Genomic DNA, 57,671 nt, shown 5'->3' with positions numbered 1-57,671 from the left:
TCGCAAACTGCACGGACTGAATTGAAATTCTGAATGTTGCTTTTCATTCTGATTTTTGATCTGTTATTCATCCCAATTTCAGTTTTTATTAAGGTTGGGAAGGTAAGATAAGTCTTGTAAACCCCTTCTCGTGTTAAATAGATGTGTGACTGGCCCTATCGGATTGTCCTCCGGTAGGGCACTTTTTTTCTTCATTTCTTCGGTTGGTGTTATGATAGATAAATACATAATGTGTAACCAACTCTAGAGACCGGAGGATGGAATTGTGGATCATAGTCTGCACCCGTTGTTTAAGCCGATTCAGATGAATGGAACGTACCCTAACAGTTATTATGTTGAGAAAATACCTGCTGCCGGTCTGATGGCTTATGTGGCCTGTTATTGGGAATCTGGATCTCTTCCGAACTCGCATGCGGAAGTTACTTCGGGAGAAGATCGAGAGCCATCGGTGATGACTGTGCCTGCTCGGGTATTGCCGGATGGTTGCACGGATATGCTGATTACATACGACCCGGTCTGTTCAGAGCACTCCTATGCTTACTGTGGCAATTATACACTGCCGTTCGCTCTACCTGAGCCAACCGATGATGGTTCGTCTGCTGGAGACTACACCTTTGGTGTCCGGTTCTTCCCGGGTGGAGCGCATGTCTTCCACGGCATGCCTCTGGAGTGGTTTACGGATAAGCGAATTACACTTCAGGAATGTTGGCCGGAGAAGCTGAACGAGCTTCAGGAACGGATGGCCAAAACGAATAGTTTTGCAGAGCGAGTAGAGGTTATGAATGCGTACTTGAGTCCGTTGCCCGTACAGGCAAGCACATCTGAGAACAATTTGATGAAAAACGTGCTGCACCGCATCTTTATAGATGGGGGACGTATGAGTGTCCAAGAGCTGGCGATGCGTGAAGTGATCAGTGAACGGCAGTTGCATCGCAAGTTCTCGGAATGGGTCGGAATCAGCCCCAAGCGATTCAGTGAGGTGGTTCGTTTTCATCGTGTGCTGAGTGATATTCATCAGGGAAACACGGCAGACTGGGCAATGCTTGCCCAGAATCATGGATTTTTCGATCAAGCCCATCTGATTCGGCAATTTCGCAAGTTTTATGGAGAGACTCCGTTGACGGCAGCCAGGGAGCATGGCAGAATGTTGTCCGATTTGTACAATAGATCGGTAGCACCTTCGGTTATACTGAAGTCGTGAGAATAAAAGATAAGGGAGACATCATATATGAATGGAACATTGCAGATTCGGGATCACTTGTTAAATGAGTTGGAAACAGGCGTACGGACGGGGGCTTCGTTAATTCGCTTGATCCGTTCGGAGGATTGGTCTTATCGTCCACAGGAGAATATGCGTTCATTGGTGGAGCTAGTGCACCATTTTATCCAGATTACCGCATCTGATCTTGCCATTATGCAGGAAAAAGGTGAAGCTGAGGTTGGGCTGGTAGAGAATAACCTATCGGGGATTGAGGATATCGAGAAGCTTGAAGCAACGTTATGGAGCAATTTCGAATCCTACAAAGCCTATATCACGGGATTGAGCGAAGATGACTTTTTGAATCGTTCAACGAAAGCTTTTTATATGGAACATGGTCACTTGCAGGTTCAATGGCAGATTGAAACGGTAACGCATGTATTCCATCACCGTTCGCAGCTGTATAACTATCTCAAGCAGCAGGGCCATGAACTGAACTTTTTCATGCTGTATGCGTAATTAAACTTGTTATATTTAAAGTAAGCTTAGTTGGCTCTACCGGATGGTCCGGTGGGGCTTTTTTTGCGTACATTCGTCTATCAATCTATGAAGTCTATCAAAATTGGACATTATGACGCTGGTAATTCACCGTTGCTTTAATAGATTTCAGGCATAGAATACCGTATCAAAGCAAAAGGAGGTGATTTCAATGGCCATCCTTTTACCACAACAGTTTTATAATTTGGCAGCAGGTGTGGGCAAATCCTACTATGAGAATTTGGCTGGGGGCACTAATGCCAGCATCACGGTTAACAACTTTGGTCCGTTTGCAGTTGAGTTGGTTGTTACTCGCGTGAATGCACCTGTTATCACGTATTTAATTCCTGCCGGCAACAGCCTTACACTGTCTGTACACTTGCTGCTCGTAGCTGCCTTATTGACTAGTGCAGCTGGTGCTTCAACAGGTACGATTCAAGTGGCAACATCTGATTTCTAATTGTTGTTGCGGGTCTAATTGACCTCTGTCGGACATCTTGTCGACGGGGGTCTTCTTTTTTTTTGTGTGGAACCTTCTGGATTGAAAGTGATATTATACTAGAGTCTTATTGTTTGATTAATAGGTTGTTATAAGAATGAATTTCTTATACAGCGAGAGAAAGGGAGATTTGATGTTTAGAAAGATGTTCATCTGTATTTTGGGGATAACCTTAGGATTGTCTGCAATCCTGTCACCACATGTTGCTCAGGCGGCGAATGAAAAGACCACTCTGGAGTATGGCAATGGGGCTACATATTATGGAGAGACCAAAAATGGAAAACCTCACGGGAATGGAACCATGACCTGGGGGAAAACCAAAACCTACAAAGGAAGCTGGGCACAGGGAAAACGTTCGGGACACGGCGTATATAAAGTTATAACACGCGGAGAGGATAGTATTACAGAGTCCAAGTATGATGGGAACTGGAAGAGCGACAAAAAGGATGGTAAAGGTGAACTTGAGACAAAAGAAACATCTCTGGATGGTGTGATGTTAAGAATGCGTGTTCAGAGCGGGACATTTGCTAAAAATGAGTGGGTAACTGGTTATGATGTTCAGCATGCGGCAGTAGCGGATCCTCCATATTTGTTTGCTTACAAAGATTCGAAAATGAGTCTTAAAATCTTGGGAGATGCCGGAAATATTTTGAATGGATTGAAGAATAACTACTTCTTCTCGTTTACATATCAAAAGGGAAAAGTATATAAAAGTGTTGGTGTTGGAGATGAGTACAATCCTAAGCAATTTAGTTCTTTTATAAAAAGCATAGAAAAAGAGATCAAGCCTCACATTAATCAATTCGAGAGATTGGCTAAGCAATTATAGATGTTCATGAGAAGGAATGAACATGTCAGATTATAAATGTTGTTTACCCCGAGGGTCATTCGATTAATTTAAGGTATAGGCGGCACGCAGATTTGTGTTGGCATACAGGAGGTTAGTGGATGATGAACAGAACAATCTTATTTGAAACCGAACGGTTGGAATGTGCGACGTGGAACGAAGGAGATCGTGCGCTGGCATTTGCGTTGTGGGGCGATCATGAGGTTGCCAAGTGGATTAGCAGCAAGGGATTTCTGAGTGAGGATGAAGTAGAAGCGCGATTGACACAGGAGATTCAAAGGCAAAAGGAAGCGGGTGTGCAATATTGGCCCCTTTTTGAGAAAGAGTCGGATGTGTTTGTCGGTTGTTGTGGCCTGCGTCCGTATTCTCCAGAAGAGGAGATCTATGAATTGGGATTTCATCTAACCCGGGATCACTGGGGCAAAGGGTATGCGCAGGAAGCGGCGCGGGCGGTGATTGGTTATGCCTTTGACAAAATGAACGTGAAGGCGCTGTTTGCCGGGCATCATCCGGATAATGAAGTGTCACGTCACATCTTGATCAAGCTGGGATTTGAGTATACAGGTGATGAACGTTATGAACCGACAGGAAAGATGCATCCATCGTATATGCTCCAAAGTTCTTAAATCTCTTTCGGAGTATGGACAGGCCTCAGCGTATCACGCTTAACGTGAATTCGATCCAAAGAGGTATATGTTCCTTACTGTATCAGCTTGCTTTTCATACTTTTTTTATTTCGCTTTCAGCTTCTATTAAGGTAGCAGAGGTAAGATAAGTCTTGTAAACCCCTTCTCGTGTTAAATAGATGTGTGACTGACCCCGCCGGGCGCCGGTGGGGTATTTTTTTGTTTTATTTTCAAATAAACAAAACTAAACAAAAATAAATAAAAGTTTATTTCTGTGTTTGTTATTGACTACCAAAGATAAACAAAGGTATAATGAATGTGAAATAAGGAACTTACTATGTACGTGGCAAGCCAATTGATTCTCAATATAAGGAGAGATTGATCATGAACGTGACCCTTACCAATGACACAACGCAGGCTGCAGGTTTCGATATTCCATTTGTTCGAGAGATGGCCGAGATTACACAGCATATGTGGAAAAATGGCTGGGATGAGCGCAATGGTGGTAATGTCAGCTATCTGCTGGAGGAAGAGGAAGTAGCCCAATATATCGATATCCATCATGTGATCCGCAAGATCAAACCGGCATTCTCGGTACAGGAGCTGGCAGGCAAGTATTTTATCGTGACCGCATCGGGCAAATATTTCAAAAATGTACTCGCTGATCCCGAGAGCAATCTGGGGTTGCTGCGTGTATCGCAAGATGGGCAGGAGCTGGAATTGCTCTGGGGATTGAAGTCGGGCGCGAATCCAACCAGTGAATTACCTACACATTTCATGAGCCATATTGAACGTCTGAAATTGGACCCGAACCATCGGGTTGTCATGCACAACCATGCCACTCATGTATTGGCTATGACGTTTATCCACGAATTGGATGAAGCAAAATTCACAAAGACCCTCTGGCAGATGTGCACGGAGTGTGTAGTTGTATTCCCGGATGGCATTGGCATTATTCCATGGATGATTCCTGGATCGAATGAGATAGGCCGCGAAACGGCTGAGAAAATGAAAGAATATCATGCGGTTATCTGGCCGCAACATGGCATATTCGGAACAGGTACAACGATTGACGAGGCATTTGGTCTGATTGAGACCATCGAGAAGGCAGCCCAGGTATATATGCTGGTTGCTGGTCACGAGATCCGGCAGAGAATTACAGATGAGCAGCTGACCACACTGGCGCAAGCGTTTGGCGTTACCCCTCGTCCCGGCATTCTCAGCAGTTAACATAGTTTAGGCATAGATCAAGGAAGTGGTCTTTGGTTCATTGAACCAAAGGCCATTTCCTTTTTTTTGACGAACAACCGTCATTTTGGTTCAAAAAAGTTCAAATTACTGAACAAGAATGGCTTTGTTATCGATTATTGAATCGTAGAATGCATTATCACGCGCTGGCGAATTTCGGGTGAAATGACGTATTGTCAACGGCTCTGCGATTTTGCATAATAACAATGCTTCACAGATGAGAGACGGAAGGAAGTTATGATCATGCTTGGCAAAATGAAGAGAATCTTAATAGGCAAGCCCATGAAATCGGCTGAACTGGATGGAGAAAAATTGGGGAAATGGAAGGCACTCGCCATCCTGTCCTCGGATGCCCTATCGTCCGTTGCCTACGGTACGGAACAGATTTTGCTGGTGCTCGTTGCGGCCGGATTCGCCGCCCTGTGGTACTCTGTTCCGATTTCCATCGCCGTGCTGGGATTACTCGTCATTTTAATTTTTTCCTATCGCCAGACGATATTTGCTTATCCAACAGGGGGCGGCGCTTATATCGTAGCCAAGGATAACCTGGGTACAACATCCAGTCTGATTGCCGGAGGATCTCTGCTGGTCGATTATATTTTGACCGTTGCGGTAAGTTCGTCCGCAGGCACGGATGCAATTACATCGGCTTTTCCTATGCTGCATGACTACAGTGTTGTGATTGCACTCATTATGATTGTTTTTCTAACCATTATGAATTTGCGGGGAGTGACGGAGTCGGCGTCTGTGCTGGCGATCCCCATCTATCTGTTTATCTTTTCGATCGCAATTCTGATTATCTCGGGCGGAATCAAGTTTCTTGCCGGGGGGATGGAAGCAGCTGCACCAGAATTCGGAACAAGTCTATCCCATGTGAGTATGTTTCTGTTATTGAAAGCATTCAGCTCCGGATGTTCGGCCTTGACTGGCGTGGAAGCGGTAAGTAACGCGATCCCGAACTTCAAGCAGCCTGCCGAGAAAAATGCCGCGGGTACATTACTGCTCATGGGTTGTATATTGGGAGCCATGTTCATCGGCATCACCTTACTGGCTTATGGGTACGGAGTGAAGCCTGATCCGAAAGCAACGGTCATTTCCCAGATTGCTGAAGCCACGTTTGGCAGGGGCACGATGTATTTTATCATCCAGGGTGTAACGGCACTGATCCTGTTCCTCGCAGCCAACACAGCTTATTCGGCTTTTCCGCTGTTATCCTTCATGATGGCAAAGGATAAATACATGCCGCATGCATTTATGGTCAGAGGAGACCGCCTTGGTTTCTCGAACGGGATCATTTTTCTTAGTGTGATGTCTGCGCTGCTGGTGGTTGGGTTCAAAGGAAATACGGAAAGCCTGATTCCGCTCTATGCGGTAGGGGTGTTCATTCCATTTACCCTGTCACAGCTCGGTATGATGATTCGCTGGATCAAAGTCAAACCGTCTGGCTGGCAGATGAAGTTGCTGGTCAATACCGTCGGTATGCTGACTACATTATCGATTACCCTGATCTTTATTTTCACCAAGTTTACGCAGACATGGGTCATCTTTATCTTTTTGCCACTCGTTGTTTATGTGTTCATGCGTATTCACCGTCACTATTGCAACATTGCCGATGAGCTGCGGATTGATATTCAGGTAGATAAGCCAGCCAAAAAAGGCAATACGATAGTCATTCCTGTTGCGGGCATTACCCGGGTCGTCATGAATACGATCAGTTACGCCCAGACGATGTCGGATCACGTGGTCGCGCTGTACATTGGATTCGATGATGAGGCGATACGCAAGATGGAGCAGAAGTGGGAAGAGTGGAATCCAGGTGTCCGTCTGGTCGTTATCAAATCGAGGTACCGTAGCATTATGGGGCCGCTCAAGAAATTCATTGATACCGTAGAGTGGAAAACGGCAGAGACCGATCACATCACCATATTGATTCCGCAATTCATCACCAAGCACTGGTGGCAAAATGTACTGCACAACCAGACCAGCTTCATGATCCGGGCTTATCTGATCAATTACAAAGACGTGATTGTCACCACGGTGCCATATCATCTTAATCGTTAACTCGAAGGATTAATCGCTTCACCCCGTTTGGAAGATTTACAGATTAATGTAAAATGGGCCACTTTCATTAATAAGCAAACGTTCATATTCCATTTACAGATCAAACCGCAGGAATATCTCCAAAAAGGGGAGTTCTTGCGGTTTTTTTGTCTTAAAATCCGGTCTGGATAGCGCTTTCGAATGGATACACATTTGCGTAAAGCCCCTTGTCCATGATTAACGTTACGTTGATTCAGAATGAATTTTGCTGTGACATTCGACTCGTACACTAGATAACGTGGTGCTGAAGTTGATGTAACATTTCACACACACTGAATGCGTGAAACAAGGGGGAAGAAAATCCGATGAGTGAGCTTGATAACCGGATCAGCTTGCCCGCCGCCAAACGGCGCGTAACCGGTACGAGTGAGCGACGGACAGCCTCGCTGCGCGTGCAGCGAATGCGGGAGAATCTGCTGGCCTATGGTTTCCTGGCACCATCGCTGCTTTTGTTTGCAGTGTTTCTGTTTTACCCGATGTTTAAGTCCGTGTACCTGAGTCTGCATTCCACAGATCCGACGGGACAGATTGCGGCTTATGTAGGACTGGATAACTTCAAGGCCGTGTTCCAATCAGGACTGTTTATGCAAGGGATGAAAGTGACGTTACTATTTGTGCTGTTTACAGTCCCCACAGGTATGTTGGCTGCTCTGATTCTGGCTGCACTGACTCACAACCGGTTCAAGGGAATGCGTGTGTTTCAATTTGTATTCTCTCTGCCCGTGGTGTTATCCGTCGGTTCGTCAGCAGTGATCTGGAAGTTTCTATTCCATCCGACCCTGGGCATGCTGAATTATCTGCTTGGCAAAGTAGGTATCGAACCAATTCCCTGGCTTACCAGCCCGGATTGGGCATTGATCTCGATCTCCATCATGACCATCTGGATGAACCTCGGGTTCAACTACATTATTCTATCCAGTGGCCTGGCAGGCATCCCGGATGAGATCTACGAGAGTGCCAAGATTGATGGCGCAGGAGCATTGCTTACATTTCGTAAAATCTCGATGCCGCTACTGTCACCAACGTTATTTTTTGTTACGGTCGTATCGATCATTGGCGCTTTTCAATCGTTCGGTCAGATCAACATTCTAACCCGGGGTGGCCCGATGGACAGTACGAATGTGTTTGTCTATTCCATCTATCAGGAAGCCTTCGTTAATTTCCGCTTTGGTACAGGTAGTGCACAAGCACTGATCCTGTTCGTGGTGATTATGCTGCTGACCCTGATCCAGTTCAAATGGGTAGAAAGGAAAGTGCATTACCAATGAGTGCGACATGGACCAAAACGCTGTTGTATGTATTACTGACGATCTGTGCAGCACTAGTGTTATATCCGGTGATGTACACCTTTTTCATGGCCGTGATGAAACCGGAAGATGCGAGTGCTTATCCGCCACATATCATTCCAAACTCCATCGATCTGTCCAACTTTAGCGAAGTATTTGCTATTGTTCCGATCGGCCGATTTATCGGCAATACCTTTCTTGTCGCAGGACTGACAACGCTTGGTCAACTGATTACAGCGAGTATGGCAGCCTATGCTTTTGCGAAAATGCAGTTCAAAGGCAAAAACGTCATCTTCAGCATGTTTGTCGCAACGATGATGATTCCATGGGAAGTAACGATGATCCCCAACTACCTGACGGTTCGCAGCTGGGGTTGGCTGGATAGTTACCAGGGGCTGACGGTGCCGTTTCTGGCAACGGCGTTTGGTACATTCCTGTTGAGACAGTTCTTCATGCAACTGCCCAAGGAACTGTTTGAGGCGGCGAGGATCGACGGTTGTGGTCATATTCGCTATTTCATATCGCACGTCTTGCCTTTGTCCCGTCCGGCACTTGGTACATTGGCAATCTATTCATTCTTAAGCATGTACAATTCGTATCTTTGGCCGCTGCTGGTGACAAATACACCGGAAATGAGAACCGCACAGATCGGAATCTCGATGTTGGAGTTCCAGGAATCTACAGCGTGGAATCTGGTGTTTGCCGGAACAGCAATGGTCATTCTACCATCCTTACTACTATTGATCTTCGGGTTGAAACAGCTTGTCCGCGGAATGGCCGCAGGCGCGCTGAAGGGGTAAGGAGAGAAGGTTTTACGAGTATTTAAGTGAATGGAAGATCTGAAGGTTTTGATACCAGGAGCGAATAAAATGAGGCTCGCTTTTCAATAAGATGTTGAGATGAACGACGGTAGTAGTGGAGGGGACGAAATCGATTCTGAAGAAGCAAAGCGTTCGCCTTTATCCCCGGATTTTCCCCTAAGAAGGGGAGAATAAGAAAAATCCGGGGATAACAGCGATCAAAAGAACGATTCGTAACCGTAACGGCCACACCGCATCCCCAAGATTTTATTATTACGCGAGCCATATAAAAGGAGAGCGATTTCGTTTGAAAAAAAGAGGAACATTTGCATTAATGCTGGCTGCACTCATGTTGGTCATCTCCGCTTGCGGAACAAAAGCTGAAACAAGCAGCCCGGCAAGTGGAGCTCAAGCAGAAGCTGCTGCAGCTGAAACAACACAATTGACGTGGTGGCATTCCATGTCTGGCGCTGGGGAGAAAGCCATTAACCAACTCGCTTCCGACTTTAACGCCAGCCATCCGGACATTCAGGTGAAACCCATCTATCAAGGGAAGTACGATGAGAGCTTGAACAAACTCAAAGCATCCATGGGCTCAGACAGTGGTCCAGACATTATCCAGGTCTATGAGATTGGTAGCAAGTTCATGATTGATTCGGGCATGATTACGCCAGTACAACAATTCATCGACAAGGATCAGTTCGACCTGTCCCAACTGGAGCCAAATATCATCCGATACTACACCATCGATGGCAAATTGAACGCGATGCCGTTTAACACATCCAACCCGATCCTGTATTACAACAAGGATATGTTCAAAGCAGCTGGTCTGGATCCGGAGAACCCGCCAAAGACATATGAAGAATTTGAGCAAGCAGCAAAGGCATTGGCGAAAGACGGTAAGCCAGGTGCATCCATGGCGATCTACGGCTGGTTTATGGAACAGTTCTTTGCAAACCAGAATGCAGATTATGTAAACAATGGAAACGGGAGAAATGAGGCAGCTACAGAGTCTCGCCTGAACTCCGAAGCTGGAGTAAAGACATTAACGTGGTGGAAAAAGATGATTGACGAGAAAACCCTCTCCAATCTGGGACGTAGCACAGATGATACAACAGCAGCATTTACCGCTCAGCAAATCGGTATGACCCTTGATTCCACGGCTGGCCTACGCAAAATCGTAGAAGGTTCAGGTGGCAAGTTTGAACTGGGAACAGGCTTCCTGCCTCGTCCAGCGGATGGAAAAGATGGCGGCGTTGTAGTGGGTGGAGCAAGCTTGTACATCATGAACAACAAATCCGAAGCACAACAACAAGCGGCATGGGAATTCATCAAGTACTTGGCTACACCAGAGGTACAAGCAAACTGGAGTGTTGCGACAGGATACTTCCCTATTACGACAGCAGCCTACAATGAGCAAGTATTAAAGGATAATATGGCGAAGTACCCGCAATTCCAGACAGCCGTCGACCAATTGCACGCTTCCGCGGATTCGACAGCAACATCCGGGGCATTAATGGGTGTATTCCCGGAAGCCAGACAACTTGTCGAAGGAGCGATTGAAACGGTCCTAAATGGACAAGGTACACCACAGGAAGCATTGGATGCAGCAGCTAAACAAATTACAGACAAGATTGCGCAATATAACAGTACGGTGAAGAAATAATTGTAGGCTAATCTCAAAATAAAGATGCGGCGATCATTCCTGATCGTCGTATTGTTATGTCTGTGTCTTGAAATTCTATAAGACTTAAGTCTGATTTTTCTTGAGAAGGGATAGAAAGATGCTGTCACTAAATGTCGAAATACGAAACGATTTATAACTTGTATGTTAATTTATTTAACGTAAATGGTTTAATGTGCACATGGATATGACTCAAAAAAATCAAAAAGACATGAATTTGATCTGAAATTAGTCCTGATTAGCATTGAATAATAGAAAATGATTTTTTTTGTGTAATGTATATGTTCTATTTTCTTTCATATCGAAGAAATATTGTTTACACAAGTCTTTTATTCAGTTATCTTATATTTGAACTAATGTACAAGCTGGCTGAACAAATGATTGCCAAGTTGAAAACATGGGGGTAGGACGAATGAACAACAAGCAAGTGAAACGTTGGGCACAAGGGTTTCTGGTTTTCGTTCTTGTCGTTACAGGTGCGGCACCAATAGGTGGATTAAGTAGCACCGCATATGCTGATGAGGAAAGTGTAGTAACGGAAGAGCCGCAAACAAGTGATCAGGAGACATCCATACCGGATGCTGTCCCAACTGAAGAATCGTCAGACCTAGAGTCACCGACTAACGAAGATGATGATATGGATGAAACTGAAAGTGAGGAACCAGCTGAGACGGATAATGCAGAAGTGCAGGAAGCAGACGGGACTGGAATCATATCCATTGCTGATGCACGAGTACTTGCACCAAATACAAATGTAGCCGTTTCAGGTGTCGTAACGTACAGTGAACTCTCTGGAGAATTCACGAATTATTATATCCAAGACGAAGAGGCTGGCATTGTAGTCCGAGCGAAAAATCAAGTTGACGTGGGGGATCGTATTGAAGTGTATGGTCCAATTACCCACTACAGCGGACTCGTCCAGATCGAGAAGGATAAGTCAGGTTTTTCCGAAGGATACATGAAGGTCACTGAGCAAAATATAACACTCCCCGAACCCAAAAATATGGTGTCCACAGACTTTGTCAGACCAGCAGACCAAAGTAACAAAGGTCCGGGCGAAAAGTATGAGGGAATGTTTGTCGAAGTAAGAGATATTCAGGTAACACGGGGCAGTAGTTCGACGTTTTACGCTACGGATAGTCACGGTGCTGAGATGACGATTTATGCCAAAAACTCTCCTACCGCGCTAACTGTCGGCAAAACCTACGAATATGTGCAGGGCGTTCTGACCTTCAACAGTAATTACGGATTAGAGCTTTTGCCTAGAACAGCCGCAGATGTTGTAGAAAATAGCCTGTCTGTGATGGCAAGTGTTCCATCTGGCGGAATTCCCCGAAACAATGAAGTCACATTAACCTCTCCAGCCAATGGTGCAGTTGTACATTACACGACGGATAATACAGAGCCTACTTCTTCTTCCGCCGTGTATAGTAGTCCAATAGTGATTGATCAAGACATCGTAATCAAAGCCGTTGCTATTCTTAATGGACAATCCAGTGCAGTGTACTCCTTTACGTATCAAGTGCTTCCTGATAAAGAAAACTTGCGTATCCATGATATTCAGGGCGCAGGACATACCTCTGTTTTTAACGGCTACGACGTTAAGGATATCGAAGGTGTTGTTACCTCTGTCAGTACAAGCAGTTTTTACATGCAAGAGCTTCCGGATGAGATGGACGATGATCATCGGACATCCGAAGCCATTCAGGTTTATAAACCGAGTCATGGAGTTATCGTTGGCAACCAGGTGAAGGTATCCGGCAAAGTTACGGAATATGGGGCGGTTAACGAATTAACCACCACGCAAATTACGGCGAATACCATTGTAAAAGTGTTAGATAAGGTCGATCTACCTGTACCTGTGAAGTTGGGTGTCAATGGACGAATCATTCCAACAGTCATTGACTCGGACTCTTTTGCAGAATTTAATCCCGAGAAGGATGCTATAGACTTCTATGAAAGTCTGGAAGGCATGCGTGTTGAACTGGAAAAGCCTGAAATTATAGGTCCTTACTCTAGTCAACCGGGTTTGGCCGTTGTTGTGGATAATGGTGAGAACAATCCACTTCGCACACCTAACGGTGGTGTTATTCTGACCGATAACAAGAAAGGTATGAATGAGAGTGATCTCAATCCGCAACGTCTGTTTATCGGCAAGAAACCTTCCAAAGCAGTAAAAACAGGCGATGAGTTGGATGGTAATGTAGTCGGAGTAATGACCTATTCTAGTGGCAATTTCAAGGTTAGTCCGGAAGGGAGTTTGCCAGCAGTTATCCCTGGAGAAACGAAACAAGCGACTACTTCCATTGAACAAGCGGCAGATAAACTGACCATTGCTACGTTTAATGTGGAGAACTTCAGCAAAAAAGATGCAACACGAGCCAGTAAAATCGGCAAAATTATCGTGGATAATCTGAACACGCCAGACATCATTGGCATTATGGAAGTTCAGGATAACGATGGCGATGCCGACACGGGCACAACAGCGTCCAATGAGAGTTTTCAGACTCTAATTGATGCAATCAAAACGAACAACGGACCAACATATCGATATAGTGAGATTTCTCCGGAAAATAACAAGGATGGCGGGGCACCTGGTGCCAATATTCGTGTAGGATTCCTTTATCAACCGAACCGTGTATCGTTGGCTACTGGTATCGGAAAAGGAAATGCTACGACAGCGATCACAGTCAAAGCTGACGGCAGTCTCTCCAATAACCCGGGTCGTATTGCACCAGGGGATGAGGCGTTCGCCAGCTCCCGCAAACCACTTGCAGCTGAATTCGAATTCAATGGTGAACGTGTAGTGGTGATTGCCAATCACTTCAATTCCAAAGGTGGAGACCTGAAACCTTTTGGAAACATACAGCCTGCCACTCGAAGCAGTGAAGTTCAACGTGCGAAGCAAGCTGCATTGGTGAATGGATTTGTGAAAGAGTTACTGAACAAAGACCCTGATGTAAATGTCGCCGTTCTCGGTGATTTCAATGACTTCCATTTCTCAAAAACATTGAACATTGTTGAAGGTGATGAACTGGATAACCTGGTAAACGAACTACCAGAAAATCAGCGGTATTCCTACATCTATGATGGAAACTCTCAGACACTGGATCACATTCTGGTGAGTAAAAATCTGACTGAGACAGCAGCTATCGAAGTGGTACATGTGAATGCCGATTTTGAGACAGCGGATGGACGGGTGAGCGACCATGATCCACTACTCGCACAATTAAGTATTGGAGATTCAGTGGAAGAAGGGGACTTCAACCTGCGCGTACTGCACACGAATGATACGCATGCGCATCTGGATAACATCCCGCGCCGAGTAACGGCAATTAAGGAAACACGCAATGATAATACTCTGGTGCTGGATGCAGGGGACGTATTCTCTGGTACATTGTACTTCAATCTGTTTAGTGGTCTGGCTGATCTGGAGTTCATGAACATGATCGGATATGATGCCATGACTTTTGGTAACCATGAGTTTGATAAAGGTCCAAGTGTACTGAAATCATTTATTGAAAAAGCAGAGTTCCCGTTTGTGAGTACTAATATTGATTATTCAAAGGATGCGAGCTTGAGTGGCTTGTACAACAATAGCATCGGTGATCCGGGTGAGAAAGCTGGAATCTATCCGGCGATTATTACGGAAGTGAATGGTGAGCGAGTCGGTATTTTCGGACTGACAACACCTGACACGGTATCTCTTTCTTCACCGGGAGATGACTTGAAGTTTGCGGATTATAAGGCAAGTGCACAAGCAACTGTACAGATGCTGCAAAAGGAAGGTATCAATAAAATCATTGCTTTGACTCACCTTGGCTACTCTGAGGATCTGAAATTAGCTGAAGCCGTAGAAGGAATCGATATTGTGGTAGGCGGGCATTCACACACCATTCTGAACGCACCAGTTTTGGTGGATACCCATGCGGACCCAACTTTGGTTGTGCAGACTGGGGAATATGATGTTTCTCTTGGTCAATTGGATGTTACGTTTGATGAAGTGGGTATATTGAAAAAATGGAAGGGTAAACTGCTGAGCCTGGATGCGAAAGATGCTTCCAACCAATTCATCTATGCTGATGATGTGGAAGCCGCAAACAAGCTGGCAGAATATGCTCCTCAGTTGGAACAGTTCAAGAAAACGATTATCGGTAAAACAAATGTCTACCTGGATGGAGAACGTGGCACTGTGCGGAAACAGGAAACCAATTTAGGAAACCTGATGACAGACGGTATGCTGGAGAAAGTGAAATCCATTGTGCAGGAAAACGACGTCAAAGGATACGTCGCGATCCAAAACGGCGGTGGCATTCGTGCTTCATTCCAGACAGGTGATATTACGCTGGGCAATCTCCTGACTGTGATGCCATTCGGTAATAATCTGTCTGCGTTGAAAATGACGGGCAAGGAAATCACAGCCGCATTGGAAAATGGCGTTAGTGGTGTGGAAACGGGAGAAGGGCGCTTCCCACAAGTGGCAGGCATGCGTTTCTACTACGATTCCACGAAACCAGGCGAGAAAATTGATGCAACGACCAATACCGTGACCCAAGTGGGTCAACGTGTGGTCAAAGTTCAGATTAAGAATGCAGATGGTACTTACTCGGATATTGATCCGAACGGGTATTATATCGTTGCTACCAATTCATTCATGGCTAACGGTGGAGACTTCTATCGTGCTATGAGAATAGCGAAAGATGATAATCGATTCTACGAATTGAATCTGGTCGATTATGAAATCTTCCATGAACATTTGGACCGTGTAGGTACAGTCGATCAAAAGACGGAAGGACGCAGTATGGATTTGAAGGGAGCGCCACTTCCGGGGGACGGAAATGGAAGCAATCCTGGTAATGGTGGCGGCAATAATGGAAGTAATCCGGGCAGTGGTAACAGTGGTGGAGGGTCTACAACACCTACCCCGCCTGTAACTCCAACCACACCAACCAATCCTACAAACCCAACTACGCCAACCGTTCCGGATAATGGAGGAAGTCCTAATCCAACCACACCTGTTGTAGACCTGAAGGACATCGGAAATCACTGGGCTGCTGCTGCCATTGAGCGGGCCATTTCCCGGGGAATTGTGAACGGATATCAGGATGGTAATTTCCGTCCAAATGCACCAGCGACACGCGCCGAATTCATTGTGATGTTGGGAAGAGCATTTGAACTTCCAGCCAGCAACAAAGCATTGACGTTTAAGGATGCTGCTCGGATACCTGCATGGGCACAATCCTTTATTTCTCAGGCAGTGGATCAAGGCATCATTAGTGGGTACACGGATGATACGTTCCGTTCAACGGGTAAAGTATCGCGGGTAGAGATGACGGTTATGCTCGCCAGAGCACTCGGCCTTCCAGTGGAGTCCAATCCGGCACTGAGTTTCGCGGATGCAGATAAAGTAACGGCGTGGGCTGTTCCATATATCGCTGCTGCATATGATGCAGGACTGGTGAAGGGAACAGGGAAAAATATGTTTAACCCACTCGCTGAAGCAACACGTGCTGAAGTGGTAACCTTGCTATTGGCGGCAAGCGATTTGAAAAAGCAATAAAACACATAATATAGACGGTGTAAAACAGCTTGCAGACTTTCATCTGCAAGCTGTTTTTATTTTCTAATTTATGCCTGTTAATTTTCACCAAGTGAAGGTATAGTAGACAGGATTATATTGAAGGAGTGTTGACGACATGCAAGATCAACCCGTTTTAATCGCACTATTTGCCATAGCGGCAGGAATTTTTAGTTTGCTCGGAGGTATCAACAATTGGGATTGGTTTATGAAGAGCTTTAGAGCAGGAATTTTTGTGAAGACTATTGGAAGACAGGGCGCAAGAGTAGTATATGGTATTCTCGGTGTAGTCATGATTGTCATTGGTGTACTACTGTTACTGATCGGATAGTTATTGGGAAATAAACGAACTCACCAAGTATCATCTACATACGATGTTCATGAGCGAAGGCGAAGTAAGAGGATATGTGAGAAGAGTAAAATGGAAAAGCGTGTGAATGCTCGAAGTAGAAGTATGCAGTATGACCAGGATAGAATATCAAATCAAATAGCATGCCTGAAAAAATCATAGCCATAACAAAAAGACCACCGAAAAATTTCGGTGGTCTTTTTACCAAATTCAGGTTTATTCATCTCAATCTGGTTTAATTATCTTTTAAGTCTTCAACAGAATTGATATCCATGTAAGTCGGAACAACCAGACCTTGTTTAACTCCTGTCATGCTGACAGCTATATCTTCAATCTGGTCACCATATGTCTCCCAGTAGTCCCCATGTGTAAGCGGGAGCCAAACGGCTGGAGAAGCATCAATATCACCTGCTGCCAAGCCTGCCCACATTGGACCAGCTTCGACTTGCAGTGCTTTGACTGTGTAACCCAGATCCGTCTCAAGCACATACTTCATCAGGTTGGTACTCGCAATTTCAGAGTCCCATGCAACATAACCGAGACGTAAATTGTCACCTTTAACCGGGGTTAACCCCTTGGTCCATTCTTCAATTTGGTCCGGATGTTTTTCTGCATAAGTCTTGGCAGCTTCTTCAGGCGAAACGCCCTTTTGAATGTCTACCATAATTTCACTCATTTGATCCGCAGTCCAATTAAAACGAGAGAAGAACTCATAGGCAACGGGATGATCTTCTTTGATTCCCTTACGTCCAACCGTGTGAACTTCCTCTGCATCGCCGAAAATTAAGTCGGGATCGTCCAAATACTTCAGATCATACTGATTGAACATCCAGTGCGGAGTCCAACCCGTAACGATGATTGGTTCTTCATTTTTATAAGCTTTGTCCAATGATGCAGTCATTGCTGCTCCAGAGCCTTCAATCAGATTCCAGTTAGACAAATCATAATGCTTAATGGCGTTTGCTGTGGCCTTCATCAGACCTGCACCTGGATCAATACCAACAATCTGGTGATTAACCTCTTCGCCCACATTAGCACTTGCCGATGGAGTGGAAGAAGCGGCACCTGTCTCCAGATCTGCAATCGAATTGACTTCAGTCATGTAACTAGGAACCACGAGGCCTGTACGTACACCTGTCATATTGGCCCCCAGGTCGTCTACCTGGTCTTTGTAACGTTCCCAGTAGTCTGCGTGTGTCAATGGCAGCCAAGCTGCTGGAGAGGCATCTACATCGCCTGAGGCAACACCCGTCCACATTGGTCCGGCTTCGACTTGCAGAGCGTTAACTTTATAACCCAATTCGTTTTCCATCACATATTTCAGCAAGTTCGTACTTGCGATTTCGGAATCCCAAGCCACATAGCTCAGTTTGAATGCATCACCGTTCACTGGAGTCAGACCTTTGGTCCACTCAGCAATCTGATCGGCATGTTTCTCAGCATAGGCTTTAGCTGCTTCTTCTGCGGATATGCCATCCTGGATAGCAGTCATCATTTCACCCATTTCATCCGATGTCCATTGGAAACGGGACAGGAATTCAAACGCAACAGGGTGATCTTCTTTCAGACCTTTACGGGCGATGGTATGAATTTCTTCAGCATCACCGAAAGATTTCTCAGGGTCTTCCAGATATTTCAGATCATATTTGTTGAACATCCAGTGCGGAGTCCAGCCTGTAATAATGATTGGTTCTTCATTTTTGATCGCTTTGTCCAGCGTGGCCGTCATGGCTGCACCAGAGCCTTCAATCAGAGTCCAGTCAGTCAGTTTATAGTCTTCGATCGCTTTTGCAGCGGACTTCATGATACCAGCCCCTGGATCGATACCAATAATCTGATAGTTCACTTCTTGACCTACAGCATTGGCTGCTGAATTGTTGCCACCAGCGGAAGTTGTGCCACCAACGAAGTATTGTGAGAAACCAGCTACAAGTACAAGGAATGTTGCCGCAGCAGTGATCCATGCTTTTTGCTTGGCTGTAATGCGTGAGTTCTTTTTGCGACCTGGCATAAACACATTTTGTGTAAAACGGTCCAGGACAATCGCGAGTACAACAACAGCCAGACCGGCTTCGAAACCTTTACCGATTTGCAGTTGTGTTACAGCACGATAGACTTCCGCACCAATACCTTGTGCACCGATCATGGATGCAATAACAACCATGGACAGTGACAGCATGATGGTCTGGTTAATACCGGACATCACGGTAGGCAAAGCGAGTGGAAGTTGTACTTTGAACAACTTTTGCATGGAAGTTGAGCCGAATGCATCAGCTGCTTCAACCAATTCGCCAGATACCTGTCTGATACCCAGGTGAGTCAGACGAATCGTTGGCGGAATCGCAAATATAACGGATGCGATAACACCTGGAACGACACCAAGACTAAAGAATGTAACCGCAGGCAGCAAGTAGACAAATGCAGGCATCGTCTGCATGAAGTCAAGCAGCGGGGTAATGATACGCGCCGCAGTTTTACTGTATGCGAGCCAGATTCCGACAGGCACACCAAGCAGGATCGAAACCAATCCTGAAGTGATAACCAGACCCAGTGTGTCCATCGATTGGGACCAGTATCCCAAGTTATCTACGAGCAAGAACCCGATAACCGTAAATAGTGTCAGTGGGAGTCGACCTACGAGGAACGCAAGAACACCCAATATGGCAATGAACAGGAGTGGATGGGGCAGCATGAACAGCCCGGAGAAGAATCCGACTACTGCTTGAATAACAACAGAGATTACATTAAACAATCCGGAGAGCGAGGAGCTCATCCAGTCAACGATGGATTCAATCCACGATGCTAGTGGTATTTTGGGAATCATTCGCAAGTTCCTCCTTTACTGCAACTTCACCGCTAAGTGCACCCAGCAGGGCACCGCGGACGATAACACCTTGCAGACGGCCATTCTCACCAACAACAGCGAGCGGCACATGGGCAGAACTTACAATCTCGAACAATTCATGAATCAAGGTCTCAGGCGCAACAGTAGGCCCGTCCGTGATCAGAATGTCGTTCAATAATTTGTTTTCGCGCATGGCACGGGTTGCATCTTCAGCTGTAATAACACCAAGCAATTTTTTCGACCGGTCAATGACAAACAGGTTGGAAATACCACGTTCGCGCATTAATTCGAGGGCAACACGAGGACCACGATCAAGCGTAATTGTTTCAGGGCGACGCATTACGTGAGATGCTGTAAGGACCTTGGACAGATCCACGTCTTCGACGAAGCGGGCCACATATGAGTTGGCCGGTTGAATCATGATTTCTTCCGGTGTACCGATCTGCACAACTGCGCCGTCTTTCATGAGGGCAATACGATCGCCGATGCGCAGCGCTTCGTCCAAGTCATGGGTAATGAAAATAATGGTCTTTTTCATTTTATCCTGAAGCTCGATCAACTCATCTTGCATATCACGGCGAATCAATGGATCAAGAGCACTGAAGGCTTCATCCATCAGTAGTACTTCCGGGTCATTGGCAAGTGCACGCGCCAAGCCGACACGTTGCTGCATCCCGCCACTGAGTTCATCTGGCATTTTGTCTTCCCAGCCTTTAAGGCCAACCAGCTCCAGTGAAGTTTTCGCCTTCTCCCGGCGTACTTCCTTGTCTACTTTTTGTATTTCCAATCCATACTCCACATTATCAAGAACGGTACGGTGCGGGAACAACGCAAACTTCTGGAAGACCATGCTGATCGTTTTCCGGCGCACTTCGCGCAATTGTTCTTTGTTCATCTTGCGTAGATCCTTACCATGGACCAGAATTTCTCCGGATGTTGGTTCAATCAAACGGTTGAACATCCGAACCAGTGTGGATTTACCACTACCGGACAGTCCCATAATAACGAAAATCTCGCCTTCTTTAATGTCCATGTTGACCCGGTTGACACCAACCGTTATCTGTTTTTCTTTGGCCAACTTTTCTTTACCCCAACCTTGCTCCAGTAATTGCAGACCTTGCTCGGTTTGGGGGCCAAACAATTTACTTACGTTTTTCACTTCAAGTATGGTCATGTTTTCACCCCTTCTGATGTGTTGTGCACTTCGAACGGCTTTCAGCATCCATAAGCCCATACACTTATGCGCCCAGCCACGAAATCCGGTAGTTGTTGCTTCGCTTCCCGTCTTTCTGGGTAACGAGTTTAATACTAACAATACTTAACCAGTATATCAACCGAATAAACAGTACATAATGTTTGTACAGTAAAAACTGTACAAAGTTTTTCGTCCAAATACTCCGTCATTCTCCTTATTCTGGCTAATAAGGCAGCTTTACATTTGACATTGCTTTTCCTACAATAGAAAATGAGCTGAATTGAAGCTGAATTTTTTGGTTAAAAGATAGTCATAGGCAATTGTAGCCTGGTAAAGTTCCCATTTTCATACATTGGGTGAATGAAAGCCCTCTGGCATATATGATGTCCGGCCGAGTGCTTTCCCATGTAAGCAGGACTTTTAAAGTGTTGCAATTATTTCGCCAAAGACTGTGGAATGTTCAGAATGGAGGTTGCAAGCATGGGCTTGGACCATTTACAAGAGGAACAGCAGGCAACCGTGCTGAAGATTCGTAAGCGTGTCATTGAAGCCATTGGACGTAATATGGATCTTTACGGCGTTACGCTGTCGACGGGACACTTATATGGATTGCTATTTTTTGCAGACAAACCAATGACCCTTGACGATATGGGACGGGAAATGGAAATGAGCAAAACGAGTATGAGTACAGGTGTACGAACACTGCTGGATTTGAAAATGGTAAATAAAGTATGGAGCAAAGGTTCCAGGAAAGATCTATATGAAGTGGAATATGACTGGCATCAGACATTTACGGATTATTTTGCAATTAAGTGGAGAAAAGCCGTGGAGAGTAACCTTCAGATTCTACGCAAATCGATTGAAGAACTGAATCGACTAGTCGATGATTTGGATGAAGAGGCGGATGCTGAACTTATCCATATCCTGATGGAAGACAAACACAAAGTTTTGCAAGCGGAAGCATATTACAAATGGTTGGATCGGTTGATTGATACCATGGAAGATGAAGAGATATACAAGCTGGTTCCGAAGGAAGAGATTAAGGAACATTCATAATGACATGCAAAGGGCCCTTTCCGTTATAGGAGAGGGCCCTTTGGCCTGTGCAATATCTTACTGAATTATAATGAAGGAACACGTTGTAAAAGATAATCTTGTCCATCGTATCAACCTATGTTCTCATCTAATGTCCGATCAGACCTGCCTGAGGAAAGACTACAGACTGCTGAGTAATCTGTTCCAGTTCGTTCAGAATCTGCAACCGGCCAGCCGGGGTCCAGCATAACCGTTGCCAGTTCGAAATATCGTGAACGTTACCATACAATACAGCAGGGGATCGATTCCACGATGCCGTTTGTTTCATGCGTCGGAACACCTTTTCACTGGCAGGCTGAAGCGAAGCACGATGGATCAACAGGTAATCCGTGTCCAGCACGGGGATACTTTCCGCAACATACTCATTTCTGGAACTTTCGGGAGATACAAGCTGAGCAGGCTGAAGTCCCAATTCAGCATACAACAAGTGATTTAATGGATGCTCGCCAGTTCCTTGTAAGCGAATAAACTGATTCGTAACCTCCATCAGAGCCAACCGTTTTTGTCCGAAATAGGGTTGTAGGTTCAGGCTTGCTTCAAGCTTGCGAAACGCAAGTTCTTTGAAATTTAGCAACGCTTGCTTCTCACGTCCGACCAGTTCGGCTATGCGAATATGGTTCTCTTTCCAGTCATCAGTGGGCTCCAAGATGATGGTGGGTGCAATACTTTTCAGGCGATCATAGTAGGGCTTGTGGTAAAAGTCACCGATAATCAAGTCTGGCTTCGCCTGCCGAAGTTGATCTAATTGTCTGGTTAATCGGCGTTCTTGTTCATATTCATCCGATTCTCGGTCAAACACACCTTCACCTTCCAGCACAGCTACCGGGCGCAGTCCAAGCGAGGCCAAGTTCTCATGGAATCCCATAATGGATGCCGTAGCTACGCGAAGTTGATCTCTTTTCATATATACGCTGGGAGCAATCCCCAAGGTTTGTTTGAATTTGCGGCTAAAATAATACTCATTGCCATACCCGACAGATACCGCGACGTCTTTGAGGACACAGGAATCCTCTGTCAGCTGTTTCTTGGCTTCGTTTATACGTAAACGATTCAGGTAATCGGTCGGTGACATGCCTTTGGCCTTCTTGAAACTGCGTGAATAAGAACTGGGTGTGAGTCCAGCAATCTTGGCAAGCTGATCCATGCTGATCCCTTCACTCATGTAACGTCGCATATACATAATACTGCGTTCCAAGGCAGGGTCTACTTTCTCATGATTGGCTTCCAACCGGTTCTCTGAGAGAAATTGCAGCAGTTCATGCAGCTGGCTATGTATGCTGATAAAGTGATCCGGTTGAAGACCGCGATAGGTTTCATGCAGTTGTTCCAAACGTAATACAGCCTGCTGCTCATGACGAACCAGCAACCTGCCTGTCTGCCAATCCAGCGGGAAGGCAGGTGAAGAGGTCATTTTCCATTCACCACGTACTTGCTGCAAACAAACCGTATCCATGCTTAGCAATATACATTCGGTCACATTCGAGCGTGCGGCGGCCTCAATGGTTGTTCCTGGCTTCAGTACAAACAAGTTGCCCGTTTGCGCCGTATAGACTGTATCATTCAGGACCAGAACACCGTCTCCTTGCAAAATAAGACAGAGCATGGGCCGTGACACCGTCTTGCCTTGCACACGGAAATTCTCCCCACGACGCACACGGCACATGGAGGAGAGGAGTGGTAGAGATGAGGTTTCAGCAATGAAGGGAAACTGTTCAGTCATACGGACCATCCTTTTGTCTTATTTTCTTAATGATAACAATTATCATTCTCATATGGAAGATATTTTTGAAAAATAGTTTTCGACAACCAAAAAAGGACTACCAAGAGCCGTTATGGCTGCATGGTAATCCTTTTTGTTATGGACAAGTCCGTTGAATGGGCTATATGCCTGAATCAACATTATATGTTAGTACGGTGTCACCAATAGAATATTGTCGAGGAAAACGTCACTCATTACTTTTTTCCCTGTTCCACCGGTTTGCACGTGATACAAGCGATATTGATCTTTGGCATTGATATAGAAGAGGCCCGCAACATCATCTCTGATATGGAATGCATCCCATTCGTCCCCGGTAAGTTTCGTTACCTTGAGAGCTGTATTAACCGAATAGAGTCCGTTGTTGCCCGAGATGTATGCAGCCGTAGATGTAGCATTGGTCAATTGATTCGCAACATACGTTACATTTGTCAGGTTCAGGTTGGCGGATTTGGTCACTTTGTTGCCCGAGACCGTTTTGGCATAAGCCTTTTTGTCTGCATCAATAAGGACAACCTTGTCTGTACCTAAGGCACTTACTTCCCGAACGCTTTTGTTATGAAGCTGAAGTGTTTTGGCTGAAGTCGTTAACGCAAACGCTTTGCCTTTGGCATAATTGTAATCCTTATTGTTGTCGAGAACGATTCCTTTGTTATACACGTAAAGATTGTTTCCCCAACCACCGGAATATACAGCATTCACATCCAGTTTGGCTTTGGGATTAACAGCGGTCGCTTTACCAGTGTTGTAGTTCACCTTATACATGACAACAGCATTGGTGGAATAGTAATCCTCGTACGGGTCTGTATTTACCATCAGTTGCAGTTCGTTTTTGGCTTGATTTGTAAAATAACGTCCTTCCACCGCGCCTGCGGCAATCCGCTGCACAGCTCCAGAACCGTTGGACGTTTTGGACACGATCCACGTGTTTCCGTTAACCAACGCATTATAGTAGGCACGCCCTTTGGTTACCAGGAGGAATGGAAAGTCGGTATCAGCCTTGTCAGCAATCTTGGTGACAGCTGAAGCGTCACTATTGCCATTCGCGCGATAAATGGTACCTGTAGCATCCAGATAATAGATGAATCCATTATCCGTATAATAGCTGAGTACATCTGTAGCAAATGTCTCTGCCGCATCGCTGGACCCGTCATTCGGAACCCGGAGCAATGTTGTGGAAGAAGCAGTCTGCGTGTAGTAGAGATAAGAGCCTGCCGCGTGCAAGTCCACCCCTTGGAAATCAATTAATACTTCTGTCGTATTGCTGCCATCCGCGGAAACTTTGTACAAAACTCCGTCGGACTCATAATACACCGTGGATTGGCTAAGTGAAGCTGCCTGGGCTGCGGTTCCACCTCCCAATGTCATTGCTGCAATGAGTGTAAATAACAGCAATGTACAGATGGTGCGTTGCAAGTATGTATACCCTGTTTTCATTCGTTCATCGTCCCCTTCGTTCTTCTATATGTATGTCGTTAATTCCTTATGTTATATCGGTAAACTATGGAAGATATGTTAGATCTCAAACATGAAAAAAAGAAGAGGATGAAATTGAATTTCATAGTCATTCAAACCTGAAATCGAATTGCGAATGATGCTGCCAATCCGGTTCCAAAGCATTCTCCGCCTGACTGGATCGTGATAACATAACATTCAACCAGAGCAGAGGAGTGAGCGATCATGTTAATGAATGTGGCGATCATCGGATTTGGGAACGCAGTGGTGAATTATCATTTGCCTTATCTGGACAAAAAAGAAAACATCAAGGTGAAGACGATATACCGTCGCGAGGAAGATCGGGTTGGCGATACAGAGCGTGAATCACGCTATCCCGAGATTGATTTTACGACGAATATCGAAGACATATTGCAGGATGATGAGATTGAGTTGATTGTTGTTGCCTCCCATGTGGATAGCCATGTTGAGTACGCCAAGCTGGCCTTGGAACACGGAAAACATGTGCTGGTGGAGAAACCTTTTGCCTCCACTTCTGCGGAAGCCAAAGATATCTTTGAACTAGCCACTCGTAAAAATCTCATCGCCATGCCAAATCAAAATCGCAGATTTGATGGTGACTTCCTGACATTGAAAAAAGTGATTGAGGGCGGCAAACTGGGGAATATTGTTGAAATCCAGTCTCACTATGATTATTTTCAGCCACAGTACGCGAGAAGTGGATTTGGATTGCTGCATGGTTTGGCCGTACATACGATCGATCAGTTAATCTCCATCTATGGCGTAGCTGACCGAATTGATTATGATGTTCGGAGTTTGATCGCGCCGGGTGAATCCGATGAATATATCGATATTGATTTTCGTTATGGACGAATGAAGGCCACGATTAAGTGCAGTCTGCTTGTGAAGATCGAACATCCAAAATTCATTGTCCACGGGGATCGAGGGAGCTTTGTTAAATACAGCAGTGGACATCAGACGAAAAATGGAGATGGACGAACCAGGGTATCCATTCAAGCTGAACCGGAGGATAACTGGGGGACGATTAGTTATGTGGACGATGAGGGAACATCACATACGGAGAAAGTTCCTTCGGAAGCGACAGACTATGGCATTTTATATGATCAACTGCTTCAAGCCATTCGACATAACGGCGATAAACCGGTCAAGGATGAAGAGGTTTTATATGTATTGGATATTTTACATGACGGAATCGAAGCAGCGAAGAGAGCCAACTGACAAACAACCAACGACAGGAGCGAAACGATATGCTGAATATAGCAACGATTGGTACAGGGTCCATTGTGGATGCCATTTTAGCTGCGATCAATGAACTGGATGATGTTACATGTACAGCGATGTACTCCCGGAAGAGAGAGACAGCACAGGAGCTTGCAGGTAAGTATGGGGTCGATACCATCTATACGGACCTGGAATCCCTATTTTCAGATACAAATGTAGATCTCGTATATATTGCTTCACCCAACAGCATGCACTACAAACAGGCCTATCAGGCACTTCAACATGGCAAACATGTCGTCTGCGAAAAACCGTTCACGTCCACGCTTCAGGAAGCAGAAACGCTGATTGCACTTGCAAAAGAAAAGAATCTGTTGCTGTTTGAAGCCATCTCCAACATTCATCTGCCTAATATTAAAGTCATACAGGAGCAGCTACCAAAGCTTGGTCCGATCAAACTCATCCAGTGTAACTACAGTCAATACTCGCGCAAATACAATGATCTGCTTGCAGGGGAAACACCGAACGTATTCAATCCACAATTCTCTGGTGGAGCGCTGATGGATATCAATATTTATAATCTGCATCTGGTCATGAATCTGTTTGGCAGTCCGAATACCGTATCGTATACCGCGAACCAGCATGCAAACGGCATTGATACGTCAGGTGTTGTGGTTCTCAAGTATCCGGAGTTTATTGCGGAATGTGTAGGTGCCAAAGACACAAACAGCATGAACTTTGTACTCATTCAGGGAGAGAAAGGTTATCTTCAGGTTGTGGGAGGAGCAAACGGTTGCCGGGAGATCAAGCTTCAAATCGGGAATGAGCCTGCTGAGGCGTATAATGCCCAGACTAAACCCAATTGGCTGTACTATGAGTGGGAAGCGTTCAGGGACATTCATGCAAGTGGTGATTACAAACGGTGTTACGAACTACTCGAACACAGCCAGGCTGTGATGAGTGTACTTATGAGTGCACGTCAGGATGCCGGGATTGTATTTGCAGCAGATCCACGGTAATCGTTAATACGTATCGCTAATGCTCCCCATGTACAACATGTCGAAAATGTAGAGTACCGAGATCATCGAAGACATTTTGGATAGCCTTAATTGTTCATTGTATCCATAAGCCAGCAGCGTTTCATCACAATGCTTGGATAGGGTTGAATGGTTGTTGCCCGTGACCGCGATGACTTTCATGTGTTTGCTATTGAGCACTTTGGCGGCTTCAATCATGGATTGGTTCTCACCTGTGTGTGAGATAACAAAAGACAGCGTCAGGCTATTGGGATTCATCGTGTTCAAATAATGCATGTTTGGACTATTGTGAGCAATCGCAGATATGCCGAGTTCATTCCACTTGGCACAAGCCTGTTGAGCCAGATAATAATTCATATCACTGCCATAGACATCGATACGTCCGGATTCTTTGACCCAGCTAGCAATTCGTAGCAAAACAGAAGTGTTTAACATCCGGCGGGTATCCTCCAGCGCCTGCTGGTACAGGTAAGGAACCGAGTCGATGGCAGCCAGCACGTTGCCTTGTTCTGCAATTGCATGATCCTGCGTTTGCATCGCGGAAGGAATCTGTTGATATTCAAGAGCAAGCTTTAACTGAAAGTCTGGGTACCCCTTGGTACCCAGCTTTTTGCATAGGCGAACAATGGTGGAAGAGCTTGTATAAGTCTGCTGAGCCAGTTCATGGGCTGTAGAATCAAATACAACTTCGGGGTTGCTCAGGATATAGTCCACAATATGTTTCTCCTGTGCCGTTAATTGTGAAGCATATTTTAATTTTTGAAGTAGTTTGGATTCCATACAGTTGTTCCATTCCTCTCTAAAATATCATCCCATAGCATATATCTCCACATCATAACCTGCACTTATTTATTTCTCAATCTGTATGGCGGAGCGACAGTGTAGTTTGTTGAATTTCGTCGCTACACTCCACACCATTCAGATCTGACTTTCGGCCAGTTGCTGACGACTATTCCACGCCGTGACCAGACGAAGAAGAACCAAACTTATGAGCAGGAGCACTGCTCCAATCATGAGTAACATCCAAGGACCAATCAGCAGCATGCCACTGGCTTGACCAGCGACCAAGGCGATGAGGGGAAGGACAATTAATCCGCCAAGCTGATAGGCTTCCTGGAACCCACGGACCTTGGCCGAGATAAGGACGTTTAATAAAATGACCATAAGACTGCAAGCGGGAACAACCCAGACCACAAGTATGATCCAGTTCAGATTGGGAAACATCAACGTTCCAAACATGGGGTACATCAGAATATTGGCAATGATTCCATAGATCAGGAAAGTAACCCAGGATAATAGAATGGAAGGGATCAGGGCAGCTAGCACTTTGCCTTTAAAAAGAGTGTTCATACTTATCGGTGTGAATAACAACCCTTCCAGCGTCTTGCGTTCCTTCTCACCAGCGAAACTATTGGCCGTCAGAATACTGGAGGCCATCACCGGAATGATGAGAAACAAGGGAGCGAACATATACATGGCCAAGTAATAGACAATACGATGATTATCTGTAGGCATGGAAGCAAGCTGGGGAATCTGTCCACCATGGGTTAACGCATCCAATGATTCGAGTAGAAAGCTGATGTTGCCCAGAGAACGAAGTTCCATTCTGGAGGCCGCCCACAGGAGGGCGGAGGGCATGATGATTCCAATAATCAGTGGAACGATCAACATGGGCAACCAGAGCTGAACGCTGGCTGTGACGGACCGGATATCTTTGCGTACCAGTGCACGTATGGCTTGGCGGTTATTCATGGTGGTGTGCCTCCCTTATGGCAAAATAGATACTTTCCAGATCACTGCCCGTGATGCGGGCCTGATATACTTGACCATGCTCCGTTAATTGCCTTAGCAGTAATGGAATATCTTCACGCGATGTAAGCTGGAATGTCGCTTGATGTGCGGAGATGATTTCAGGTGTAAAGTTGGTTGCCGTGTGCCATCCATCGGACATGTCGGCTTCCACTTCGAGCTTCGGAGTGGACAGGTACCGGCTAACAATCTCCTGTTCCGTGCCTTCCTCCACGATGCGCCCCTTTTCCATGAAAATATAATGATCACAGACGGCTGACAGTTGGGACAGCACGTGGGATGAGACCAGGATAGTCATCTTTTCTTCCTTATTTAACTGACGGATAATGCGCAGTACCATCTGAATTCCATCCGGATCCAGGCCATTGGTGGGCTCATCCAGAAACAGGATGGAAGGACGGTGCAGGAGTACTCGTGCAAGGCCCAAGCGTTTCTTCATGCCTGTGCTATAGGTGCCGACTTTTCGATGCTGATAATCCTGCAACTCGAACAGAGTTACAAGCTCGTCGATTCGTTTCTTGGCATGCTTCAGGCCAAAAACATCTGCGAAGAAAGTCAGATTGTCACGCCCGCTCATATTTTCATATAATCCACTTTGTTCGGTAAGAGTGCCACACATGGCCAGTACTTTCTCCGCCTCACGAGCGGCGTCCAATCCGTTAATGGTTACCTGTCCACCGGAAGCGCCTAAGACCCCATTCATGATGCGAATCAGTGTGGTTTTGCCCGAACCGTTGGGTCCAATCAACCCGGTGACACTACCTTGTTTAACTGTAAAACTGACATCATGCAGTGCTTGATGCACCTTGAATTGCTTGGATATGTTGCGTACTTCGATCATGTATATTCACCGTCCGATCTGAGTTTGGAGATTATACGTGCGGTAGGCTGATATCGTTCAAATGGACGACAAAAAAGATATTTTCCTCCTTCAATAGTCCCGAATGTAGGATGCACAATTACCCTGACGTCTGTCTGAAATCGGGTCTCAGGTTTGTTTTCACTCTGCCTTGTAACATGTATCCTTATTTTAGGGTAGAACATCCGTTTCATTGCTATTCATAACGTGGTAATGAAAGATAAGGCCATACGTCTCATGAATGCCTGAAATATGCATATACGCCGGTCTTGGTTATCCAGGGCCGGCTTGACATGATGTTTTGGCGTGCCTGTCACGGGGAACGTCTGTTTCTAACGATTACATAATGAATTCGTCTAACACATCCATATGAATACATTGTATGGATACATATTGTGTTTGGACGTAGAGGAAGGTGAGTGAGTCATGACAGCATCCAATGAATATCGTTTTCAAGTGAACCTGAGCGGGATGATCCAGATTTTATCCAACCATCTATATAGTAGTCCTAAGGTGTTCTTGCGCGAACTGATGCAGAATGCGACGGATGCGATCACCGCACGAACGGAGTCGGAGCCGGGGTATCAGGGTGAAGTGCGTGTTGAACTGACGGGAACAGGTGAGCAATTGACCATGATGGTGGAGGACAACGGCATCGGCTTGACTGAAGCTGACATCCATGAATTCCTGGCCATGATTGGACAATCCTCGAAGAGGGGGCAGCAAGCGCTGCTGGATGGAGAGACTTCGTTTATCGGACGTTTCGGGATCGGGTTGTTATCCTGTTTCATGGTGAGTCACGAAATTGTCATGCTGACGCAATCCGCGAAGGGCGGCCCTTCGATGGAGTGGCGGGGCAAGCCGGATGGCACCTATACGATTCGACGGTTGGACACACAGCTGTCCCCGGGGACCAAAGTATATCTGCGTTGCACACCGGACGCGGCGCACTACTTTGAACCAGATTATGTGAAAGAAGCTCTGTTCTATTACGGAGCGTTATTGCCGTATCCGGTCACGTTGCATCATGACGGCGCGCAACATGTGGTGAATAGCGAGACACCGATCTGGCTGATGGACCCTGCACTCGCACGTTCACGCAGAGCGGAGGTATTGGCATTTGGTGAACGTCTGCTTGGCGAGCAGTTCCAAGACTTCATTCCGTTGACGACAGCTTCAGGCCGTACCGGAGGTATTGCTTTTGTACTGCCACACGCGGTTAATCTCAATGCCAAGCGTTCTCACCGGGTTTACCTGAAGCGAATGCTGATTTCGGAGAAGGCCGAGAACATTTTGCCAGAGTGGGCGTTCTTTGTGAAATGTCTGATCTGGACAGATGAGCTTCAACCGACGGCATCACGAGAGCATTTTTATGAAAATGAAAAGCTGGAGGAAGTTCGCTCCGAACTCGGAGACGCACTTCGCAAGGGACTGGCGGACATGGCTGAGAGCCAGACGGAACGGCTACAGAAGCTGATTCGCCTGCATGCCTTATCCATGAAGGCACTGGCTGTGCAGGATCAGGCATTCTACGCGATGATTCATCGCTGGCTGCCTTTTGAGAGTACGAGGGGTCACCGTGAACTGGGTGAGCTGATCGATGAAGGAGAGACGTTGTATTTCACGTCCTCTGTTGATGAGTACCGTCAGATTCATCATGTGGCATCCGCACAATCGATGCTGGTGATTAACGGTGGTTACATCTATGACAGTGACTTGATGGCGACACTGCCGATGACTGTGCACAACGTACACACGGAGCGGCTACAGCCGGATCAGGTCTCGATGAGTTTCACAGATGTGCCACCCGCTGAGCGTAATCAGTATTATGATGCATTGCGACTCGCTGATTCTGCCTTACAGCGCTTCCGTTGTCGGGCTGAGGTGAAAGGTTTTAAGCCATCGGATCTGCCGGTGTTGTTCACGCTGTCTCAGGAATCGTCAACACTTCGTGCGCTGGAAAAAGCAAGCGAGGAGAGCACGGAATTGTTCTCGTCTGTTCTGGGTTCATTGTCTTCTGGCATGAGTTCAGCAGGGTACTCAACCTTGTATTTGAACGTGAGTAATCCGATCATTCAGCGTGTACTGACATCACCGGATGACCAGATGACACCGATTGCCATCGAAATGTTATACGTCAATGCACTGATGATGGGGCATTATGCCATGAGCAAGCAGGAGCTTGAAGTGTTAAATCAGGGCATTGTTCGTTTTATAGATTGGGGTTTGCGTGCAAATACAGATCGTAAGGGGGATGCCTGATGAAGACAGAGATGGACTTTGAAGAACTGATGGACGAGGCCTATGGCTTGCCCAATGGTCCGGCGAAGCTTGGTATGCTGGAGGAAGCGGCAAGAGTTGCCGATGTGAACGGCATGGAGGAAGAGGCATACGAAGCAAGATCGGAGATTGTGGAGACAGCAACATTCTGTGGTTATCCGATGAAAGCACTGATTGCTTTTTCCTGGCAGCTGGGCAAGTTCGACCAACAGCCCGAAGAATATGATGAAGAAACATTAATGTGGTCGTACAAATGGATATTGGGCAAGATGCCCGACTTCCCGGAAATATCACGTGAGAAGATCCTGGAGCTGTTGGAGGATTTCGGACGGCGTTTCAAGTCCTACGGTTACAGCGAACGCTCCTACTGGTATTATCGGTTCCGGATCTTTATGGATTTTGGGGAGCTGGAGGAAGCGGGACGCAGTTATGATCGATTCAGAACGATGGATCGTGACTTTATGAGTGACTGCGAAGCCTGTGAGCAGGATGAGATTATGCGATATTTCTTGTTAAAAGGAGACGATGAGAAGGTGTTGGAGGTCGCCCAGCCTATCCTGAAAGGGCGTATGAGCTGTGCAGAGATTCCGCATCTGACTTTGTCTGAAATTTTGATGCCGCTATATCGGTTGGGACGGACTGCGGAAGCAGATAAACATCAGACCAAGGGATATCGCCTGATCAAAGGCCAGAACGATTTTGTGCAGAGTTTTGCGGAGCAGATGGATTATCTCACACGTACGAATCCTGCAAAAGGCATTGATGTGCTGGAGGAAACACTGGTGTTTGCTGCTGATCATGAAGATCCTTACGCCAAAATGTTGTTTTATGCCAGAGCAGCATCGTTGCTTCGCCGCTGGGCGGAAGAATCTCCGGAATACCGATTGCGTCTGCCAGCATCTTTCCCGTATGAAGGTGATCCAGGCGACCTGCTCAAGCTGGCCGATTACTTTGCGGAGCATGCTCAGACCGCTGCAGCCAAGTTTGATCAGCGCAATGGGAACCGCCATGTATCTTCGTTGATCGAATAGAGACGGATATAACTGAGTAACAGATTTTTATAATGAGTTATGAAAAGTAACGAAAATGGCTTGTTCGAGAAGGATCTTACCCTTCTGAACAAGCCTGTTTTTTTTGCATCATGAGCATGATAAATCTAATCGGTATGAAGATGTTTTATTTTTATTGTGCTGAAGTCGCAGAAGGGACCGGCGCTGGTACTGGAACCGGTGCAGTTTCAGATGTCTCCTCTGCAGCTTCGGCTTCTTCAGCAGGTTCTGCTTGCGGCTGCCTAGCAGCCATCAGTTCAGCGACGATTTGATCTGTTGGTTGGGTAAGCAGCGCATACATAATCGCAGCCTCTTCCTGACGAATCAGAGGTTTGCGGGAAAGTAAATCAATGGATCCATCTTCCAGCACTTTTACCTCAGGTCCATGGATACCAAGCTTCGCCATCATCTGAACGGCTGGTACAGCCCATGGGTCCGTGTGTCCCGCAAGTTTGACATCCGTGAACAGTTCACTAGGATATTGCAGTTGCAGAATTCTCCACATCATGACCATGGCTTCCTGTCGGATAATCACTTGATCCGGCTTAAACTGTTGTTCGTCCTTGCCAGTAATCATACCCATTTCATATCCAAGTTGGATATATCCGGCTGCTGCATGGTCTGCCCAGTCGGTGCCTGCAGGAGGTGTTGTTTTGCTGGGCTTCAATCCACTCAGTTTAAGCGTGTTCTCAATAAATTCAGCTCGTGTCACAGCTGATTTCGGTTGGAAAGACTTGTTAGCATCATTCTCATAATATCCAAGAGATTGTATGGCATAGATTGCTTCAGCATAAGGACTGTTATCACGAACATCCCGGAAGCCCATAGGCTTTTGCCCTTTTTTCTCATAACCCATAGGGTTGAGGTAAGGTTCTTTCATATAGATGGTTCCATCAGCATTTTTCTTGAATGCTGTGAATTGACCGGTCAATTCATCTTTGAAGAGATTATCTTCCACTTGAATCAGGTTGCGTTGACCCAGAAAAACGTCCGAAATGCTCAGTTGTCCAGGCTCTGTACCAGCATTTTTCAGGGAGCTGACGATCGTGCTAATTCGCAGATCCGCGTACAATCCGTTGAAGCGTTGCAGCTCAGCTGCGGATTGCGGCGTGTATGCCTTGAACTGTACAGGCTCTGCATATTGCGGGAAGAAACTTTGAATGAATGCCGGGTAGAACAGATTACGAAGTGCTCCATTTTGATTATACGTCAGGAAAACGCCTGTATTTTGCTCGGGAATAAGGAAGAGATAAGAGCTGAATCCGGTCAGGTCGCCTCCTTTTGTAATGATACTTGGACTACTTCCTGCTCCGGGAAGCTGAAATGCAGCTTCGAATCCATACGTGGTGTTTGGTAACAGTGGATGAATGGAGGAACGGTACTGTTCCATGCTTTTCACCGTGGATTCCTTGAGAATCCGCTCGTTGTCTTTCACGCCATCATTCAGAAACGCAATCATGAACTTCCCGATGTCCTCAGCGGTAGACAACATGCCACCTTGAGGCATTGGTGTTGGAGAGATGGTGTACAGATCAAGCGGATTGTGTGCCGCATCATAGCCTGTAGCTAGCTGCTTTTGGAACTTTTTGTCCAGCATGAAACTGCTGTTATCCATTCCTAGCGGTTTGAAGATATGTTGTTGCATGTAGGATTCAAAGGGCTCGCCGCTTACATTCTCAACAATCATGCCAAGCAGCAAAAACGAGAAATTATCGTACATGTAGGCGCTACCAGGCTCTCGAACGACAGGAGGCATGTGTTGCTGTGCGTAATCCTCCATCGCTATGTACTTATCGAAATCAGTATGGATGTCTTCCTGCTGCGGATCACGGATCTCGAATCCGGTCGTGTGTGTGAGCAGGTTCTCCACAGTTACAGGTTTGTCAAAAGGATTATCAAATTCGAGCCCTTTCACATAGGTCTGAAAATCAGCTTGCAGATCAACCTTGCCTTGCTCGACCAGCTGCATAACAGCTGCTGACGTGAACGTTTTGGAGACAGAGGCTACACGAAAGGCAGTCTTTTTCGGATCGATCGCTGTTTTGCTCTCCACATCGGAGAAGCCATATCCTTTTTCCGCCAGAACTTTGCCATCCTTCACAACAACAACGGAGGCTCCCACATAATGGGCTTTTGCCTCAGGTGAATCGAAGAATGAATCCAGAAATGCTGTAGCCGATTCAGTTGTCAGCGCTTTCGTCTTTCCTTGTTCAGCAGCTACTGGAGTTGCGGTCTCCGCCTGAACTGCGGGTACCCACAGACTGAGAGACAGAACCACAGCCATCAAAGCTCCTGTTAGAGAGGTGAACCTGAAACGGGTCTTTCGTTTGGATAAATGCATGCAAACACTCCTTTATGAAAATATTTACAAAATAGTTACCTACCCATGTATTACTGATTACTCGCACGATAGGTTTCACGATAATAGATTCCAATGTTGGCAATCCAGATTACAGAGAGCATTACGATCGGGAATGGAGCAAAGGTAAAGAGCATCGAATATAGAACCATAGAGACCATTCCGACACCAAGAAGTACATTCATCATCTGAAAAGAACGATAGGCTGCGCGATACACGATCCATTTCTCTCCTTCATCCAGCTTCTCAAAATGATCTTTCTTCATATTGCGCGAGTTCAGATCCAGAGTGCGTTCAGGGTAATAACGGTTGTATCGCTTCACAGTCAGAGTTTGCACGACCACAACGATGATAATAGAGATACACGAAGCAACAAAATTTAAGAGGTTGAACAGTTCTGGAGAATTCGGCATGGTTCGGTTGGATGCATACAATGACAAGGCAAGTGCTGCCCAGGTAAACGTAAGAATAACGCTGAATCCGCTGAGGATCATCGCTTTTCCGAGGGAGCGCTCTGCGGGAGAGATGAGTGAATCGGAATCTCCATAAGCATCATCTTCCATGGGAGGGACAGATGGCGTGCGGGAGAGACTGAAGATGTTCCACACCGTCATAACTACCACAAGAGCTGCCAGGATTGCGAATAAAAGATCATAGTCATAATACACGGACAGCGTCCAGTTCAAGTCAGAAGGGAGTTTACTGACTCCGCTAGCTCCGAGAAAACCAACTACAGCGCCACCTGCTGCATACAAGGGAAGACGCAACCGCTTTTTAATGGACGAGGATGATGAATTTTTCATTTTAATCTCCACCTTTCAGTTCAAAGATTTTTTCAACAGGTTCACGAAATACATGTGCTATTTTTAGTGCCAGAACGACCGACGGAGAGTAATCTCCACGCTCTATCAGGGCAATGGTTTGACGGGATGCACCAATGAGTTTGGCCAGTTCTGCTTGGGATAGCCGGTCTCTGGCTCGTAACTCCCGAACGTGATTGTGTAATTCTTCCACTTGCTCACCTCCATGAACCTAATGTACATGATATTTGACTGAATGTAAACTATAATATACAAAATGTTAAGGATAATTTACTTCTAAACGTTGATAATGGACATGAAAAAGAGAGCCAGTTGGGCTCCCTTGGATAATTATTTTGTTGTCGGAAAAGTTGCCAGAAAAGTGAAATCAAGATGCATCTGCACACGGCAGATGTTGATTCTGTTCCTCTGCCTTCCGAAGTAACATTCGGAAAAAGATGAGCGCTCCAAGCCCCATCAGGATATACAGACCAGCCATCGCATAGGAGGGCAGAAAGGCTCCAATGGTTAACCCGAGACTGCCGAGAAGGGCAGCAGCGTTGTAACTCAACCCGTCAGCAGCCATATAGGCAGCACGGTCCGAATCTGGAATCATACCCGCGAGCATGACCTGACGAACAGGGGCGTACATCAATTCTCCAATGGTTAGCAGTATAGCGGATGAGATGAGTAACCAGGCCCAATTGCTGAAAGCAAGTACGGTGAAACCTGCGGTATAGAGGATCATACCGACAGTCATGATAGATCGGGACTGGAAGCGACCTATCCATCTGGAGAATGGAATGGCAACCAAGGCGACCATTACGGTGTTGATGACCATGATCAGGCTGAACATATGCAAACCTGAGATATCTGAGCCGAACAGTTGGGCGGTGAATTCATTTTTTAGACGAACAGCGATGTATTTATCCAACTGAAATTCCAGAGAGACTGCAAGTACAGTAGCCGTGAAAAATATCATGAAACGTTTGTCCTGAAAGACCGCCCAGTACGTTTTCAGTATGTTCCTCTGGATGGGAGCATCGCCACAACCAAGTACACGTTTATCCATTGTTTCACGAATCATAAAGATCAAAATAAACAGGGTAGCTAGGCTTTCAAGGCATACCAGACTGAACAATAGGAAACGAAATGATTCGAAAAATAGTCCGCCCATCAGTGCGCCAAAGGTTACAGCAACGTTTGTTGTCCAATATTGCAATCCATATATATAATGACGTTCATGTTCACTGCTCACGTCGACAATCATGGCATTAGCAATCGGCACGGTGATCCCTGAACTTAGACTGCTGAGCAGAAACATGAGACAAGTGACAATGATCGAATCCATCCACGGCGAATTGGCCATGGCCAAACAAAGTAGAGCCACGACCTGCAGAGTTTGTGCAATCACCATTAACTTCTTCCGTCCAATTCGGTCAGACCAATATCCTGCCCACAATCCCACAATCATGGAAGCCACAATATTGACCGTCAGCAACATCCCCGCCAAACCTGCACCAATCTGAATACTCAGATAGATCGCCATGAATGGAATGATGGATTTCTGGGTCAGATCGGTGAAAAAATCGGTAATGATACGTATCCTGATGTTAGGGTGCAGATCGGTGTATTTCATAAGTCGTTTTTCTTCCTTCCCACCTGGTCATGTTGATGTTACTGAGTATAATGGAGGAAAACCTGAAGAAAAACTGTAGAAGCATCCGGATGGATTTCGTATTTTAGCAGAAGGTAGGGCATATATGGACGTATCAGAACATTACATTCAACTGCGATTAAACTTTCCACATGTACATGATGAACAAGAAATGCATACAACGGTAGGTGAACTCGCTGATCTTTTATGTTGCACCATGCGTAATATGAACCTCATTATGAACAAATTCAAGGAGAACGGATGGGTCAGGTGGAACCCACAGCGCGGAAGAGGCAAAAAATCGATGCTGGTATTTTGTGTCCCGTTGCTTGAAGTGGCGCGTGAACGATTTGACCATCTCATGGATGGGAACAGGATGGAGGACGCCTATGGACTGGCCACCACCTTACCAATTTCGATGCGAGAACATTTGATGCAGCAAATGCAGACTCAATTCGGCCTGCTTTCGAATGAAGGAGACAGAGGCCGGGTGGATACATTGCGGATTCCGCAGAATATTCCTTTTGAGACATTGGATCCCACGCAGACGGCCATGTGGGGAGAAGTTTTTATTGTTGCGGAGGTTTTTGATCGTTTGGTTCGTTATAATGCTGAACACCAGGTCTGTGAACCGAGTCTTGCTGTGGCATGGGAGAGTCATTCAGAGGGGAGCGAATGGACTTTTTATCTGCACAAAGGTATACCATTTCATCATGGCAGAATATTGGATTCAGAGGACGTGAAGTTTACCTTTGATCGCATTATCTCTGACAAGAGTAACCCGTGCAGGCCTCTGTTTGGATCTATTGAGCGCATAGAAACGTTGGACGAATTGACTGTACGTTTTGTGTTAAACAAGCCAAACTTCATGTTCCCGGATCTGATGAGCAGTATGTCTGCATCGATCTTGCCGAGAGATGTGGAGATGAATACGCTCCATCCGATTGGAACAGGACCTTATCGGTTGACACGTCATGATTCCAAGCTGCTTGTGTTGGAAGTATTCCCTTCCTACTTCCGAGGCCGAGCCTATATTGACCGCGTTGAAGTATGGCAACTTCCCCACTCTGGGAGGGTGGAGTCCGTCATCAAGCATAATATATTTCCGGATGCGGAGCCTCGTGCCGTGCAGCATGAGATGCAGGGTGGCATGTATATGACGTTTAATATGCAAAAGGAAGGGCCACAGCATGATGTGAATTTTCGCCGGGCTGTTCAACAGCTATTGAATGCGCAGGAGTTGTCGCAAGCGCTCGGAAGCACGAACACGCAGGCTGCTTATAGTCTGATTCGAGGACGAGTACAGCAACCTTTAAAGGTGGGTTCAGATCAAGGGGAGCCGTGGAAACAGCAATCGGAACAACTGGATGGTTCGGTCTCACCTGTACCTGAACTTTCCGTGGAGACCTCACTGGCGCGGGCCTCAGCATTATTGCGTCATAGCTCTTATCAAGGGCAGAGTTTAAGTCTGTGGGTGGAAGAAGGCGAGAAGATGGAGGCAGATATGGTCTGGTTTGCAGAGAGAAGTAAACAGATTGGCCTACATATCAACATAATACAGGGAGATCCGCTCCATGCAGTCTATCAAGATGGGTTCGGGGATTGTGATCTGATCTATACAGGAGAAATCTTCAATGATCATGTCGTGCTGAGTCTCGTGACGATGTACACCTTCCAGAACACGTTATTCCTGATTGCGATGAATGATTACTGGAGACATGAACTGGAACAGGAATGTGGACGAGTGGTCATGATTCAGGAACCTGCGGAGCGGTTGAATAGATTGATTCGGTTAGAAGATCGACTGATTCAGGAGGCGTTGCTTCTGCCGACCTACAGCTTCAAGGAAGAACACGCCCATCATGATTCGTTGCGAGATTATCGTCTTGCGGGGTATGGTCTGCCTGATCTGCGCAGATTGTGGGTGAAGAGAAGCCCCAGTGCTGCTGAAGAGGATACGAATTATCCGGTGTATATTCCGTTGTGGTAGGTTTGGATACCTACCACAACGGAAAATATCAGGAATTCTCTATATAACTTGAATTAAAAATTTATACAAAACGGAGAGGACAGAAATAACCTGAGGAAGCAGAGCGTTCGCCTTTATGCCCGGATTTCGCCTTAATGAAAAGGAATCAAAAAAATCTGGGGATAACAGCGATCAGAAGGTTGTTCTGTCATCGGAGTGACCAGTGTAAATATATTCATTAGTTCAATTTATATAGGTACAGATCATTTACGAAACCCTGGTGAATTCAATAGGTTTTGTACCCGGCTCAAGCAACAAAGGAATGGAGATGGATTGAGCAACTTCTGATGATTCATTCAGGGTGAACGTATACGTGATCTTCAGACCGAATAACACAAATTCGACGGAGAACGTATCTTTCCCGGTGTATTCCATGGGCATTTCAATGGCGTTAAAGGTTGCTTGCAACCCGTCCGTTGTCTCCTGAATAGACATCTCGCCATAACCAGGATGCGTGTAAATACCCGCATAAGCGGTGTAAGGACGATCACAAGGTGTAATGTGAGGTTCTTCAACTTTTTCCTCAACGGCAGAGTCTGGCTGAATAGGTACTTCCAGAGGATTCTCCGGATTAGCCTCCGTTTCTGCTGAATCTTTCCCTATTAATTTGCTCAATTTGGAACTCCAATTAACGGGCTCCAATCCAAGCAGTTGGTCCATGATATGAAAAGCAACCGTATACGGAATTATACTTCCGTTGGTATTGCTCAGAACCACGATTCCAATCTGCTCCTCTGGCAAAAAGGCAACTTGTGATGCAAAGCCATCAATAGCCCCACCATGATGAATCATGGCATGTCCACGATAAGGCTCAATCATCCAACCCAGACCATATGTACTCACAGGCAGTTCTTGGCTTATGAACGGCGAATCACTGGGCATCTGAGGACTATGCATAATCTTCATCTGCTCCTTAGATATCAAGGACGTTCCTTCCCATTGACCTTGATGCAACTGGAATTGAAGCCATGCAATCATATCGGCTAGATTGCTGTTAATGGAACCAGCAGGTCCTACGGCATCAATGGCTCGAAAAGGTATTCTCGTATTCTGACCATCCTTCTCCATATAAGGGTACGCATAGTCAGGCTGAAGTTGCATTTTTTCAACAGAGAACAGACTTGAGTTCATACCCAGCGGATTAAATAGGGTCTTCTGAACCATCTGCTCCCACGAAGTTTCATTGAGCTGTCCAACCAGATAACCTGCCGTCATGTACATCAGGTTCTGATACTGCCATTTGTTTCGGAAATCCTGATTTGGCTCCAGATACTGTAATGTACGAACAAGTTCTTCTCTTGTACGCGGGGAGTTGTACCATACCAACTCATGCCTTGGAAGACCCGAACGATGACACAGCATGTCGCGAATAGTTATACGTTCGGTTGCGATCGGATCGAACATCTGAAAATCTTTCATATACGACTTCACAGGGGTATCCCAGTCGAGTATCCCCTGATCCACAAGCAGAGCAGCGGTTGCTGCGGTAAAGGCTTTGGTACTTGAACCGATGGCAAACAACGTATTAGGGGTAACTTCAAGTTTGGACTCCAGGTCACGATAACCGTAGCCTTTTTGCCAGACGACTTCATCATTATGGACCACAGCCACCGCTGTGCCGACACCATTCCATAATTGAAGCTGCTCGTCGATGAATTCATCCAGTCTTTCCAGTGATGTGCTAAGCTTTGTGGTCGTCATGCTTTTCCCTCCCAATATTCAATAAAACGAATAATCTCCTACAATTTCACTATGCCTTTTCTGGATAAAGTTAACATCCTCCCCGAGACTGATTTTGCGTAACAATGCCGTCTTAACGGACTTCACCGATTGCTTGTCAAACTAGTCCGCATATATCGAACAAGTCCCTCATAACATGTACTAATCAAGTAGGGGTTCTGCTGCAAGCACAATCCTGAAGTGAAAACATGTGCTAAAGGGGATGATGTCATGCGCCGAATATCATGGATGCTTGCCATGGTATTGGTCTTATCGGCCTTACTTGCCGCCTGCGGGAAGAAGGATGCGGCAGCTGTGGTCAAAGATCTGAACGAAGTCGTAGGAGAGATGGAAAGTTACCAGGGGGCAGGCGTGATGACGCTGCATACCGGAGATACGCCGCAGCAGTACAAGGTCGAGGTATGGCATCAGAAGCCTTCCTATTATCGTATTGCGTTAACGAATGCCAAAAAGGATGTAACACAGATTGTCCTGCGTAACGATGAAGGCGTGTTTGTTCTGACGCCGAGCCAGAACAAAAGCTTCCGTTTTCAGAGCAATTGGCCAGATAATCAGGGACAGGTATACCTCTATGAAACATTGATTCGGAGCATTACGGGGGATACAACCCGCCAGTTTGCGGATGAGAAGGAGAGCTATGTTTTTGATGTAGCTGCCAATTATAATACACACGCACTTGTCAGACAGAAAATCTGGCTAAACAAAAGTGATTATGCACCTAAACAGGTGGAGGTATCCGACTCCAATGCCAATGTTGTGGTCGATGTGAAATTTGACTCCTTCAAATTCGGGACTGAATTTGAGAAAGATGCCTTTGACATGCAACGTAACATGACAGCCGCTACAGAAGAAGGCGGCAAAACAGGAACGGACTCCGGTGTGACTCCTGTGGAACAAACCGGTAATGAGGGCGGTAAAGAACCTGCCAATCCTCAGACTGCGCCTGAACCTGACGGAGCTGTCACTGATGGACAGACAGGTGTAGGTGGTGACACAGAGCAGCAAGGTACAGAAGGTGCTGCAACTGGTCAGGAAGGCGAAGAACCAACGCTTGCAGAGCCGGAAGGTGCAGATAGCTTCGGCGTAATTCAGCCGACCTATGCGCCAGAAGGTGTGAAGCTCAAGGATGATCAGATTCTGGAAGAGGCGGGGGACTATTCGGTTATGCTTCGTTATGAAGGAACATATAATTACACGATATTCGAAGCCAGACCGCAGGATCGAGCCGTATCGCTTGCTCCATCCAGTGTAGTGGATCTTGGATTCACACTGGGGATGATCAGCGGAGATGCGTTGCAGACACTGACATGGATGACTGATGGCATAGAATATCGGATCACCAGTGCCGACCTGCCTCAGAACGAAATGGTACGCATTGCAACATCGATGCAGGAAGAGTCAGGCAAATGATTTTTGAACAAATGAACGAATAGTAGCATAAACATAAGGAATGCTAAGAAGCATCGGAGACCCGTTCTCCGGTGCTTTGCTTTGATGTAAGACAGGTATTCATCTGGCGCCGTTTTTCTTACTCGATACACCCAATAATGCAAAATGCGCTTCTACGCAGAGGGAACCGGGTAAATAATCGATATAAGCAGATTTTGCTGGGGTGGGAAAGTGGAATTTAGCCCTGCCAATCTCGCTTATTGGTCTTCTTCTGTGTTCGCATTTGTTCCTCAAACGGCGCACCTTACATCTGTTTTTGAATGCGAAACTTCGGTTCATTTGACAGTCACATGCTGGAGCATTACGATGGAGTCTGACGTGAGCCGGATTAAGATGATTAGAGAAGGTGACTTAACGTGCAAGGACAATATCGGCCGACCCAAGCGGACATCAATTTGGATCATTTGTGTACTAACGTAGAAGCTTTCCGCGAGGCATTGCCTCAGGGCATGAAATTCCTCGCCTGTGTGAAGGCCAATGCCTATGGACACGGAGCGGTGGAGACGGCCAGAGAACTGGAACGAGTGGGTGTGGATTACTTAAGTGTGGCTTTTCTTGACGAAGCTCTGGAACTGCGACAACATGGGATTACGATTCCAATCCTGGTATTGGGTTATACGCCGCCTGAAGGGATCGCTGTTGCATGGCAACATGATGTGACCGTCACACTGTTCAGCAAGGAAGTGCTTGAAGCCATTCGACATCTGGATGCGGGCACATTCGCTAACAAACTGAAGGTTCATATTAAAATCGACAGCGGAATGGGCCGATTAGGTCTGTTGCCTGGTGACGAGGCATTGGCTTTCATTCAGGAAGTAGCTTCGCTCAATCAGGTGATGCTGGAAGGCATGTTCACCCATTTTGCCAAAGCAGATGAAGAAGACAAAACCTATACACTGGAGCAGTATAGACGGTTCCAAAGCGTGGTTCATGCGCTCAGGGATCAGGGATGTTCCATCCCGATTATACATACGGCGAACAGCGCCGCTGCCATTGATACACCGGAATTATCCTATGACATGGTACGTGTGGGAATAAGCCTGTACGGACTGTATCCTTCGGCTGAGGTGAATCATCAGGTGGTGAAGCTGTCCCCGGTATTGACGCTGAAGACAAAAGCGGTTCTGGTCAAAACACTGCCACCCCATTGGGGGATCAGTTACGGAACCCGTTATTTTACGCAAGGGTACGAACGAATAGCGACACTGCCGCTCGGATATGCAGACGGATTCTCCAGAATGCTGACAGGTAAAGCACAAGTGCTTGTACGCGGCCGCCGCGTCCCTGTCGTCGGTACAATCTGCATGGATCAGTGTATGGTGTCGTTACAATCTTTCGCGGAAGAGGCGGAAGAAATTCAAGTCGGCGAAGAGGTTGTCCTCATCGGTCATCAGTCTGGTGGCGTTATAACCGCAGACGAGGTGGCATCCCAGCTCGGTACGATTGCTTATGAAGTGATCTGCATGATGGCGCACCGCATTCCACGGGTATATACCCGCGGGGGAGCAGTAGTCGCCAGAATCAATCCACTTTTGACATCCTGACAGCTAACTGGACGTCATTACCAATAAACTTTTTTTCAGAACAGAAGGAAAACTGTCGGAGCATCTCGAATTATGTATGACGGTAAGGATTTAATTCCTGAATTGAGATGTTTGGTCTGTACGAATATTGTTCCCCGTGTTTATAATGGAGTACAGCATACTTGATATACTCGGGGCATATATATTCCTTTGTATAAAAGTTCTGGAAAAACGTAATACTGGTTCACAATGGCGAAAGGTTTGTGGGGGTGGAAGAAAGGTGGCCAACTTGCAGAACACCAAGCGGATCATGATCAGTTTACCTGATTATCTTTTGCAGGAAGTGGATGGCATCGTAGCGCTGGAGAATTCCAACCGCAGCGAATTGATTAGGCAGGCTATGAAGCTGTATTTAACGGAGCGTAAGAAACGTTACATCCGTGAAACGATGCAGCGAGGGTACATGGAGATGGCAAAAATTAATCTGACCATGGCATCCGAAGCCTTTCATGCGGAGGAAGATGCGGACAGCACTCTGGACCGCTTAGTTAGCGGGGTGTAGACATTGATCGTAAAACGTGGTGACGTTTTTTTTGCGGATCTTTCTCCCGTTGTCGGTTCCGAGCAAGGTGGAGTCAGGCCGGTTCTGGTGATCCAGAATGATATCGGCAACCGGTTCAGTCCAACTTGTATTGTGGCGGCTATCACCGCCCAGATCCAGAAGGCAAAGCTGCCAACGCATGTTGAAATTGATGCGGCGGCACACGGCTTTGACCGGGACTCGGTTATTTTGCTCGAACAAATACGGACAATTGATAAACAGAGGCTGACTGACAAGATTACCCATCTGGACGAGGAGACCATGAAATTGGTCAACGAAGCCTTACAGATCAGCCTTGGTTTAATCGATTTTTAGGCAGCAACCAGCGTCTTGTACGCTGTCCTGCTGTCCGTTGGCAATGGATGTTCCTGTAAGGGAACACACTGAATTCAGACTGTAACCAAAAGAGCGTATGACATCCTTCGGGCTGTTATGCGCTCTTTTGATTAAAGCTTGATGAAAGCGTAGAACATTGGCGATCTTTTCGCTATAATGAAACCTGAGAAACCGTTTACCCGAAAGACCTATATATAGAGGTGGAGGAGACATATGAGCATTTACATCAATCAGGAGAAACTTCAATTTCATTTACAGACCCGCGAGGCCAGTTACGTATTTCAGGTACTGCCTTCAGGATATTTGGTGCATTTGTATTACGGCAAAAAATTACGCGACACCGATCTGAGCTGGTTGCATGTACGGACAGAACGAGCGTCCTTTAGCCCTAACCCGGTGCCAGAGGATCGTACGATCTCCTTCGATACGTTGCCAGTGGAATTGCCAGTGTATGGCACGAGTGATTTCCGTAATCCTGCAATCCAATTGGAACTTGAGAATGGCTCAACGGTTTCGGAGTTTACGTATGCAGGTCATCGATTGGTCAAAGGAAAGACAGCGCTTACCGGACTGCCAGCAACGTATGTGGAATCCGATGACGAAGCAGAGACGCTGGTTATTGAATTGGAAGACCGTGTTGCAGGCATCAAAATCGAGCTTTCCTATACAGCCTTTACGGCATTTAATGCGATTACACGCTCCATGCATATCGTTAATGAGAGTGCTACCCCAGTGAATGTAGTGCGTGCGCTCAGTTCTTCTGTTGATTTCCCGCACGCTGATTATGAATTGTTGCAATTGTCAGGGGCTTGGACACGGGAACGTGATATCGTTCGCAGACCACTTGCGTCAGGCCTGCAAGGGATTGAGAGTCGTCGCGGTTCAAGCAGTCACCAGCAGAATCCATTTATTGCGCTGATGACACCAGGCACGGATGAAGACCAAGGTGAAGTTTACGGATTCAGTCTCGTCTATAGCGGCAGCTTCACCGCACAGGCTGAAGTGGATCAGTTCCACACCACCCGTGTATCACTCGGGATCAATCCGTTCGAGTTCAGCTGGAAGCTGGATCCACAGGAAGCGTTCCAGACACCTGAGACGGTTATGGTGTACTCGGCTACAGGTTTGGACGGCATGTCACAGTCCTACCACGAATTGTATCGGGAGCGTCTGGCACGCGGCAAATTCCGCAATGCGGAGCGTCCGGTATTGGTCAATAACTGGGAAGCGACTTACTTTGGTTTCAATGCGGACAAGATTGAACAGATTGCTCGCGCTGGACAGAAGCTGGGTATTGAGCTGTTTGTCTTGGATGATGGCTGGTTTGGACACCGGGACAGTGACAACTCCTCGCTGGGTGACTGGATTGTCGATAAAAACAAATTGCCACAGGGACTGGATGATCTGGCTAACCGCGTAACAGGTCTGGACATGCAGTTCGGACTGTGGTTTGAGCCTGAGATGATCTCACCAGACAGTGAGTTATATCGTTCGCATCCGGACTGGTGTCTGCATGTGCCTGACCGTCGCCGGACAGAAGGGCGCCAACAACTGGTGCTCGACTTCTCTCGTCAGGATGTACGTGATGAAATTGTACGCATGTTAACAGACGTACTTGGTTCTGCACCAATCACTTATGTGAAATGGGACATGAATCGCAATATGACGGAAGTGGGTTCCGCATTGCTTCCGGCAGACAGACAGCGTGAGACTGCGCATCGTTACATGCTCGGGTTGTATGACGTGATGGAACGAATCACTTCGGCGTTCCCGAACATTCTGTTCGAGAGCTGTTCAGGTGGTGGCGGCCGCTTCGATCCAGGTATGCTCTATTACATGCCACAGACGTGGACAAGTGATAACACCGATGCGATCTCCCGTTTGCGGATTCAATACGGTACGAGTCTTGTGTACCCGGTAAGTTCGATGGGGTCGCATATCTCGGCGGTACCGAATCATCAGGTCAACCGGATCACTTCTCTAGAGATTCGGGGACATGTGGCGATGTCGGGCAACTTCGGGTATGAGCTGGATCTGACGAAATTCACGGAGGAAGAGAACGACATCGTGAAAGCCCAGGTTGAACTGTACAAAGAGATTCGTGGAACGGTTCAATATGGAACATTCCGTCGCTTGCTCAGTCCGTTTGAAGGCAATGAGACAGCTTGGATGTTTATTGCACCAGACGGAAGCGAAGCTGTTGTATTCTACTTCCGTGTGCTCTCAGAGCCTAATGCGCCACTTCAGCGCCTGAAGCTGAAAGGATTGGACCCGAATGCAGATTATCGCCTGAAAGGCGGATCGGAGACCTTTACCGGCGATGCCTTGATGTATGGCGGTATTTCGGTAGGCAGTGCATCAGGAGACTATCTGAGCGAGATGTTCCGGTTCGAGCGCGTCTAGATAAGTGAATTGCATTTTATTTACACGGATACTACGATGACAGAACAACCTTCCAATCGCTGTTATCCGGGGATAGCGTATGCTTCCGATGTAGCTTTCTGCAGAAAGCTTGTAGCTTCGCTTTTTCAGGTTTTTTCTGTCCTCTCCGTCATGGTGTCAATGAGTAGTTTCACTTATTAGATTGCTTATTGTATATAGAGTTTTTAATAAAGGAGGACCGAGGAGCGTCGTGTTGACGTTTTTCGGTCTTTTTTTGACGTAATGGGGAAGGCTTGAGGATGACATCATTCTGTCAGAACTTGTATGCTTGCGGATTGATGGAAATCTGGACGTGATTCTGTGATAATATAGGGTAGAGTGGAAGAAACAAATGGTTCAACTATACTGTAATTACAGCAGCAAAGCTGCCCTGAAATGATTGTAACGAACGATTCAGGAAGGAAAGAGGGATTTATTTTGTCTGAACAGGAAACGGTTCTGGAACCCAATGAAGAAACAATAAAGGCAGAACGCCATGAACGAATCATCAAACAGGTAGCCAAGGAACTGTCACTGTCCTTGAAGCAGGTTCGCACAACGTCGGAGCTTCTGGACGAAGGCAATACGATTCCATTTATCGCCCGCTACCGTAAAGAAATGACTGGAGAGCTGGATGAGAACCAGCTGCGATCGATTGAAGAACGCATTGTTTATCTGCGCAATCTTGAGGATCGCAAATTGGAAGTCATCCGTATTATAGAGGAACAGGGCAAGCTGACCGGAGAACTGAAGAACTCCATTACCCAAGCTGTGAAACTGCAGGAAGTGGAAGACTTGTATCGTCCGTTCCGTCAGAAGCGGAAAACACGTGCCAGTGTGGCCAAGGAAAAAGGTCTTGAGCCCCTTGCTGTATGGATCTGGGGTCAACCGAAACAAGGAGATGCACTCCAGGAAGCTGCGAAATATATCAATGCTGAACTGGGTGTAGAAGATGCGGAGGCAGCGCTTCAGGGAGCCAAAGACATTCTCGCGGAGAACATCGCAGATGATGCTGCCATTCGTGCCTGGATTCGTCGGTACACCTTGGATCACGGGATGCTGACTTCTGAAGCGAAGGATGCTCAAGAGGAGTCCGTGTACGAGAATTATTATGATTACCGCGAACTAGCCAAAAAGATGCCTCCACACCGTATTCTCGCAATTAATCGCGGTGAACGTGAGAGTATTCTGAAAGTTGGCTTGGACGTACAGGCAGAACCGGCCCATCGTCATATGGAAGGACAGATCATTCGTGGTGCTTCTGCCGTACAGGATATCCTGCGTGATGTGATTGAAGATGCATACAAGCGGCTTATTGCGCCTTCCATCGAGCGCGAAGTTCGTGGAGAACTCACGGAAAAAGGTGAAAATCAGGCCATATCGGTATTCTCGGCCAATCTGCGTAATCTGTTGCTTCAACCGCCGATTCATGGCAAACGTGTGCTGGGTGTCGATCCGGCCTATCGTACCGGTTGTAAACTGGCTGTAGTAGATGATACGGGCAAATTGCTGGAAGTGGCTGTGACCTACCCAACGCCACCACACAACAAGAAACGTGAAGCTGCGGAAGTATTCCATCGGATGATCAAGCAATATGATATCGGACTGATCGTCATTGGTAATGGTACCGGATCACGTGAAACGGAGCAGTTTGTTGCCGAGATCATTCAGGAGAACGGTGATGAAAGTCTTGTGTATCTGATTGTTAACGAAGCAGGCGCGAGTGTATATTCTGCATCCAAGCTGGCCCAGGAAGAGTTCCCTGATCTGGATGTTGCGGAGCGCAGTGCAGCTTCCATTGCTCGCCGGGTACAAGACCCGCTGGCGGAGTTGGTTAAGATTGATCCAAAAGCCATTGGTGTGGGTCAATATCAGCATGACGTCTCCCAGAAGGTTCTGGAAGAAAGCCTGAAGGCTGTTGTCGAATCCGCAGTTAACCATGTGGGTGTGGACGTAAATACGGCCTCACCTTCGTTGCTGTCATATGTTGCCGGAGTTAACGCTACGATTGCCAAAAACATTGTGAAATACCGTGAAGAGAATGGCCGGTTTACGAACCGCCGTCAGCTTCAGAAGGTGCCACGTCTGGGTGCCAAAACCTATGAGCAGTGCGTAGGATTTATGCGTATTGGTGAGGGCGAGAACCCGCTGGACCGTACACCGATTCACCCGGAGTCCTACAAGGTGGTGGATCAGTTGTTCAAGGAGCTTCAGGTTGCACTGGACAAGCTGGGCAGCAAGGAACTGTCGGTATTACTGTCAGAGCAACAGCCAGAACAATTGGCCGTGAAACTGGACGTAGGTGTGCCTACATTACGTGACATTCTGGACAGCTTGCAGCGTCCGGGGCGTGACCCGCGTGAAGAAATGCCGTTGCCAATCTTCCGTACAGATGTATTGAAAATTGAGGATCTGGTGGAAGGAATGGAGCTGCAAGGTACGGTTCGGAACGTTATTGATTTCGGTGCTTTTGTTGATATTGGGATCAAGAGTGATGGGCTTGTCCATATTTCACAGCTCAGCAACGGGTATGTTAAACATCCGATGGACGTTGTGTCTGTCGGGGATAATGTAACGGTCTGGGTTATGAGTGTGGATACCAAAAAAGGCCGTGTCGGCCTGACGATGAAGAAGCCTGCTTCTGCGCAACAGTCTTCTTAAATAGTAGGATTGGAGAACAGCCTTCCCTAACCAGGAAGGCTGTTTGTTGTCGACATTAATAGTCCCGTTGTCCGTTCTAATTCCTCTAGTAAGTACGGTGGGCAATATGTGCATTTTCTTAAAGTACGTGTTCAAAAGGCCATCCTTCGTAATCCAATGCAGACTTTTATGAACAACCTCTTAAAGTTCGTTCTCCGCGCTGCGTGGTGTGCCATTTGCTGGTTTGTTACGATAAAAGAACCAGCATTCGTTCAGCAACTTGATTTGCCGGCTGTCCTTTTTGTGAAATGCACGCATCAGTTGATTGCAAAGCCATTGAGGCAAGGGTATCTCCTCCTCTTGCATAATTCATCTGTACGTTAGCATATGTGGCAATAGCCTGGACTGTGCGGGATAAGTGGAGGCCTCCGGCAAATCAATCTTGTTCACTCAAAAAAAGCACAAATCCCAATTCAGGGAGATGTGCTTTTCGTTCTCATCATTATAAAATGATACCTAACGGTGAATTAGAGAGCTTCCATCTCTTCTTCATACCATTGTTCCAATTGGGCCTGAAGAGCCCGGATTTCGGTAAGCAGAGAAATCAAAGGATAATGGCTTTCACGTAGTGCTGCAAAAGATTCTTCAAGCGCATTGATATAATCAAGGCCGCCGATGATAGTAAGATTTTCGTTCAGGAGATCGAGGCTGTCACATTCGGCGATCGCCCAAGGCAGGACAGGGACATCTGCTGCCGTGAGTTTATCAATTTCCTTGTGCAGGCGCAAGTTGAGCGCACTGAGTTGATAGGCGTAATCTGCCGGCATTTCCACGAACTGCAAGTGTTGTTCCTGCTGCAAGATGACATAGCGCATTGTAGGCATAACGAGTAATAATCTCCCCTCATACATTCTACTTGACAGTGTAGCCTACGAAACGGTTAAAATTCAAGTATTATGCCGGAAAAACAAATGCTCCGAGGGGGTGCAAGGAGAGGATACCGATGGAAAATGAGGAATTGCAACAATGGATTGAACAGGTATCACTGGATCATTTCGGAGTACCGTTCACCCATGAAGCGTTGTTTAACAGTCGCCTGACCACTACGGGTGGGCGTTATATGCTCAAAAGTCACCGGATTGAAATCAATCCGCATCAACTCGAAGCCTATGGGCGAGATGAGGTTGAGAAAATCATCAAGCATGAGCTGTGTCACTATCATCTGCATATTCGTGGGCGCGGCTATCAGCATCGTGATCCGGAATTCAAGGCTTTATTGCAGAAGGTAGGTGGCTCGCGTTACTGCCAGTCCCTTCCTGACGGCAAAGGCAGAAAGCCGCTGCCATATCGTTATAAGCTGGTATGCAAGAGCTGTGGTACGGAATATTTGCGCAAGCGGAAAATAGATCCGAAGCGTTACCGTTGTGGTCGTTGCGCGGGAAAACTGGGGCTTCAGAATATCTGATGTGTGTATCGTTCAATGTATTAAAGAAAGTGATGGAAGGGATGTTGACTTGGATTATTAATCATGATAAATTAATCTTATTCAAGTTAATTTTCCCTGATAGCTCAGTTGGTAGAGCACTCGACTGTTAATCGAGTTGTCACAGGTTCGAGCCCTGTTCGGGGAGCCATTTCTTGGAGAGATACCCAAGTGGCTATAAGGGGACCCTCTGCTAAGGGGTTAGACTGCGTAAGCGGTGCGAGGGTTCGAATCCCTCTCTCTCCGTTCTGAATTAAACTTCTCTGCAAAGGGATGAGAACCCTAAAGGTTCGTCGGAGCATAAGCTTCGTTAGCAATACTCCGCAGTCTCGAACGAAGTGAGAGTAACCCTCTTTCTCCGTTCCGATTGACAAAAAATCCTCTTCACATTAGATCGGTTAACGATCAGTGTGAAGGGGATTTTTTGCGTTTACTGATCTTTGGTTATCCCTCGTGTACGCTTCTGCTTAAAGTGAAATGTTCAACACCTCGTATAAACCTTTCTTGCCTGCTTCCGTTACTTCGACAGAGCGACTTCCTGTTTTTTGACGAATCCAGTCCAGTTCCGATAATTGATGTCTGAGTTGTTCCCCAAGCATGCCTGAGAGATGATGACGGCGTTCGCTCCAATCCAGACATTTGCGAGCGATGGCCCGGCGTGATCCTGGCTTCATCTGAAGTTTAATTCCAAACGTAGTGAACCACTGTATTCCTTTCTCTGTAACTTGATAATCCTTGCTGTGTGCCTCTTCGGGCTCTGAAAGATACCCCTTCTGTATTAAGGCTTCACAGAGCGAGATTCCCAATTTCCCAGCCAGATGACCATAACAGGTCCGTGCATGACTCAGTTGTTGAAGCTGATCGGATTGTTTGAGAGAGCGGATCTGTACAGGCGGAGCAATACTGGCCATCGTTTCAATCAGATTAGCAATTTCTTTGTTTGCAAGACGGTAGTATCGATGGCGTCCTTGTTGTTCAACTTCGAGTAATCCTCCCTCTACGAGTTTAGCTAGATGGCTGCTTGCCGTCTGGGGAGTGACACTTGCCATATGAGCAAGCTCACCTGCGGGCAACGCACGGCCATCCAGTAAGGATGACAGAAAAATAGCGCGGCTTGGATCAGCGATTAACGATGCAATAACAGTAATATTCGGATATACATTCATACTTCGATCATATCTGAACTATTACTGTATTACAATCGAGTTGTATCGTCCCAGATGGGTCAGATTGAGTTTGTAAATTATTGGAGTGGGAACAGGAGAGGTACAGGATGAAAAAGATAACGAAACAGGACTTTGCGACAGAACAGTTGTCCGAGAGTCCAGCAGTGATTCAACATGAAACGATTAATCCCAGTATTTTATATTATGGTACGCCCGTATTGCTGCTAAGCACATTAAATGAGGATGGGTCAACCAACCTGTCACCATTATCCTCATCTTGGGCGCTGGGGGACTGTCTCGTTCTCGGTCTAGGTACACAGGGCAAAGCCTATGAGAATCTGAGTCGACATCCGGAGTGTGTGATTAATTTACCAAATGCGACCATGTGGAGAAAGGTTGAGGCATTGGGTCGTTATACGGGAGTTAACCCGGTTCCTGAGGAGAAAAGGCAGATGGGATATGAATATTGTCATGATAAATTCTCTGTAGCTGGACTGACATCCGCATGCTCGGTTCAGGTGGCACCAGATAAAATAGTTGAATGTCCACTCCAGATTGAAGCGGCTGTACAACACATACGTATTCCCGAACATACACCGTTCATGGCGATTGTGGAAGTGAAAGCGTTGAAGGTGCATGCGCACACACGACTGATATCTGGACCAAACAAGATTAATCCAGAAGAATGGCATCCGATGATATATAATTTCAGACATTATTTCGGATTGGGCAAGAGACAAGGGGAAAATTTCCGGGCAGAGAATTGACCTGAGTGGAGGCTTTTTATTATATAAGATGATTTAATCATTTACACGATAACGGAGAGGACAGAAACAAACTGAAAAAGCGAAGCTAAAAGCTTTCTGTAAGAAAGCTACTTCGAAAGCATACACTCGCCTAAAAGCTTTCTGAAAGAAAGCTACTTCGGAAGCATACGCTATCACCGGGTTTTCACTTGAGAAAAGGGAATCGAAAAAATCTGGGGATAACAGCGATTGGAAGGTTGTTCTGTCATCGTAGTGCCAGTGTAAATAATCTTTAGTTCAACTTATGTAATCAGTGAAAGATTGGGTAATAGTAAAGATAGACTAATGTAAGCATATACATAATGAAAGAGGTGATGTGCATGGAAGTGGAATATTTGATGCGTGTACTCATAGCTGGAATATGTGGTGTGCTAATCGGATATGAGCGCAAGAATCGAATGAAAGAGGCGGGAATCCGTACTCATTTTGTGGTTGCTGTAGGTGCTGCTCTGATGATGATTGTGTCCAAATACGGATTTCAGGATCAGGCTGGCTGGGCCAATCTGTCTCTTGACCCTTCAAGGATTGCGGCACAAGTTGTTAGTGGTGTGGGGTTCATTGGAGCAGGCATGATCTTCACACAACGGCATACGGTCAGGGGATTGACCACAGCGGCTGGCATATGGGCTACGGCAGGCATGGGACTTGCTGTGGGTTCAGGTCTGTATTGGACGGGTGCAGGCGTGACACTGCTTATTGTAGTGGCACAAATGTTACTTCATAGACCCACACGTTGGCTGGTATCCGCCCGAACAGAGACTTTAACCATCCATCTGCAAAATGAGGGAGAGGCCCTGAAGACTGTTTTGGCACTGCTGGGGCAGGAAAAGATATCAGTCATCGGATTTAAGACTGAACAGCAAACAAGCACAGACTCCGTGGAAGAGACTGTGCTTGAGTTCACGTTGCAACTACCGGGTTCTTACCGGGGCGAGCAACTGATTATTTTGTTACAGGACGTGCCTCACGTTCGATCTGCGGAGTTAAAATGAAGCGAACCTGCATGGCTCAACAGGCGACCATGCAGGTTCAGTGCTTAATTCAGTATGGGTTCAATTACTGACCTTCTCCGACAATCGTTTCTGGACGGGATACCGGTTTACCTTCAAGCAGGCACTCAATGGCATGGGCGACACCGTGCTCCACATTGGTCAGCGTTATGGCTTTGGCTAATGCCTGTATTTCGGGTTCGCCATTACCCATGGCGATACCGAGTCCTGCCATTTTTAACATGGAGACATCGTTGAAGTTATCACCAATCGCTACTGTATCTTCCATGGAGATGTTCAGGTGAGCCGCCAGTTTTGTGAGGGCATTACCTTTGGATACGTCCGGGTGCTGCATTTCGAAGTTATGCTCAAAGGATACAACCATTGCGACATCGGATCGGGAAGCGAAGTATTCTCGTCCTGTCTTTACTTTGTCCGGATTCATGGAGAAGGCCATAATGTTATAAATGTAGGCTTCTGCCGGAATTTCGAGGTGGCTGTTTACGCGGTGGTAGTCTTTTTTGTCATAGTGTTTCTTGATGGAGCGAATCATGCGTGCAATGTCCTCACCAGGGTTCGAACCAAGAACACGTTCCATCTCGGCGAGCAAGGTCTCATGACTGCTACGCGGGGCATAGATGCCTTGTTGCGTTGAAGCCTCATAATAGACATCATGATCTTCCAGCCACTGCATGACGGAAGCTGCTGTGTCACGCTCGAGCGGAAGATGGAATAAACGTTCACCGTCTGCATCATGAATTGTCGCTCCGTTGGAGCCGATAATCGGGGTTTTGATTCCGCCTTCGCGGCTGATGGTCACAACATCGGAATAGACGCGTCCTGTTGCAATGGTAACTTTCATACCGGATTGCTGGGCCTTTTGGATAGCTGCGGCATTCTCCGGGCTAATCTGGCTATCTATGTTCAACAAAGTTCCATCTAAATCTGTGGCAAATAATTTCATATATTTACAACTCCTTATCATCTGTAGGTTCAGGAATGAGAATCTCAACCTGTTGTTCGGCTAGAAAAACAAGCCATTCTTTGGTTGGCCATTGATCCGTAATCAATACATCCACCAATGACCAGTCGGCAAAACGATAACCATAACGTCTATCAAACTTGGATTGATCTGCAAGAACAACAACTTTCTTGGCAGCTTTCATCATTTGATGTTTAATTTTCCCTTCCTCTTCGGAAGCACTGAAGCCATCCATGGTGATACCGCCAATTCCGATAAAGGCTTTATCTACATAATAGTGGGAGAGGGTCTCTATAACAGAGGTACCGTAGACATAACGTTGTTCCTTATCTACTTTGCCTCCGAGCAAACGAATCTGGACAGCAGTGTGATTGGAGAGAAGATCAGCGGAATGAATCGAATTAGTAATGACGGTACAGGATTTGCCGTTTAAGTTCTCGGCACAGGCCTGCACAGTCGTGGAAGAGTCCAGAATAATGATCTCGCCTTGCCTTACAATGGCCGCAGCGAGTTTGCCGATGGCCCTCTTTTCCTCAGATACATCGAGTAAACGGTCTTTGTAGGATCTAAATTCTTGCGGAGGAGGGGGGAGAATCGCGCCGCCGCGTGTTCGGATAATGGCATCCTGTTCCTCAAGCTTAATCAGATCCCTGCGTGCAGTATCCCGTGATACATCAAACAAGGCGACAATATCATCGGCTGAGATGCGATTGTGTTTGCGTAGATGTTCAACAATGAGCTGCATTCGTTCTTCTTGAAACAAACATGTCACCTCCGGTTGTATGGATGACCGTACTTATACTGATACTTTAATTATAAGTATTCTTAATGTGATTTGCAATATTATAAGTGAACGTAAGTTTTTATAAGTGTTTTGATGGATGGTTTACATTGTTCCTGCACGGGGATGACATTGGCATGAACGGGAGGTGGCTTATAACGGTTCTGAAGAACAGTATGCAATGGACAAAAAGGCTTGAAAAATAAATTTTAAAAAAAGTATTGCAAGTTCAAATTGCCCTATGGTATACTCATTCTTGTCGCCAAGAAAGACAACTTTTTATTAAGGCCCGTTGGTCAAGGGGTTAAGACACCTCCCTTTCACGGAGGTAACAGGGGTTCGAATCCCCTACGGGTCATATCTTCACCACCTCATGAGATCTACATTTTCGATGAGTAATCCTCAAAGTCATTGCTCTTATAGACAAGAATGAAGCATGGCACATCCGGTGAAGTTTACAGCAAGAGCCATTAGCTCAGTTGGTAGAGCACCTGACTTTTAATCAGGGTGTCGAAGGTTCGAGCCCTTCATGGCTCAC

Annotated in this window: 45 protein-coding genes and 4 tRNA genes (2 of these 49 only partly in view); 32 read left to right on the top strand and 17 right to left on the bottom strand. The window is 46.4% G+C overall.

The genetic code is table 11. From position 1 onward, the window contains the following. The 13 genes from FE296_RS23865 to FE296_RS23805 all read left to right on the top strand — a co-directional run. Positions 1–25: the end of a helix-turn-helix transcriptional regulator gene (locus tag FE296_RS23865; RefSeq protein ID WP_223869014.1), read on the top strand. 842 nt of this gene lie to the left of the window's left edge; 25 of the gene's 867 nt are visible here — the last part of the coding sequence; the start codon falls outside the window, past its left edge; the stop codon is at positions 23–25. A 240-nt stretch (positions 26–265) separates the two neighbouring features. After that, complete coding sequence (locus FE296_RS23860; protein WP_124117004.1) at positions 266–1,201, top strand: helix-turn-helix domain-containing protein; 936 nt, start codon at positions 266–268, stop codon at positions 1,199–1,201. Positions 1,202–1,228: 27 nt separating this feature from the next. Further along, positions 1,229–1,717 (top strand): DinB family protein, encoded by a 489-nt coding sequence (locus FE296_RS23855; protein WP_150366566.1) that lies wholly within the window; start codon positions 1,229–1,231, stop codon positions 1,715–1,717. Between the two features lie 190 nt (positions 1,718–1,907). After that, positions 1,908–2,195, top strand: a complete 288-nt coding sequence (locus tag FE296_RS23850) for a hypothetical protein (protein ID WP_091015368.1) — start codon at positions 1,908–1,910, stop codon at positions 2,193–2,195. Between the two features lie 136 nt (positions 2,196–2,331). Continuing rightward, positions 2,332–3,063 (top strand): MORN repeat-containing protein, encoded by a 732-nt coding sequence (locus tag FE296_RS23845; protein WP_150366565.1) that lies wholly within the window; start codon positions 2,332–2,334, stop codon positions 3,061–3,063. 119 nt (positions 3,064–3,182) lie between these two features. Beyond that, the gene (locus tag FE296_RS23840; protein WP_091015365.1) at positions 3,183–3,707 is read left to right on the top strand and encodes a GNAT family N-acetyltransferase; all 525 of its coding nucleotides are present in this window, start codon (positions 3,183–3,185) and stop codon (positions 3,705–3,707) included. 384 nt (positions 3,708–4,091) lie between these two features. After that, positions 4,092–4,937 (top strand): rhamnulose-1-phosphate aldolase, encoded by an 846-nt coding sequence (gene rhaD, locus FE296_RS23835; RefSeq protein WP_150366564.1) that lies wholly within the window; start codon positions 4,092–4,094, stop codon positions 4,935–4,937. A 261-nt stretch (positions 4,938–5,198) separates the two neighbouring features. Further along, positions 5,199–7,016, top strand: coding sequence for an APC family permease (locus FE296_RS23830; RefSeq protein ID WP_124116999.1), 1,818 nt, complete (start codon positions 5,199–5,201; stop codon positions 7,014–7,016). A gap of 344 nt (positions 7,017–7,360) precedes the next feature. Next, a complete protein-coding gene (locus tag FE296_RS23825; protein WP_124116998.1) occupies positions 7,361–8,323 on the top strand; it encodes a carbohydrate ABC transporter permease in 963 nt (320 codons plus the stop codon). Next, positions 8,320–9,141: a carbohydrate ABC transporter permease gene (locus FE296_RS23820; protein ID WP_150366563.1), complete on the top strand. Its 822-nt coding sequence runs from the start codon at positions 8,320–8,322 to the stop codon at positions 9,139–9,141. Before FE296_RS23825 ends, FE296_RS23820 begins: the two co-directional genes overlap by 4 nt. 334 nt (positions 9,142–9,475) lie before the next feature. Beyond that, complete coding sequence (locus FE296_RS23815; RefSeq protein WP_150366669.1) at positions 9,476–10,807, top strand: ABC transporter substrate-binding protein; 1,332 nt, start codon at positions 9,476–9,478, stop codon at positions 10,805–10,807. A gap of 430 nt (positions 10,808–11,237) precedes the next feature. Next, a complete protein-coding gene (locus tag FE296_RS23810; protein WP_190945495.1) occupies positions 11,238–16,385 on the top strand; it encodes an S-layer homology domain-containing protein in 5,148 nt (1,715 codons plus the stop codon). Between the two features lie 136 nt (positions 16,386–16,521). After that, complete coding sequence (locus FE296_RS23805; protein ID WP_047842001.1) at positions 16,522–16,734, top strand: immunity 17 family protein; 213 nt, start codon at positions 16,522–16,524, stop codon at positions 16,732–16,734. Between the two features lie 253 nt (positions 16,735–16,987). On the opposite strand, the gene FE296_RS23800 is transcribed toward FE296_RS23805, so the two are convergent. Together FE296_RS23800 and FE296_RS23795 are read right to left on the bottom strand one after the other, a co-directional pair. Next, a complete protein-coding gene (locus tag FE296_RS23800; protein ID WP_150366561.1) occupies positions 16,988–19,576 on the bottom strand; it encodes a glycine betaine ABC transporter substrate-binding protein in 2,589 nt (862 codons plus the stop codon). After that, complete coding sequence (locus FE296_RS23795; protein ID WP_124116993.1) at positions 19,542–20,771, bottom strand: quaternary amine ABC transporter ATP-binding protein; 1,230 nt, start codon at positions 20,769–20,771, stop codon at positions 19,542–19,544. The genes FE296_RS23800 and FE296_RS23795 overlap by 35 nt, the downstream gene beginning before the upstream one ends. Positions 20,772–21,272: 501 nt before the next feature. Between FE296_RS23795 and FE296_RS23790 the strand changes: the two genes are divergently transcribed. Further along, on the top strand, positions 21,273–21,848 hold the full coding sequence (locus tag FE296_RS23790) for a GbsR/MarR family transcriptional regulator (protein ID WP_124116992.1): 576 nt from the start codon (positions 21,273–21,275) through the stop codon (positions 21,846–21,848). A gap of 127 nt (positions 21,849–21,975) precedes the next feature. Here FE296_RS23790 and FE296_RS23785 read toward each other — a convergent pair whose 3' ends face one another. Then, the gene (locus FE296_RS23785; protein WP_190945493.1) at positions 21,976–23,607 is read right to left on the bottom strand and encodes a helix-turn-helix domain-containing protein; all 1,632 of its coding nucleotides are present in this window, start codon (positions 23,605–23,607) and stop codon (positions 21,976–21,978) included. Between the two features lie 186 nt (positions 23,608–23,793). After that, on the bottom strand, positions 23,794–25,080 hold the full coding sequence (locus tag FE296_RS23780) for a DUF5050 domain-containing protein (protein ID WP_150366559.1): 1,287 nt from the start codon (positions 25,078–25,080) through the stop codon (positions 23,794–23,796). 243 nt (positions 25,081–25,323) lie between these two features. Between FE296_RS23780 and FE296_RS23775 the strand changes: the two genes are divergently transcribed. Together FE296_RS23775 and FE296_RS23770 are read left to right on the top strand one after the other, a co-directional pair. After that, positions 25,324–26,337 (top strand): Gfo/Idh/MocA family oxidoreductase, encoded by a 1,014-nt coding sequence (locus FE296_RS23775; protein WP_150366558.1) that lies wholly within the window; start codon positions 25,324–25,326, stop codon positions 26,335–26,337. 32 nt (positions 26,338–26,369) lie between these two features. Next, on the top strand, positions 26,370–27,356 hold the full coding sequence (locus tag FE296_RS23770) for a Gfo/Idh/MocA family protein (protein ID WP_317889427.1): 987 nt from the start codon (positions 26,370–26,372) through the stop codon (positions 27,354–27,356). A 3-nt stretch (positions 27,357–27,359) separates the two neighbouring features. Here the strand turns inward: FE296_RS23770 and FE296_RS23765 are convergent, their stop codons facing one another. From FE296_RS23765 to FE296_RS23755, 3 genes are all read right to left on the bottom strand, one after another. Next, positions 27,360–28,154 (bottom strand): MurR/RpiR family transcriptional regulator, encoded by a 795-nt coding sequence (locus FE296_RS23765; protein WP_150366556.1) that lies wholly within the window; start codon positions 28,152–28,154, stop codon positions 27,360–27,362. 138 nt (positions 28,155–28,292) lie between these two features. Further along, complete coding sequence (locus tag FE296_RS23760; protein ID WP_124116987.1) at positions 28,293–29,126, bottom strand: ABC transporter permease subunit; 834 nt, start codon at positions 29,124–29,126, stop codon at positions 28,293–28,295. Then, on the bottom strand, positions 29,119–30,024 hold the full coding sequence (locus FE296_RS23755; RefSeq protein WP_150366555.1) for an ABC transporter ATP-binding protein: 906 nt from the start codon (positions 30,022–30,024) through the stop codon (positions 29,119–29,121). The genes FE296_RS23760 and FE296_RS23755 overlap by 8 nt, the downstream gene beginning before the upstream one ends. A 444-nt stretch (positions 30,025–30,468) precedes the next feature. Here FE296_RS23755 and FE296_RS23750 point away from each other — a divergent pair, with 444 nt between their 5' ends. Both FE296_RS23750 and FE296_RS23745 read left to right on the top strand, forming a co-directional pair. Continuing rightward, the gene (locus FE296_RS23750; RefSeq protein WP_150366554.1) at positions 30,469–32,304 is read left to right on the top strand and encodes an HSP90 family protein; all 1,836 of its coding nucleotides are present in this window, start codon (positions 30,469–30,471) and stop codon (positions 32,302–32,304) included. Beyond that, entirely contained in the window at positions 32,304–33,353 is a 1,050-nt protein-coding gene (locus FE296_RS23745; protein ID WP_124116984.1) for a hypothetical protein, read from the top strand. Before FE296_RS23750 ends, FE296_RS23745 begins: the two co-directional genes overlap by 1 nt. Before the next feature lie 151 nt (positions 33,354–33,504). Here the strand turns inward: FE296_RS23745 and FE296_RS23740 are convergent, their stop codons facing one another. From FE296_RS23740 to FE296_RS23725, 4 genes are all read right to left on the bottom strand, one after another. Further along, positions 33,505–35,712, bottom strand: coding sequence for a serine hydrolase domain-containing protein (locus FE296_RS23740; protein WP_124116983.1), 2,208 nt, complete (start codon positions 35,710–35,712; stop codon positions 33,505–33,507). A gap of 50 nt (positions 35,713–35,762) precedes the next feature. Next, positions 35,763–36,533 carry a DUF3169 family protein gene (locus FE296_RS23735; protein ID WP_076251515.1) on the bottom strand — a complete coding sequence of 257 codons (771 nt, stop codon included), beginning with the start codon at positions 36,531–36,533 and terminating at the stop codon, positions 35,763–35,765. A gap of 1 nt (position 36,534) precedes the next feature. Continuing rightward, entirely contained in the window at positions 36,535–36,744 is a 210-nt protein-coding gene (locus tag FE296_RS23730) for a helix-turn-helix transcriptional regulator (RefSeq protein ID WP_017690042.1), read from the bottom strand. A gap of 174 nt (positions 36,745–36,918) precedes the next feature. After that, positions 36,919–38,169: an MFS transporter gene (locus tag FE296_RS23725; RefSeq protein WP_150366553.1), complete on the bottom strand. Its 1,251-nt coding sequence runs from the start codon at positions 38,167–38,169 to the stop codon at positions 36,919–36,921. Between the two features lie 124 nt (positions 38,170–38,293). On the opposite strand from FE296_RS23725, the gene FE296_RS23720 reads away from it, so the two are divergent. Continuing rightward, complete coding sequence (locus tag FE296_RS23720) at positions 38,294–40,177, top strand: ABC transporter substrate-binding protein (protein ID WP_150366552.1); 1,884 nt, start codon at positions 38,294–38,296, stop codon at positions 40,175–40,177. 246 nt (positions 40,178–40,423) lie between these two features. Here the strand turns inward: FE296_RS23720 and FE296_RS23715 are convergent, their stop codons facing one another. After that, a complete protein-coding gene (locus FE296_RS23715) occupies positions 40,424–41,917 on the bottom strand; it encodes a serine hydrolase (RefSeq protein ID WP_150366551.1) in 1,494 nt (497 codons plus the stop codon). Positions 41,918–42,166: 249 nt separating this feature from the next. On the opposite strand from FE296_RS23715, the gene FE296_RS23710 reads away from it, so the two are divergent. The 6 genes from FE296_RS23710 (at position 42,167) to FE296_RS23685 (ending at position 50,947) form a co-directional block, all read left to right on the top strand. After that, positions 42,167–43,366 (top strand): outer membrane lipoprotein-sorting protein, encoded by a 1,200-nt coding sequence (locus FE296_RS23710; RefSeq protein WP_150366550.1) that lies wholly within the window; start codon positions 42,167–42,169, stop codon positions 43,364–43,366. 395 nt (positions 43,367–43,761) lie between these two features. Beyond that, positions 43,762–44,949 carry an alanine racemase gene (gene alr, locus FE296_RS23705; RefSeq protein WP_150366549.1) on the top strand — a complete coding sequence of 396 codons (1,188 nt, stop codon included), beginning with the start codon at positions 43,762–43,764 and terminating at the stop codon, positions 44,947–44,949. 259 nt (positions 44,950–45,208) lie between these two features. Then, positions 45,209–45,490, top strand: coding sequence for a CopG family ribbon-helix-helix protein (locus FE296_RS23700; protein ID WP_017690037.1), 282 nt, complete (start codon positions 45,209–45,211; stop codon positions 45,488–45,490). A 3-nt stretch (positions 45,491–45,493) separates the two neighbouring features. Beyond that, a complete protein-coding gene (locus tag FE296_RS23695) occupies positions 45,494–45,844 on the top strand; it encodes a type II toxin-antitoxin system PemK/MazF family toxin (RefSeq protein ID WP_024630714.1) in 351 nt (116 codons plus the stop codon). Positions 45,845–46,078: 234 nt separating this feature from the next. Continuing rightward, positions 46,079–48,268 (top strand): alpha-galactosidase, encoded by a 2,190-nt coding sequence (locus tag FE296_RS23690; protein WP_124116977.1) that lies wholly within the window; start codon positions 46,079–46,081, stop codon positions 48,266–48,268. Positions 48,269–48,724: 456 nt separating this feature from the next. Next, complete coding sequence (locus FE296_RS23685; RefSeq protein ID WP_223869012.1) at positions 48,725–50,947, top strand: Tex family protein; 2,223 nt, start codon at positions 48,725–48,727, stop codon at positions 50,945–50,947. 180 nt (positions 50,948–51,127) lie between these two features. Here FE296_RS23685 and cmpA read toward each other — a convergent pair whose 3' ends face one another. Together cmpA and FE296_RS23675 are read right to left on the bottom strand one after the other, a co-directional pair. Further along, positions 51,128–51,271 carry a cortex morphogenetic protein CmpA gene (gene cmpA, locus FE296_RS23680; protein WP_017690033.1) on the bottom strand — a complete coding sequence of 48 codons (144 nt, stop codon included), beginning with the start codon at positions 51,269–51,271 and terminating at the stop codon, positions 51,128–51,130. Between the two features lie 182 nt (positions 51,272–51,453). Further along, positions 51,454–51,810, bottom strand: a complete 357-nt coding sequence (locus tag FE296_RS23675) for a hydrolase/acyltransferase (RefSeq protein WP_105597708.1) — start codon at positions 51,808–51,810, stop codon at positions 51,454–51,456. Between the two features lie 119 nt (positions 51,811–51,929). Between FE296_RS23675 and FE296_RS23670 the strand changes: the two genes are divergently transcribed. The 3 genes from FE296_RS23670 (at position 51,930) to FE296_RS23660 (ending at position 52,655) form a co-directional block, all read left to right on the top strand. Continuing rightward, positions 51,930–52,391: a SprT family protein gene (locus FE296_RS23670; RefSeq protein WP_036669054.1), complete on the top strand. Its 462-nt coding sequence runs from the start codon at positions 51,930–51,932 to the stop codon at positions 52,389–52,391. Positions 52,392–52,484: 93 nt separating this feature from the next. Further along, a tRNA-Asn gene (locus FE296_RS23665) sits at positions 52,485–52,560 on the top strand. A 6-nt stretch (positions 52,561–52,566) separates the two neighbouring features. Next, positions 52,567–52,655: transfer RNA gene (locus FE296_RS23660), tRNA-Ser, on the top strand. A 221-nt stretch (positions 52,656–52,876) separates the two neighbouring features. Here the strand turns inward: FE296_RS23660 and FE296_RS23655 are convergent. Further along, a complete protein-coding gene (locus FE296_RS23655; RefSeq protein WP_150366548.1) occupies positions 52,877–53,575 on the bottom strand; it encodes an ArsR/SmtB family transcription factor in 699 nt (232 codons plus the stop codon). Positions 53,576–53,682: 107 nt separating this feature from the next. Here FE296_RS23655 and FE296_RS23650 point away from each other — a divergent pair, with 107 nt between their 5' ends. Further along, the gene (locus FE296_RS23650; RefSeq protein WP_150366547.1) at positions 53,683–54,342 is read left to right on the top strand and encodes a flavin reductase family protein; all 660 of its coding nucleotides are present in this window, start codon (positions 53,683–53,685) and stop codon (positions 54,340–54,342) included. 359 nt (positions 54,343–54,701) lie between these two features. Then, positions 54,702–55,373 carry an MgtC/SapB family protein gene (locus tag FE296_RS23645; RefSeq protein ID WP_091033649.1) on the top strand — a complete coding sequence of 224 codons (672 nt, stop codon included), beginning with the start codon at positions 54,702–54,704 and terminating at the stop codon, positions 55,371–55,373. Between the two features lie 64 nt (positions 55,374–55,437). Here the strand turns inward: FE296_RS23645 and FE296_RS23640 are convergent, their stop codons facing one another. Continuing rightward, positions 55,438–56,334 (bottom strand): Cof-type HAD-IIB family hydrolase, encoded by an 897-nt coding sequence (locus tag FE296_RS23640; RefSeq protein WP_036610865.1) that lies wholly within the window; start codon positions 56,332–56,334, stop codon positions 55,438–55,440. 4 nt (positions 56,335–56,338) lie between these two features. Next, positions 56,339–57,115: a DeoR/GlpR family DNA-binding transcription regulator gene (locus FE296_RS23635; protein WP_017690024.1), complete on the bottom strand. Its 777-nt coding sequence runs from the start codon at positions 57,113–57,115 to the stop codon at positions 56,339–56,341. Between the two features lie 304 nt (positions 57,116–57,419). On the opposite strand from FE296_RS23635, the gene FE296_RS23630 reads away from it, so the two are divergent. Continuing rightward, a tRNA-Glu gene (locus FE296_RS23630) sits at positions 57,420–57,491 on the top strand. Between the two features lie 106 nt (positions 57,492–57,597). Further along, positions 57,598–57,671 (top strand) — tRNA-Lys (locus FE296_RS23625); it runs 2 nt beyond the window's last position.

The organism is Paenibacillus sp. UASWS1643, assembly GCF_008693195.1.
GTDB lineage: Bacteria > Bacillota > Bacilli > Paenibacillales > Paenibacillaceae > Paenibacillus > Paenibacillus amylolyticus_B.
Note: the sequence above shows the minus strand (reverse complement) of the source record. Positions and strands in the feature narration are given on the sequence as shown.

Excerpts from the sequence above, each read along its gene's own strand:
- FE296_RS23735 (WP_076251515.1), bottom strand. The coding sequence starts at position 36,533 with ATGAAAAATTCATCATCCTCGTCCATTAAAAAGCGGTTGCGTCTTCCC.
- FE296_RS23650 (WP_150366547.1), top strand. The coding sequence starts at position 53,683 with ATGAAAAAGATAACGAAACAGGACTTTGCGACAGAACAGTTGTCCGAG.
- FE296_RS23820 (WP_150366563.1), top strand. The coding sequence starts at position 8,320 with ATGAGTGCGACATGGACCAAAACGCTGTTGTATGTATTACTGACGATC.
- FE296_RS23810 (WP_190945495.1), top strand. The coding sequence starts at position 11,238 with ATGAACAACAAGCAAGTGAAACGTTGGGCACAAGGGTTTCTGGTTTTC.
- FE296_RS23780 (WP_150366559.1), bottom strand. The coding sequence starts at position 25,080 with ATGAAAACAGGGTATACATACTTGCAACGCACCATCTGTACATTGCTG.
- FE296_RS23805 (WP_047842001.1), top strand. The coding sequence starts at position 16,522 with ATGCAAGATCAACCCGTTTTAATCGCACTATTTGCCATAGCGGCAGGA.
- FE296_RS23710 (WP_150366550.1), top strand. The coding sequence starts at position 42,167 with ATGCGCCGAATATCATGGATGCTTGCCATGGTATTGGTCTTATCGGCC.
- FE296_RS23855 (WP_150366566.1), top strand. The coding sequence starts at position 1,229 with ATGAATGGAACATTGCAGATTCGGGATCACTTGTTAAATGAGTTGGAA.
- FE296_RS23760 (WP_124116987.1), bottom strand. The coding sequence starts at position 29,126 with ATGAATAACCGCCAAGCCATACGTGCACTGGTACGCAAAGATATCCGG.
- FE296_RS23670 (WP_036669054.1), top strand. The coding sequence starts at position 51,930 with ATGGAAAATGAGGAATTGCAACAATGGATTGAACAGGTATCACTGGAT.
- FE296_RS23690 (WP_124116977.1), top strand. The coding sequence starts at position 46,079 with ATGAGCATTTACATCAATCAGGAGAAACTTCAATTTCATTTACAGACC.
- FE296_RS23655 (WP_150366548.1), bottom strand. The coding sequence starts at position 53,575 with ATGAATGTATATCCGAATATTACTGTTATTGCATCGTTAATCGCTGAT.
- FE296_RS23765 (WP_150366556.1), bottom strand. The coding sequence starts at position 28,154 with ATGGAATCCAAACTACTTCAAAAATTAAAATATGCTTCACAATTAACG.
- FE296_RS23745 (WP_124116984.1), top strand. The coding sequence starts at position 32,304 with ATGAAGACAGAGATGGACTTTGAAGAACTGATGGACGAGGCCTATGGC.
- FE296_RS23850 (WP_091015368.1), top strand. The coding sequence starts at position 1,908 with ATGGCCATCCTTTTACCACAACAGTTTTATAATTTGGCAGCAGGTGTG.
- FE296_RS23795 (WP_124116993.1), bottom strand. The coding sequence starts at position 20,771 with ATGACCATACTTGAAGTGAAAAACGTAAGTAAATTGTTTGGCCCCCAA.
- FE296_RS23790 (WP_124116992.1), top strand. The coding sequence starts at position 21,273 with ATGGGCTTGGACCATTTACAAGAGGAACAGCAGGCAACCGTGCTGAAG.
- FE296_RS23715 (WP_150366551.1), bottom strand. The coding sequence starts at position 41,917 with ATGACGACCACAAAGCTTAGCACATCACTGGAAAGACTGGATGAATTC.
- FE296_RS23750 (WP_150366554.1), top strand. The coding sequence starts at position 30,469 with ATGACAGCATCCAATGAATATCGTTTTCAAGTGAACCTGAGCGGGATG.
- FE296_RS23640 (WP_036610865.1), bottom strand. The coding sequence starts at position 56,334 with ATGAAATTATTTGCCACAGATTTAGATGGAACTTTGTTGAACATAGAT.
- FE296_RS23755 (WP_150366555.1), bottom strand. The coding sequence starts at position 30,024 with ATGATCGAAGTACGCAACATATCCAAGCAATTCAAGGTGCATCAAGCA.
- rhaD (WP_150366564.1), top strand. The coding sequence starts at position 4,092 with ATGAACGTGACCCTTACCAATGACACAACGCAGGCTGCAGGTTTCGAT.
- FE296_RS23645 (WP_091033649.1), top strand. The coding sequence starts at position 54,702 with ATGGAAGTGGAATATTTGATGCGTGTACTCATAGCTGGAATATGTGGT.
- FE296_RS23840 (WP_091015365.1), top strand. The coding sequence starts at position 3,183 with ATGATGAACAGAACAATCTTATTTGAAACCGAACGGTTGGAATGTGCG.
- FE296_RS23675 (WP_105597708.1), bottom strand. The coding sequence starts at position 51,810 with ATGCCTACAATGCGCTATGTCATCTTGCAGCAGGAACAACACTTGCAG.
- FE296_RS23740 (WP_124116983.1), bottom strand. The coding sequence starts at position 35,712 with ATGCATTTATCCAAACGAAAGACCCGTTTCAGGTTCACCTCTCTAACA.
- FE296_RS23800 (WP_150366561.1), bottom strand. The coding sequence starts at position 19,576 with ATGATTCCCAAAATACCACTAGCATCGTGGATTGAATCCATCGTTGAC.
- FE296_RS23725 (WP_150366553.1), bottom strand. The coding sequence starts at position 38,169 with ATGAAATACACCGATCTGCACCCTAACATCAGGATACGTATCATTACC.
- FE296_RS23720 (WP_150366552.1), top strand. The coding sequence starts at position 38,294 with ATGGACGTATCAGAACATTACATTCAACTGCGATTAAACTTTCCACAT.
- FE296_RS23785 (WP_190945493.1), bottom strand. The coding sequence starts at position 23,607 with ATGACTGAACAGTTTCCCTTCATTGCTGAAACCTCATCTCTACCACTC.
- FE296_RS23845 (WP_150366565.1), top strand. The coding sequence starts at position 2,332 with ATGAATTTCTTATACAGCGAGAGAAAGGGAGATTTGATGTTTAGAAAG.
- FE296_RS23815 (WP_150366669.1), top strand. The coding sequence starts at position 9,476 with ATGCTGGCTGCACTCATGTTGGTCATCTCCGCTTGCGGAACAAAAGCT.
- FE296_RS23830 (WP_124116999.1), top strand. The coding sequence starts at position 5,199 with ATGCTTGGCAAAATGAAGAGAATCTTAATAGGCAAGCCCATGAAATCG.
- FE296_RS23775 (WP_150366558.1), top strand. The coding sequence starts at position 25,324 with ATGTTAATGAATGTGGCGATCATCGGATTTGGGAACGCAGTGGTGAAT.
- FE296_RS23825 (WP_124116998.1), top strand. The coding sequence starts at position 7,361 with ATGAGTGAGCTTGATAACCGGATCAGCTTGCCCGCCGCCAAACGGCGC.